This window comes from Microbacterium sp. NPDC056234 (assembly GCF_042267585.1).
In the GTDB taxonomy this organism is placed as follows: domain Bacteria; phylum Actinomycetota; class Actinomycetes; order Actinomycetales; family Microbacteriaceae; genus Microbacterium.
Window position 1 is genome coordinate 55,426 of sequence record NZ_JBHJTE010000006.1, and the last position, 56,123, is coordinate 111,548.

Annotated in this window: 56 protein-coding genes and 1 pseudogene (2 of these 57 only partly in view); 39 read left to right on the top strand and 18 right to left on the bottom strand. The window is 67.4% G+C overall.

Annotated features, from left to right (window positions below; genetic code table 11):
* On the bottom strand, window positions 1-694 hold the 5' portion of the coding sequence (gene pknB / locus ACFCYE_RS15900) for a Stk1 family PASTA domain-containing Ser/Thr kinase (RefSeq protein WP_376180284.1). Its footprint begins 1,259 nt before the window's first position; only the first 694 of its 1,953 coding nucleotides appear in the window; its start codon is at window positions 692-694; its stop codon lies off the left edge, out of view.
* 79 nt (window positions 695-773) lie between these two features.
* On the bottom strand, window positions 774-1,964 hold the full coding sequence (locus ACFCYE_RS15905; RefSeq protein WP_376180286.1) for a LysM peptidoglycan-binding domain-containing protein: 1,191 nt from the start codon (window positions 1,962-1,964) through the stop codon (window positions 774-776).
* A gap of 122 nt (window positions 1,965-2,086) precedes the next feature.
* On the opposite strand from ACFCYE_RS15905, the gene ACFCYE_RS15910 reads away from it, so the two are divergent.
* Window positions 2,087-2,446: an Rv2175c family DNA-binding protein gene (locus ACFCYE_RS15910; protein WP_376180287.1), complete on the top strand. Its 360-nt coding sequence runs from the start codon at window positions 2,087-2,089 to the stop codon at window positions 2,444-2,446.
* Window positions 2,447-2,452: 6 nt separating this feature from the next.
* On the opposite strand, the gene ACFCYE_RS15915 is transcribed toward ACFCYE_RS15910, so the two are convergent.
* Window positions 2,453-3,541 (bottom strand): polyprenyl synthetase family protein, encoded by a 1,089-nt coding sequence (locus ACFCYE_RS15915; protein WP_376180289.1) that lies wholly within the window; start codon window positions 3,539-3,541, stop codon window positions 2,453-2,455.
* Window positions 3,542-3,646: 105 nt separating this feature from the next.
* On the opposite strand from ACFCYE_RS15915, the gene ACFCYE_RS15920 reads away from it, so the two are divergent.
* The 27 genes from ACFCYE_RS15920 to ACFCYE_RS16050 all read left to right on the top strand — a co-directional run bounded on the left by ACFCYE_RS15920 (window position 3,647) and on the right by ACFCYE_RS16050 (window position 32,167).
* A complete protein-coding gene (locus ACFCYE_RS15920; RefSeq protein WP_376180291.1) occupies window positions 3,647-4,030 on the top strand; it encodes a DUF3040 domain-containing protein in 384 nt (127 codons plus the stop codon).
* A 280-nt stretch (window positions 4,031-4,310) separates the two neighbouring features.
* Window positions 4,311-4,742 carry a division/cell wall cluster transcriptional repressor MraZ gene (gene mraZ / locus ACFCYE_RS15925; protein ID WP_376180293.1) on the top strand — a complete coding sequence of 144 codons (432 nt, stop codon included), beginning with the start codon at window positions 4,311-4,313 and terminating at the stop codon, window positions 4,740-4,742.
* A 100-nt stretch (window positions 4,743-4,842) separates the two neighbouring features.
* On the top strand, window positions 4,843-5,781 hold the full coding sequence (rsmH, locus tag ACFCYE_RS15930; RefSeq protein WP_376180295.1) for a 16S rRNA (cytosine(1402)-N(4))-methyltransferase RsmH: 939 nt from the start codon (window positions 4,843-4,845) through the stop codon (window positions 5,779-5,781).
* On the top strand, window positions 5,778-6,377 hold the full coding sequence (locus tag ACFCYE_RS15935) for a hypothetical protein (protein WP_376180296.1): 600 nt from the start codon (window positions 5,778-5,780) through the stop codon (window positions 6,375-6,377). The genes rsmH and ACFCYE_RS15935 overlap by 4 nt, the downstream gene beginning before the upstream one ends.
* A gap of 13 nt (window positions 6,378-6,390) precedes the next feature.
* Window positions 6,391-8,184, top strand: coding sequence for a peptidoglycan D,D-transpeptidase FtsI family protein (locus ACFCYE_RS15940; protein WP_376180298.1), 1,794 nt, complete (start codon window positions 6,391-6,393; stop codon window positions 8,182-8,184).
* A 29-nt stretch (window positions 8,185-8,213) separates the two neighbouring features.
* Complete coding sequence (murF, locus tag ACFCYE_RS15945) at window positions 8,214-9,629, top strand: UDP-N-acetylmuramoyl-tripeptide--D-alanyl-D-alanine ligase (RefSeq protein ID WP_376180300.1); 1,416 nt, start codon at window positions 8,214-8,216, stop codon at window positions 9,627-9,629.
* A complete protein-coding gene (gene mraY, locus ACFCYE_RS15950) occupies window positions 9,626-10,738 on the top strand; it encodes a phospho-N-acetylmuramoyl-pentapeptide-transferase (protein ID WP_376180302.1) in 1,113 nt (370 codons plus the stop codon). The genes murF and mraY overlap by 4 nt, the downstream gene beginning before the upstream one ends.
* A complete protein-coding gene (murD, locus tag ACFCYE_RS15955) occupies window positions 10,731-12,266 on the top strand; it encodes a UDP-N-acetylmuramoyl-L-alanine--D-glutamate ligase (protein WP_376180304.1) in 1,536 nt (511 codons plus the stop codon). The genes mraY and murD overlap by 8 nt, the downstream gene beginning before the upstream one ends.
* Window positions 12,235-13,434, top strand: a complete 1,200-nt coding sequence (locus tag ACFCYE_RS15960) for an FtsW/RodA/SpoVE family cell cycle protein (protein ID WP_376180305.1) — start codon at window positions 12,235-12,237, stop codon at window positions 13,432-13,434. Before murD ends, ACFCYE_RS15960 begins: the two co-directional genes overlap by 32 nt.
* Window positions 13,431-14,510, top strand: a complete 1,080-nt coding sequence (locus ACFCYE_RS15965; RefSeq protein WP_376180307.1) for a glycosyltransferase — start codon at window positions 13,431-13,433, stop codon at window positions 14,508-14,510. The genes ACFCYE_RS15960 and ACFCYE_RS15965 overlap by 4 nt, the downstream gene beginning before the upstream one ends.
* A gap of 12 nt (window positions 14,511-14,522) precedes the next feature.
* The gene (gene murC, locus ACFCYE_RS15970) at window positions 14,523-15,923 is read left to right on the top strand and encodes a UDP-N-acetylmuramate--L-alanine ligase (RefSeq protein ID WP_376180309.1); all 1,401 of its coding nucleotides are present in this window, start codon (window positions 14,523-14,525) and stop codon (window positions 15,921-15,923) included.
* A gap of 3 nt (window positions 15,924-15,926) precedes the next feature.
* Entirely contained in the window at window positions 15,927-16,871 is a 945-nt protein-coding gene (locus tag ACFCYE_RS15975; RefSeq protein ID WP_376180311.1) for an FtsQ-type POTRA domain-containing protein, read from the top strand.
* A gap of 200 nt (window positions 16,872-17,071) precedes the next feature.
* The gene (gene ftsZ / locus ACFCYE_RS15980) at window positions 17,072-18,217 is read left to right on the top strand and encodes a cell division protein FtsZ (RefSeq protein WP_376180313.1); all 1,146 of its coding nucleotides are present in this window, start codon (window positions 17,072-17,074) and stop codon (window positions 18,215-18,217) included.
* Window positions 18,218-18,236: 19 nt separating this feature from the next.
* The gene (locus ACFCYE_RS15985) at window positions 18,237-18,914 is read left to right on the top strand and encodes a YggS family pyridoxal phosphate-dependent enzyme (RefSeq protein WP_376180315.1); all 678 of its coding nucleotides are present in this window, start codon (window positions 18,237-18,239) and stop codon (window positions 18,912-18,914) included.
* 40 nt (window positions 18,915-18,954) lie between these two features.
* On the top strand, window positions 18,955-19,434 hold the full coding sequence (locus ACFCYE_RS15990; protein WP_376180317.1) for a cell division protein SepF: 480 nt from the start codon (window positions 18,955-18,957) through the stop codon (window positions 19,432-19,434).
* A 46-nt stretch (window positions 19,435-19,480) separates the two neighbouring features.
* Window positions 19,481-19,750: a YggT family protein gene (locus ACFCYE_RS15995; protein WP_376180605.1), complete on the top strand. Its 270-nt coding sequence runs from the start codon at window positions 19,481-19,483 to the stop codon at window positions 19,748-19,750.
* A gap of 125 nt (window positions 19,751-19,875) precedes the next feature.
* The gene (locus ACFCYE_RS16000) at window positions 19,876-20,484 is read left to right on the top strand and encodes a DivIVA domain-containing protein (RefSeq protein ID WP_376180319.1); all 609 of its coding nucleotides are present in this window, start codon (window positions 19,876-19,878) and stop codon (window positions 20,482-20,484) included.
* 9 nt (window positions 20,485-20,493) lie between these two features.
* Window positions 20,494-21,168 (top strand): signal peptidase II, encoded by a 675-nt coding sequence (lspA, locus tag ACFCYE_RS16005; protein ID WP_376180321.1) that lies wholly within the window; start codon window positions 20,494-20,496, stop codon window positions 21,166-21,168.
* Between the two features lie 2 nt (window positions 21,169-21,170).
* The gene (locus ACFCYE_RS16010) at window positions 21,171-22,091 is read left to right on the top strand and encodes an RluA family pseudouridine synthase (protein WP_376180323.1); all 921 of its coding nucleotides are present in this window, start codon (window positions 21,171-21,173) and stop codon (window positions 22,089-22,091) included.
* 104 nt (window positions 22,092-22,195) lie between these two features.
* Window positions 22,196-22,783: a GNAT family N-acetyltransferase gene (locus tag ACFCYE_RS16015; protein ID WP_376180325.1), complete on the top strand. Its 588-nt coding sequence runs from the start codon at window positions 22,196-22,198 to the stop codon at window positions 22,781-22,783.
* A gap of 31 nt (window positions 22,784-22,814) precedes the next feature.
* Window positions 22,815-23,420, top strand: a complete 606-nt coding sequence (locus ACFCYE_RS16020; RefSeq protein WP_376180327.1) for an RNA polymerase sigma factor — start codon at window positions 22,815-22,817, stop codon at window positions 23,418-23,420.
* Entirely contained in the window at window positions 23,395-24,444 is a 1,050-nt protein-coding gene (locus ACFCYE_RS16025; protein WP_376180329.1) for a hypothetical protein, read from the top strand. Before ACFCYE_RS16020 ends, ACFCYE_RS16025 begins: the two co-directional genes overlap by 26 nt.
* A gap of 58 nt (window positions 24,445-24,502) precedes the next feature.
* Entirely contained in the window at window positions 24,503-28,021 is a 3,519-nt protein-coding gene (gene dnaE / locus ACFCYE_RS16030; RefSeq protein ID WP_376180331.1) for a DNA polymerase III subunit alpha, read from the top strand.
* Between the two features lie 124 nt (window positions 28,022-28,145).
* Entirely contained in the window at window positions 28,146-29,315 is a 1,170-nt protein-coding gene (locus ACFCYE_RS16035; RefSeq protein WP_376180333.1) for a hypothetical protein, read from the top strand.
* Window position 29,316: 1 nt separating this feature from the next.
* Complete coding sequence (hisD, locus tag ACFCYE_RS16040; protein WP_376180335.1) at window positions 29,317-30,636, top strand: histidinol dehydrogenase; 1,320 nt, start codon at window positions 29,317-29,319, stop codon at window positions 30,634-30,636.
* 18 nt (window positions 30,637-30,654) lie between these two features.
* A complete protein-coding gene (gene nrdR, locus ACFCYE_RS16045) occupies window positions 30,655-31,131 on the top strand; it encodes a transcriptional regulator NrdR (RefSeq protein WP_376180337.1) in 477 nt (158 codons plus the stop codon).
* Between the two features lie 10 nt (window positions 31,132-31,141).
* Window positions 31,142-32,167 carry a quinone-dependent dihydroorotate dehydrogenase gene (locus ACFCYE_RS16050; protein WP_376180338.1) on the top strand — a complete coding sequence of 342 codons (1,026 nt, stop codon included), beginning with the start codon at window positions 31,142-31,144 and terminating at the stop codon, window positions 32,165-32,167.
* Window positions 32,168-32,207: 40 nt separating this feature from the next.
* Here the strand turns inward: ACFCYE_RS16050 and ACFCYE_RS16055 are convergent, their stop codons facing one another.
* Complete coding sequence (locus ACFCYE_RS16055; protein ID WP_376180340.1) at window positions 32,208-32,771, bottom strand: DUF3043 domain-containing protein; 564 nt, start codon at window positions 32,769-32,771, stop codon at window positions 32,208-32,210.
* Between the two features lie 47 nt (window positions 32,772-32,818).
* On the opposite strand from ACFCYE_RS16055, the gene ACFCYE_RS16060 reads away from it, so the two are divergent.
* The 5 genes from ACFCYE_RS16060 to ACFCYE_RS16080 all read left to right on the top strand — a co-directional run bounded on the left by ACFCYE_RS16060 (window position 32,819) and on the right by ACFCYE_RS16080 (window position 37,851).
* The gene (locus tag ACFCYE_RS16060; protein ID WP_376180342.1) at window positions 32,819-34,234 is read left to right on the top strand and encodes a dipeptidase; all 1,416 of its coding nucleotides are present in this window, start codon (window positions 32,819-32,821) and stop codon (window positions 34,232-34,234) included.
* Between the two features lie 76 nt (window positions 34,235-34,310).
* Window positions 34,311-34,673 (top strand): iron-sulfur cluster insertion protein ErpA, encoded by a 363-nt coding sequence (gene erpA / locus ACFCYE_RS16065; RefSeq protein ID WP_376180344.1) that lies wholly within the window; start codon window positions 34,311-34,313, stop codon window positions 34,671-34,673.
* A 96-nt stretch (window positions 34,674-34,769) separates the two neighbouring features.
* Window positions 34,770-35,675 (top strand): cytochrome c oxidase subunit II, encoded by a 906-nt coding sequence (gene coxB / locus ACFCYE_RS16070; protein WP_376180346.1) that lies wholly within the window; start codon window positions 34,770-34,772, stop codon window positions 35,673-35,675.
* Window positions 35,676-35,678: 3 nt separating this feature from the next.
* Entirely contained in the window at window positions 35,679-37,415 is a 1,737-nt protein-coding gene (ctaD, locus tag ACFCYE_RS16075) for a cytochrome c oxidase subunit I (RefSeq protein WP_264155097.1), read from the top strand.
* 1 nt (window position 37,416) lies between these two features.
* Window positions 37,417-37,851, top strand: a complete 435-nt coding sequence (locus tag ACFCYE_RS16080) for a cytochrome c oxidase subunit 4 (protein WP_376180348.1) — start codon at window positions 37,417-37,419, stop codon at window positions 37,849-37,851.
* A gap of 76 nt (window positions 37,852-37,927) precedes the next feature.
* On the opposite strand, the gene ACFCYE_RS16085 is transcribed toward ACFCYE_RS16080, so the two are convergent.
* The 7 genes and pseudogenes from ACFCYE_RS16085 to ACFCYE_RS16115 form a co-directional block, all read right to left on the bottom strand.
* Window positions 37,928-38,104 carry a hypothetical protein gene (locus ACFCYE_RS16085; protein WP_376180609.1) on the bottom strand — a complete coding sequence of 59 codons (177 nt, stop codon included), beginning with the start codon at window positions 38,102-38,104 and terminating at the stop codon, window positions 37,928-37,930.
* 37 nt (window positions 38,105-38,141) lie between these two features.
* Window positions 38,142-38,543 (bottom strand): annotated as a pseudogene (locus ACFCYE_RS16090) (aminoacyl--tRNA ligase-related protein); the annotation flags it as partial.
* 504 nt (window positions 38,544-39,047) lie between these two features.
* The gene (locus ACFCYE_RS16095) at window positions 39,048-39,467 is read right to left on the bottom strand and encodes a rhodanese-like domain-containing protein (protein ID WP_376180350.1); all 420 of its coding nucleotides are present in this window, start codon (window positions 39,465-39,467) and stop codon (window positions 39,048-39,050) included.
* Between the two features lie 129 nt (window positions 39,468-39,596).
* Window positions 39,597-41,411 carry a cytochrome bc complex cytochrome b subunit gene (locus tag ACFCYE_RS16100; RefSeq protein ID WP_376180352.1) on the bottom strand — a complete coding sequence of 605 codons (1,815 nt, stop codon included), beginning with the start codon at window positions 41,409-41,411 and terminating at the stop codon, window positions 39,597-39,599.
* A complete protein-coding gene (locus ACFCYE_RS16105) occupies window positions 41,408-42,484 on the bottom strand; it encodes a Rieske 2Fe-2S domain-containing protein (RefSeq protein WP_376180353.1) in 1,077 nt (358 codons plus the stop codon). The genes ACFCYE_RS16100 and ACFCYE_RS16105 overlap by 4 nt, the downstream gene beginning before the upstream one ends.
* Before the next feature lie 36 nt (window positions 42,485-42,520).
* The gene (locus ACFCYE_RS16110) at window positions 42,521-43,351 is read right to left on the bottom strand and encodes a c-type cytochrome (RefSeq protein WP_376180355.1); all 831 of its coding nucleotides are present in this window, start codon (window positions 43,349-43,351) and stop codon (window positions 42,521-42,523) included.
* Window positions 43,352-43,371: 20 nt separating this feature from the next.
* Window positions 43,372-44,064: a heme-copper oxidase subunit III gene (locus ACFCYE_RS16115; protein ID WP_376180357.1), complete on the bottom strand. Its 693-nt coding sequence runs from the start codon at window positions 44,062-44,064 to the stop codon at window positions 43,372-43,374.
* Between the two features lie 143 nt (window positions 44,065-44,207).
* On the opposite strand from ACFCYE_RS16115, the gene trpD reads away from it, so the two are divergent.
* Entirely contained in the window at window positions 44,208-45,272 is a 1,065-nt protein-coding gene (trpD, locus tag ACFCYE_RS16120) for an anthranilate phosphoribosyltransferase (RefSeq protein ID WP_376180359.1), read from the top strand.
* A gap of 2 nt (window positions 45,273-45,274) precedes the next feature.
* Window positions 45,275-46,261, top strand: coding sequence for a PHP domain-containing protein (locus ACFCYE_RS16125; protein WP_376180607.1), 987 nt, complete (start codon window positions 45,275-45,277; stop codon window positions 46,259-46,261).
* A gap of 2 nt (window positions 46,262-46,263) precedes the next feature.
* On the opposite strand, the gene ACFCYE_RS16130 is transcribed toward ACFCYE_RS16125, so the two are convergent.
* The gene (locus tag ACFCYE_RS16130; RefSeq protein WP_376180360.1) at window positions 46,264-47,184 is read right to left on the bottom strand and encodes a 5'-3' exonuclease H3TH domain-containing protein; all 921 of its coding nucleotides are present in this window, start codon (window positions 47,182-47,184) and stop codon (window positions 46,264-46,266) included.
* Between the two features lie 59 nt (window positions 47,185-47,243).
* Here ACFCYE_RS16130 and ACFCYE_RS16135 point away from each other — a divergent pair, with 59 nt between their 5' ends.
* Window positions 47,244-48,371, top strand: coding sequence for a hypothetical protein (locus ACFCYE_RS16135; protein WP_376180362.1), 1,128 nt, complete (start codon window positions 47,244-47,246; stop codon window positions 48,369-48,371).
* Between the two features lie 6 nt (window positions 48,372-48,377).
* Here the strand turns inward: ACFCYE_RS16135 and ACFCYE_RS16140 are convergent, their stop codons facing one another.
* Window positions 48,378-49,064 carry a hypothetical protein gene (locus tag ACFCYE_RS16140; RefSeq protein ID WP_376180364.1) on the bottom strand — a complete coding sequence of 229 codons (687 nt, stop codon included), beginning with the start codon at window positions 49,062-49,064 and terminating at the stop codon, window positions 48,378-48,380.
* 134 nt (window positions 49,065-49,198) lie between these two features.
* Window positions 49,199-49,738: a hypothetical protein gene (locus ACFCYE_RS16145; RefSeq protein ID WP_376180366.1), complete on the bottom strand. Its 540-nt coding sequence runs from the start codon at window positions 49,736-49,738 to the stop codon at window positions 49,199-49,201.
* Window positions 49,739-49,951: 213 nt separating this feature from the next.
* Here ACFCYE_RS16145 and rpsA point away from each other — a divergent pair, with 213 nt between their 5' ends.
* The gene (gene rpsA, locus ACFCYE_RS16150; protein WP_376180368.1) at window positions 49,952-51,406 is read left to right on the top strand and encodes a 30S ribosomal protein S1; all 1,455 of its coding nucleotides are present in this window, start codon (window positions 49,952-49,954) and stop codon (window positions 51,404-51,406) included.
* A 64-nt stretch (window positions 51,407-51,470) separates the two neighbouring features.
* On the opposite strand, the gene ACFCYE_RS16155 is transcribed toward rpsA, so the two are convergent.
* From ACFCYE_RS16155 to ACFCYE_RS16170, 4 genes are read right to left on the bottom strand one after another with little or no spacing between them, the layout of a single operon-like run.
* Window positions 51,471-52,544 carry a sulfate/molybdate ABC transporter ATP-binding protein gene (locus ACFCYE_RS16155; protein WP_376180370.1) on the bottom strand — a complete coding sequence of 358 codons (1,074 nt, stop codon included), beginning with the start codon at window positions 52,542-52,544 and terminating at the stop codon, window positions 51,471-51,473.
* Window positions 52,541-53,329 carry a molybdate ABC transporter permease subunit gene (gene modB, locus ACFCYE_RS16160; protein WP_376180371.1) on the bottom strand — a complete coding sequence of 263 codons (789 nt, stop codon included), beginning with the start codon at window positions 53,327-53,329 and terminating at the stop codon, window positions 52,541-52,543. Before modB ends, ACFCYE_RS16155 begins: the two co-directional genes overlap by 4 nt.
* Window positions 53,326-54,093 (bottom strand): molybdate ABC transporter substrate-binding protein, encoded by a 768-nt coding sequence (gene modA, locus ACFCYE_RS16165; protein WP_376180373.1) that lies wholly within the window; start codon window positions 54,091-54,093, stop codon window positions 53,326-53,328. Before modA ends, modB begins: the two co-directional genes overlap by 4 nt.
* Entirely contained in the window at window positions 54,090-54,503 is a 414-nt protein-coding gene (locus ACFCYE_RS16170; protein WP_376180375.1) for a molybdopterin-binding protein, read from the bottom strand. The genes modA and ACFCYE_RS16170 overlap by 4 nt, the downstream gene beginning before the upstream one ends.
* Before the next feature lie 150 nt (window positions 54,504-54,653).
* On the opposite strand from ACFCYE_RS16170, the gene ACFCYE_RS16175 reads away from it, so the two are divergent.
* A complete protein-coding gene (locus ACFCYE_RS16175; protein ID WP_376180376.1) occupies window positions 54,654-55,778 on the top strand; it encodes a ThiF family adenylyltransferase in 1,125 nt (374 codons plus the stop codon).
* Window positions 55,775-56,123, top strand: the 5' end (the start) of a protein-coding gene (gene glp / locus ACFCYE_RS16180; protein WP_376180378.1) for a gephyrin-like molybdotransferase Glp. The gene runs 884 nt beyond the window's last position; only the first 349 of its 1,233 coding nucleotides appear in the window; its start codon is at window positions 55,775-55,777; the stop codon falls past the right edge of the window. The genes ACFCYE_RS16175 and glp overlap by 4 nt, the downstream gene beginning before the upstream one ends.

Sequence of the window (56,123 nt, forward strand, 5' to 3'; positions counted from 1 at the left end):
CCGTCGCGTGCTGGAACGCGATCTGCATGGGCTGCTCGCCCTTGTAGGGCTGCTCGCCGGTCAGCATCTCGTACAGCATGATGCCGAGAGCGTAGATGTCGCTGCGGGCATCGGCTGTGCCGCGTGTGACGAGTTCGGGCGCGAGATACGCGATCGTTCCGAGCAGCTGAGCGCCTGTCGCCGTGTTCGCCGTGGTGGCACGAGCCAGACCGAAGTCGCCGATCTTGATGCGGCCGTCCTCGGCCAGCAGCACGTTCTCGGGCTTCACATCGCGGTGCACGATCCCGCCGCGGTGCGCGGCAGCGAGGCCGGCGAGCACGGCATCCATGATGGTGATGGTCTGCGGGATCGTCAGACGTCGCTGTTCGCGCATGAGCTCACGCAGCGTGATTCCGGGGAGGTACTCCATCACCAGGTAGGCGAGTTCGCCGTCCTGGCCCTGGTCGAACACGTTGACCACGTGCGGGTCGGCGAGACGCGCCGCCGCCCGCGCCTCCTGGATGAACCGGCTCTGGAAGTTCGAATCATCGCTGAGGTGAGCGTGCATCACCTTCAGGGCGATGCGTCGCTCGAGTCTCAGATCCGTGGCGACGTACACGGTGGCCATGCCGCCTCGGGCGATCCGGGCGCGTACGCGATAGCGTCCGTCGACAAGCCGCCCGATGAGGGGGTCGGCCTGCTGATTCGTCGTCACGAAGAAAGTCTACGGAGAACAGGCTGAAAGCCCCGGCAACGCCTCACCCCTGCGGCCATCCCGGCAGCGGAGTTCGCCGTCATCCGAGCTGCGCGAGCCACTGATAGGACGCCTGCTCCCACTGGCCGTAGCGCTCGGGGAAGGCGGACTTCTGGACGGCCTGCGCCGCGTCGGTGAATCGCATCGTCTCCCACCCGGTGACGTCGAGGAGTCCATGCGTCATGGTGCCGTCCGGATTCGTGTTCCCGGTGAAGAAGGTGCGGATCGCGTAGTCGCGATTGCGGATCTCCTCCGCCGTGCCCCAGCCGGTGCTCGGACGCTGCTGGAACAGGCCGAGCGAGTCGCGGTCGCCCCAATCCAGATTGCGCAGCCAGGACTCGACCATGCTCGTCGCGAGCGCGATGGCGATCCCTCGGTCCGAGACGCCGAGTTCTCGACCGATACGGATGATCATGAGGGCGTTCTCGGTCTGCGGAGCATTCAGCGTCGCGGTCTTCGGGCCGTGGTCGGTGGCCGCGGCTTCCTGCTTGCCGGGGATCGCGATCTTCTGGCCCGGATAGATGATCGAGGAGCCGGAGAGTCCGTTAGCCGCGAAGATCGCACTGATCGTGGTGGCGTACTTCTTCGCGATGCCGGTGATGGTGTCGCCGGCGACGACCGTGTGGGTGGCGGCGGTGTTCGACGCCGGAGCCGGGGCGGATGCCGGGGCAGGGGTCGATGCCGGGGCCGGTGTAGGAGCGGCGGTGCCCGCGATTCGGATCTTCTGACCCGGATAGATGATCGAAGAGCGCGAAAGACCATTCGCCGCCAGGACGGCGTCGATCGTGGTGGCGTACTTCGCGGCGATGCGCGTGATGGTGTCGCCGGCGACGACGATGTGCGTGTGGACAGACGGAGCCGCGGGAGCGGGGGCGACGGGGACAGTGCTGGACGCGGGGGATGCCGGCGTCAGACGCAGTACCTGGCCCGGGCGGATCAGCGCATCAGCGCCCAATCCGTTCCACGACACCAGGTCGGCGGAACGCAGGCCGTAGTTGCGCGCTATGGCCCACACGGTATCGCCGGAGCGGACGGTGTGCGTCGCCGGCAACGGCGCCGCCGTCGGCAGCGTGCGAGCGCCGAGAACATGTGTGCGCTCGATAGCGCCCGTCGTGGTCTCTGCTGCGGTCGCCGGGGCGGCCGCGAATGCGCCGGAAAGTGTGCTCAGGAGCGCGGCCGGGATCCCCACCTGAAGGTGACGGATACGGCGGCGCATTGTCTGCTGGCTCAAGGTAGCCCCCTTTGATCGCCTCGTCCACGCTGACACGGATGTATACGGAAGTCAACAGAAGTGATGAATGTGACTCCTGTGACTGGTGGGGCGACATGCGCCTGTCAGCCGGAGGTGAGATAGTGAACAACGTGTCTGAGACTGCCCCCGCATCGACCCCTACCGACTGGCTGACCCTGCCCGACCTCGTCGAGGTGCTGGGCGAATCGCAGAGTCGAGTGCGTCGCCTCATCGACGACCACCACCTGATCGCCTCTCGGCGCAGCGGAGTGCTGGCCGTGCCGGCGCTCTTCATCGTGGACGGGCACCCGCTCTCCTCGCTGCGCGGCACGATCATCGCGCTGCAGGATGCCGGACTCACCGATGACGAGGCGATCGACTGGCTGCTCGCCGAGGACGACACGCTCGGCCGCGCGCCGATCGCCGCGCTGCTCGCCGGCCACAAGAGCGAAGTCCGGCGCGTCGCGCGCACCCTCGCCTGAGTCGGTTCAGGCCACGCGCGTCGTGGCGGCTCTGGCGAGCTCTCGCAGTTCGCCGACCGCGGCGTTGTCCAGCCGTGCCCCGATGAGTGATCTGTCCGCGGTCCGCGCGTAGTCGCCGATCAGCGTCTCCACGCGATCCAGCGCACCGCTGTCGCGCACCGTGGCCTGCAGCGCCGCGATCTGCGCATCGTCGAGCAGGTCATCGCCGAGCATCTCGTCGAGCACGACGCGCGCGGATGCGGTCAGTCGCTCGCGCGTGAAGGCGATGAGCACCGTCCGCTTGCCCTCGCGCAGGTCGTCTCCGCTCGGCTTGCCGGTGAGCGCCGTGTCGCCGAACACACCGAGGACGTCATCGCGCAACTGGAACGCCATCCCCAGCGGCATCCCGAAGTCGTCGAGGGCACTCAGCTGCTCGGCATCCGCGCCGGCGAGGACCGCTCCGAGACGCAACGGCTGCGCGACGCTGTATCTGGCGGACTTGAACGAGATCACGCGGAGCGCGCGCTCGGCGTGCTCATCCAGCGGGTTGACGCTCCAGGCCGATTCTTCGGCGATGTCGAGGAACTGGCCGGTCGTCACGTCGCGCCGCATGCGGGCGTACTCGGCGCGTACCGCCGGCGCATTCGGCAGGCCCCGCAGGGCGTCCTCCAGCAGGTCGTCGCTCCATGCCACGAGCAGGTCGCCGACCAGAACCGCCGCGGACCGTCCGAATGCCGCGGCATCCCCGCTCCAGCCGGCATCGCGATGCTCGGCCTCCAGTGCGCGGTGCGCAGCGGGTCGTCCGCGTCGCGTGTCGGAGTTGTCGATCAGGTCGTCGTGCACGAGCGCGGCGGCCTGGAACACTTCGAGGGCGGCGCACAGGCGCCACAGCGCCTCCGGTTCGATGAGCGAGCGCTCCGAGGCTCTCGCCACCGCGCTCCACCCGGCATGGCAGAACCGTGCTCGCAGGCGCTTTCCGCCCGACAGTGTCGCGGCTGCCGACTCGATGAACCGGCGGCCGTCAGGTCCGTATTCCGCGGCTTCGTCGCGCATTCGATCCAGGAACTGCTCGAGCGCGGTGGCGATGGAATCGGAGACGGAAGCAGGGGAGTGCACGCACCCCAGCCTACGGCGATCGGATGCGACACCTCTCAGCCGATCTCTAGCCTCGGAGCCCGGTGCGCAGGTAGACTGGAAGACACGAAACCCGAGGGGGACGGAATGCCACTGTCCGAACAGGAGCAGCGTCTGCTCGACGAGATGGAACGCCATCTCCTCCAAAACGACGCAGATGTTGTCAGCGCGCCCTCGGGCGACCGCGTGCTGAGCTATCGCAACCTCGTCTACGGCGCGGTTCTGCTGTTGGTGGGCATCGGCGCTCTCGTCGTCGGTGTGGCGCTGGCAAACGATCTCGGCGCCTTCGCCATCGCCATCGGCGTGGTCGGATTCCTCGCCATGCTCGGCGGGGTCATGCTCGCCGTGACACCCGTGCGTCGCACGACGAGTTCGGTTCCCAAAGCGCCTCGCGAGAAGGGGCCGACCTCGTCGGCCGGCTTCATGGATCGCATGAACGATCGATGGGATCGTCGCCAAGAGGGGCGCTGACCCCACTTCTCTCCACTTCGAGAACCCGGATGCTCTGAGCATCCGGGTTCTTTGCGTTTCCGGGTGCTGATGCTGCCCTCGGCTCCACCCGCCCTCCACTGGCCCTCCACTTCACTCCACGCGCCGCGATGCGCGTGATTTCGCGGGATTCCGAGCAGAGCGCGGCGACGCGGGGTCGCGGTGCGCCATCATCGGTGGGATTGGTCGTAGGAATGTGGAGCAAAGTGGAGTAAAGTGGGGCATACCTCGAGTTGGCCGGACAAAGAGGGGGTGAAGGCCGATGTTGTTGGGAACGCACTCTCCGAAGCTCGACGACAAGGGCCGAGTCATCCTGCCGGCCAAGTTCCGCGAGGACCTCGCCGGCGGCATCGTCGTCACGCGCGGACAGGAGCGCTGCCTCTACGTCTTCAGCACGGCCGAGTTCGAGGAACTGCACGAGCGGATCCGGCAAGCGCCGCTCAGCAACAAGCAGGCCCGTGACTTCCTGCGCATGTTCCTCTCCGGAGCGAGCGCCGAGATGCCCGACAGTCAGAACCGCATCACCATCCCGGCGCACCTGCGCCAGTACGCAGGGCTCGAGAAGGAGCTCGTCGTGACCGGTGTCGGCGCACACGCCGAGATCTGGGATGCCGCGGCTTGGAACACCTACCTCGAAAGCAACGAGGAAACATACGCAGAACTGGAACAGGAGGTGATTCCGGGATTGTTCTGACCTCGACTGTGATGCCCCGCCGCTCCCGCCCCGACACACTTCCCCGGTGCCGGGTCGTGAAGCGGAGGGGGATCAGAGTCGAAGGTCTCCCGAAGACATCATGAGCATCCGCGACATTCACACCCCGGTCCTCCTGGAGCGCTGCATCGATCTGCTGGCTCCGGCGCTGCAGCATGACGGCGCCGTCCTGGTGGACGCCACGCTCGGCATGGGCGGGCACGCCGAGGCGTTCCTCGAGCGTTTCGACAACATCCGCCTCATCGGCCTCGACCGCGACACCGACGCGCTTCGGATCGCTTCCGAGCGTCTGGCTCGCTTCGGCGGGCGCGTCTCCTTCGTGCACTCCGTGTACGACGAGATCGGGCTGCACGCTCAGGGGGCCGACGGCATCCTGTTCGACCTCGGCGTCTCGTCCCTGCAGCTGGACGAAGCGGAGCGCGGCTTCGCGTACTCCAAGGACGCGCCACTGGACATGCGGATGGATCAGACCAAGGGCACGACAGCGGCCGACGTCCTCGCGACGTACAGCGAAGGCAACCTTCGTCGCATCTTCGAGCGCTACGGCGAGGAGAAGCTGGCCGGACGCTACGCGCGTTTCATCGTCCAGGCCCGGCAGGAGACGCCGCTGGAGCGATCGGGCCAGCTCGTCGAACTCCTCGTCGCCGCCACACCTGCCGCCGCGCAGCGTGCCGGACACCCCGCCAAGCGCGTGTTCCAGGCGCTGCGGATCGAGGTCAACTCCGAACTGAGCGTCCTCGCGGACGCCATCCCGTCCGCGATGGACGCCCTGAACATCCGCGGTCGCATCGTGGTCATGTCGTACCAGTCGCTGGAGGACCGCCTGATCAAGCAGGCGTTCGCCGCGGCATCCGCATCGACCGCCCCGGCAGGTCTGCCGGTCGAGCTTCCGGAGCACGCCCCCCGGTTCCGGATGCTGACCAAGGGTGCCGAGCTCGCCGGAGACGAGGAGCGCGCGCGCAATCCGCGTGCGATTCCGGTGCGGCTGCGTGCCGCCGAGAAGCTGAGGGAGCGGTCATGAGTGCCGAAGCAACAGCCCGCCTGCGGCCGACCCCGCAGACGCCCGCTCGCGAAGAGCGCGGACGCCGCCTTCGACCCGTCGAGCAGACGGCGCCGCGGCGTCGTCCCAAGCTGGTGTACGCGCTGGTCGCGCTGACCGGTGCGCTGGTGATCGGAGCCGCGCAGATGGGGCTCACTCTCGCGACGACGCACGACTCGTTCGTCGTCGCCGAGCTGAAGGACCAGCAGCGTTCGCTGGGCCTTCAGACGCAGGCGCTCGAAGAGCAGCTCGCAGGCACGAACTCTCCGCAGGCGCTCGCAGGCAAGGCGAGCGAGCTGGGCATGGTCGTCGCGGGGACCGCCTCGTATCTCCGGCTCAGTGACGGCGCCGTCGTCGGCGCCGGAATCGGAGCCGACGGAGTCTCGACGGTGAATCCGAACGGATCGGGCGCCGTCGCGAACTCGCTGCTCGACGATCGCGTTGCGGCCTCGGCTGCTGCAACTGCTGCCGACGAACAGGCGGTCCAGGAGGTCACCGCAGCGGATGCCGTGGCGCCGCCGGAATCCGACACGCCGCCGCCCCTCACCGACGGGCTGCCGACACCGAGCACACACTGAGACCGGAGACATGATGACGACACGTGCAACCCGTGGTCCCCGGCGGCGTACCGTCGTCGCGCTGGCGGTCGTGTTCGCCGTTCTCGCAGCATTCGTGGTCCGACTGGTCGACATCCAGGTGGTGTCGGCCGACGACCACGTGTCCGATTCTCTCCAGGTCGGAAATCTCGGCACGACGACCACCATCGCGGGCAACCGCGGGAGCATCGTCGACGCCGATGGAACCGTGCTCGCAGCGAGCACGCTGGTCTACGACGCGCAGCTCTCGCCGTCGCTCATCGCCATCGTCGACGACAACAAGAAGAATCCGCCAGCGCACCTGTGGGCGGAGGCATCGGACAAGATCGCGGCTGTCATCGGCACGACAGGTGAACAGCTGCGCGCCGACGTCGCGGCGAACCTCGAAGAGAATCCCGATTCGCAGTACCTCTTCCTGAAGAACGGGCTCAACACCGAGCAGTATCTGCAGCTGAAGGCACTGAAGGACGAGGGGCTGGCGTACCTCGCGATGAAGTCCCGCAGTGTCCGCGTGTACCCGAACGGTGCGGTGGCCGGCACGATGGTCGGCTTCCTCAACGGTGCGGGCGAGGGACAGTACGGCGTCGAGCGCATGGCCGGCGAGTGCCTCGCGCCCACCGACGGCTCGCAGACGTACCGTCGCAGCAAGGACGGCATCGTCATCCCCGGCAGCGAGAGCACGACGGATGCCGTCGACGGCGGAACCGTGCAGCTCACGCTCAACAGCGACCTGAACTGGTATCTCCAGCAGATGGTCGCTGAGGAGGCGCAGCGCCAGGGCGCAGCGAGCGCCACGGTGACGGTGGTCGAGGTCAAGACCGGCAAGATCCGTGCCGCGGCCGAGTGGCCGTCGGTCGATCCGAACAATGTCGACGGCACGCCCAGCGGCTACTGGACCTCCCAGATCTTCTCCAAGACGTTCGAACCGGGCTCCACGTTCAAGGCAGTGACCGCGGCCACGATCATCGATCAGGGCGTGGCTGACTGGTCGACCGGTGTAACGGCCGAGAGCCGCGAGTTCTTCCCCAACGGGGCCGAGATCAACGACCCGTTCTCGCACCCGCGGTACAACTACACGCTCGCGGGCGCCCTGATCGATTCGTCCAACGTCGCGCTGTCGAAGTACGGCGAGATGGTCGCCCCTGAAGTCCGTCACGACTACCTGGCCAAATTCGGGGTGGGTCAGAAGACGCCGATCAGCCTTTATGGCGAAGAGCCCGGCACGCTGCACCCCGCCAGCAAGTGGGACAACCAGTCGCTGTACACGACGACGTTCGGCCAGCACTTCACGATCACCGCCGCGCAGCTCGCCAGCGCCTACCAGACCTTCGCGAACGACGGGGAGCGCATCGACCTCTCGCTGATCGAGTCCTGCACGCACGCCGACGGCACCGTGGTCGAAGCCGACGCGCCGGAGCACGAGCAGGTCATCAGCGAGAACACCGCGACTCAGGTGCAGCGCATGCTCGAGAACGTCGCCGTACAGGGCGGACTGTCCGAACGGATCGAGGTCCCCGGCTACCGGATCGCGACCAAGACCGGCACCGCGCAGACGCCGGATGGGCACGGCGGATACAAGTCCGGGCTCTACGACGTGAGCATCGTGGGGTACGCGCCGGCAGAGGATCCTGAGTACGTCGTCGTGGTCACGATGGACGAGCCGACTAAGCTGAGGACGTCTGCCGCCACCGCCACAGCCTTCCAGAAGGCGATGACGCAGGTGCTCAAGACCTATCGGGTGAAGCCGTCCACAGAACCCATGGACGAGCTGCTCCCCAAGTTCAACTAAGCCGGCCACCCGCCGCGCGTGGAGAAGTCATGATCGCCCTGTCGCTCGCCGAGATCGCCGCTGTCCTGAAGGGGGAGCTGCGTCTGTTCGGAGACCACACCGCGGACACCGTCGTCGACGGCATCGTCGACACGGACTCCCGGCAGATGGGCCCTGGCACCATCTTCGTCGCCAAGCCGGGTGCGACGACCGACGGTCACGCCTTCGTCGGGAAGGCCGCAGAACAGGGCGCCGTACTGGCGATCGTCGAGCGGACCGTCGAAGCACCGATCAGTCAGATCGTCGTGCCCGACGCCGTCGCCGCACTGGCCGACCTGGCCCGCGAGGTCGTGGCGCGCGTGCGCGCCCTCGGCAGCCTGCAGATCGTCGGCATCACCGGGTCCAACGGCAAGACCACGACCAAGAACATGCTCGCGCGCATCCTCGAATCGGACGGCGAGACCGTCGCGCCGATCAACTCCTACAACAACGAGGTCGGCGCCCCTGTCACGATGCTGCGCGTCACCGGCGACACCCGTTTCCTCGTCAGCGAGTTCGGGGCCAGCGCCCCGGGCCGGATCGCCCACCTCGCCGGACTCGTCGAGCCCGACCTCTCCATCGTGCTGATGGTCGGCATGGCGCACGCCGGCGGGTTCGGTGGTATCGAGGAGACGGCCAAGGCCAAGGCGGAGCTCGTCACGGCGACGCGGCCGGGCGGTACGACGATCCTGAACATCGACGACCCCCGGGTGGCAGCCATGCGTCCGGCGGCCGAGGAGCGCGGGATCACGGTCATCGGCTTCGGACAGGCCCCGAGCGCCGACGTCCGCGCGAGCGGCGTCGAGGTCTCGGCATCCGGCACGCGCTGTGTCATCGAGATCGACGGCGAGCCGGCGCACCCGCTGGCGCTGCAGGTCCTCGGTGCGCACCATGTCTCGAACGCCCTCGCCGCGATCGCAGCGGCAAGGGCGCTAGGCGTCCCGACCGCGACAGCGATCGAGCGACTGCAGACTCTCGAGATCGCGGAGCGCTGGCGGATGCAGCCGATGGGCAACGATGATGTCCGCATCATCAACGATGCGTACAACGCCAGTCCGGACTCGATGGCCGCGGCTCTGCGCACCCTCGCACAGATCACCGGTCCGGATGAGCGCACGGTCGCCGTCCTCGGCGCCATGAGCGAACTCGGTGAGAGTGCGGGGGAGGAGCACGATCGGATCGGGCTGCTCGCGGTCCGCCTCAACATCCGGCGCATCGTCGTCGTCGGTCCGGAAGCGCGTCGGCTGTACATCTCCGCCATCGGAGAGGGATCCTGGGACAGCGAGGCGGTTCACCTGCCCGACCAGGATGCCGCCTACGAATACCTGAAGAACGAGCTGCGCACGGGGGACCGCGTGCTCGTGAAGTCATCCAATTCCGTGGGGCTCCGGCACCTCGGTGATCGTCTGGGAGAATTGTTCTCGTGAGGTCCCTGCTTATGGCGGCGGCGATATCGCTCGCCTTCACACTCTTTCTGACTCCGGTCTTCCTGCGGCTGTTCCGCAAATGGGGCTGGGGGCAGGTGATCCGCACCCCTGACGCGATCGAGAATCCGAGCCACGAGGCCAAGCGCGGCACACCCACGATGGGCGGCGTGATCTTCATCGTCGGCACGATCGTGGGCTACTTCACCGGCATCTATGCAGGGGGCAGCGAACCGACCCTCTCGGCGATGCTCGTGCTCTGGCTCATGGTCGGGTTCGGGGCCGTCGGATTCATCGACGACTTCATGAAGGTGCGCTCCCAGCGCAGCCTCGGTCTGTCCGGCTGGCGCAAGATCGTCGGCCAACTGATCGTCATGATCCCGTTCGGCATCTTCGCGCTGCAGTTCCCCAACGACTTCGGCAATACTCCGGCCAGCGGCTACGTCTCGCTGTTCCGTGACATCCCCTGGCTCAACCTCATGGCGGGCGGCGTCGTGCTCGGCTGGGCGCTGTACCTGATCTGGATCTCCGTCATCGGTGTCGCGACCTCCAACAGCGTCAACCTCACCGACGGTCTGGACGGTCTCGCCGCCGGCGCCGGCGTGTTCGTCGTCGGCGCCTACAGCCTCATCGCCTTCTGGCAGTTCAAGCAGGTCTGCGGCGAGGGCGTCGACCCGTCGGTGCTGTCCGCCTGTTACGAGGTGCGCGATCCGTTCAGCCTTGCGATCGTCGGTGCCTCGTTCGCCGCCGGACTCATCGGATTCCTGTGGTGGAACGCGCCCAAGGCCAAGGTCTTCATGGGCGACGTCGGTTCGATGGCCATCGGCGGCGTCATCACCGCCATGGCGATCCTCAGCCGCACCGAACTGCTGCTGTTCGTCATCGCCGGCGTCTTCGTGCTGTCCTCCGGATCCGTCATCCTCCAGCGCGTCTACTTCAAGATCACTCGAGGAAAGCGGCTGTTCCTCATGAGCCCGTTCCACCACCATCTCGAGATGCGCGGTTGGCCCGAGGTCACGATCGTCGTGCGCCTGTGGATCATCGCGGGTCTGCTGGCGGTCTCGGCCGTCGGCCTGTTCTACGTCGAGTGGTTGAGCCAGGTCAATGGCTGACGCCCGCCTGGACGCCCTGACCAGCTGGCACGCCGACTGGAAGGGCCTGCGTGTCGCCGTCCTCGGGCTGTCCGTCACCGGGTTCTCGGTCGCGGACACGCTCACCGAACTGGGCTCCGAGGTCCTCGTTCTTTCCGAGAGCGCGAGCGAGGAGTACGAGCGCCTGGTGCCGGTGATCGGCGCGGCGCTCGAGATCGGCCCGCTGTCCGAGGTTCCGGACGCCCTGCGCGAGTTCGACCCTGAGGTCGTCATCGCCTCGCCGGGCTTCTCGCCGTTCCACCCCGTGATCCGCTGGGTCCAGGACGCCGGTATCGCGCTGTGGGGGGACGTCGAGCTCGCCTGGCGCGTGCGCGACAAGGTCGTGCGTCCGGATGGCGCACCGGCCGACTGGGTGCTCATCACCGGGACGAACGGGAAGACCACGACGACGCAGCTCACCGCGACGCTTCTCGTCGAGGGAGGCTTGCGTGCGGCACCGTGCGGCAACATCGGCATCCCGGTTCTGGATGCCGTGCGCGACCCTGCCGGGTTCGACGTGCTCGTCGTCGAGCTCTCCAGCCATCAGCTCTGGTATCTCGGGCAGAGCTCGCGCGCAGCCGAGTTGTACCCCTATGCAACGGTCTGCCTGAATCTCGCCGACGACCATCTGGTCTGGCACGGCAGCGCTCAGGCGTATCGGGATGCGAAGGCCATCGTCTATCGCAACACCCGCGTCGCGTGCGTGTACAACAAGGCGGATGCTGCGACCCGCATCATGGTCGAAGAGGCCGATGTCGTCGACGGTGCGCGCGCGATCGGATTCGATCTGGGCATCCCGGGTCCGAGCGACTTCGGCATCGTGGAGGGAATCCTCGCGGATCGTGCGTTCCTCGACGACCGCGCCAACAGTGCGTTGGAGCTGACGACGCTGGACGACCTGGAGCAGGCAGGCCTCTCGGCACCGCATGTCGTTCAGAACATCCTCGCCGCGAGCGCACTGGCGCGATCTCTCGGCGTCGAACCCGACGCGATCGGGCGCGCACTGGGCGCGTTCCGCCTGGACGCGCACCGCATCCAGGTCATCGCACGGCACCGGGGCATCACCTGGGTCGACGATTCCAAGGCCACCAACCCGCACGCGGCCGCTTCGTCGCTGCGTGCATACCCCGGTGCCGTCTGGGTCGTCGGCGGTGATCTGAAGGGCGTGGACATCGCGGACCTCGTCGCGGACGTCGGCCCGACAGCCGCCGCGGCCATCGTCATCGGCGTCGAGCGGGCGGAGGTCGTGGCGGCATTCGCACGACACGCGCCAGCGGTGCCGGTGTTCGAGGTGGTCACTGGCGACACTGGAGAGGTCATGAACCGCGTCGTGGAGATCGCGAGCGGGATCGTCGATGGGGAGGGCACGGTCTTGCTGGCCCCCGCCGCGGCATCCTTCGACCAGTTCTCCAGTTACGCGGATCGTGGCCACCGTTTCGCCGAAGCGGTGCAGGGATGGATCGATCGGGGGAGCGCCGATGACGCAGGTGGCTCGCCCGAAGCGCACTGAGCCCGGTTCCGGTCTCGCCGCTCGAGTCTCCCTGGGGCGACTGCTCACGCCGCCGTCGACCGAGTTCGTGCTCATCACCTCGGCGGCACTGCTGCTGACGGTCTTCGGACTCGTGATGGTCGTCTCGGCCACCGCTGCCGTCGAGAGCGGCACGATGACCACGGCGATCAAGCAGGGCCTTTTCGCGCTGGTCGGAATCCCGCTGATGTTCGTCGTGAGCCGGATGCCGATCGCCTGGCTGAAGAAGCTCGCGTGGCCGGCGTTGATCGGGGCCACTCTCCTGCAGCTGCTGGTGTTCACGCCGCTGGGCGTCGACTCCGGCGGAAACCGCAACTGGATCGAGGTCGCCGGCTTCACCCTGCAGCCCTCGGAGTTCCTCAAGCTCGCCCTCGCGCTCTGGATCGCCTACGTGCTGCTGCGCAAGCAGACCAGACTCGCCGTATGGCACCACGTGTTCATCCCCGTGGTCCCCGTCTCGGTGCTCGTGATCGGCTCCGTCATGGCGGGGGAGGACCTCGGCACGGCGATGGTGCTGGTTCTCGTGCTGCTCGCGTGCCTGTTCTTCTCCGGTGTCAAGCTGCGGCTGTTCATCCTGCCGCTCCTGGCCGGCGCCGGTGCCGTGCTGTTCTACGCGCTCTCCAGCGATAACCGCATGCGACGGATCACGGCGCTGTGCGCGAACGTCGACCCGGCTGTGGACCGCGCGACGTTCGACGACATCTGCTACCAGGCCATCCATGGATTCTGGGGTATGGCCACCGGCGGGATCTTCGGGCTGGGGCTCGGCAACTCGCAGGAGAAGTACGGCTGGTTGCCTGCCGCGGCCAACGACTACATCTTCGCCATCGTGGGCGAGGAGCTCGGTCTCATCGGCGGCATCGTCGTCATGGCGCTGTTCACCGTGTTCGCGATCGGCGCGTTCCACATCATCCGCAAGACGGACGACCCGTTCATCAGGGTCGCAGCCGGCGGGATCACGGTGTGGATCATCGGTCAGGCGCTCATCAACATCGGCGTCGTGATCGGCGTCTTCCCGGTCATGGGCGTGCCGCTGCCGTTCATGTCACAGGGCGGCACCGCGCTCCTGTCGGTGCTGCTCGCATGCGGTGTACTGCTGGCATTCGCGCGCACGATCCCCGCAGACGGACGGGGTAAGGTCACCAGGTGACCACGTACCTGCTCGCCGGCGGAGGAACCGCCGGACACGTCAACCCCCTGCTCGCCGTGGCCGATGGCCTGCGTCTGAGGGACTCCGATTCCGATCTCCTGGTGCTCGGCACGGCCGAAGGGCTCGAGGCGCGGCTCGTGCCGGAGCGCGGGTACGAACTGCTCATCGTCGACAAAGTGCCGTTCCCTCGGCGTCCGAACAAGCAGGCGGCCTCGTTCCCCGCGAAGTTCCGCCGGGCAGTGCGCCAGGTGCGCGAGCACATCCGCAGCCGCGGCGTCGACGTCGTGATCGGGTTCGGCGGCTATGCGGCCGCGCCGGCGTACATCGCGGCCCGTCGTGAAGGAGTGCCCTACGTCGTGCACGAGGCCAACGCGAAGCCCGGCCTCGCGAACAAGCTGGGTGCGCGTCGCGCGGCATCCGTCGGTGTCGCCTTCGACGGCACACCCATGCGCGGCGCCGAGGTCGTCGGCATGCCGTTGCGCCGCGAGGTCATCGAGCTCGACCGTCAGGCCGCCCGCGCGGAGGCGGCTGAGGTGTTCGGTCTGGATGTCGACCGCCCCGTCCTGCTCGTCTTCGGAGGATCGCTCGGGGCCCAACGCCTGAACGATGCGCTGGGCGACTCCTGGCAGAACGTGCTGGATGCCGGATGGCAGCTGCTGCACGTGACGGGGGAGCGCAGCGACCTCGCGGACCCCGGCGTGCCCGGCTACGCCATGCGCCGTTACATCGACCGCATGGATCTCGCGTTCGCGCTGGCGGATCTCATCGTGTCGCGCTCCGGGGCCGCGACCGTCAGCGAGATCAGCGCCCTCGGCATTCCTGCGCTGTACGTGCCCTATTCGGTCGGCAACGGCGAGCAGCGGCTGAACGCGGCTTCCGCTGTCGCCGCCGGCGCTGCGGTCCTGCTCGATGACGCCACGTTCTCCGGTGAGACCGTGCGGTCCACGGTCGTGCCGCTGCTCGCGGACCGGGGTCGCATCGCCGCCATGGCCGCCGCCGCCGACCGCGTCGGAACGCGCGCCGGCACGGAGAACGTGATCGCGTTGATCGACCGCGCTCTCACGGCGCCGAACTAAACTGAGAACGACATGATCAGACCTGACCTCACCCTCCCGATTCCGGACTCCATCACCGCCGCGCACTTCATCGGCATCGGTGGTTCCGGTATGAGCGGACTCGCGAAGATGTTCCTCGATGCCGGCATCCGGGTGTCCGGTTCCGACCGTGCGGACAGCGCCGCACTGCGTGCCCTCGCGGATGCCGGGGCGACGGTTCACGTCGGCCACGACGCCGCCCAGCTCGGCGACGCGGACACTGTGATCCACACCGGAGCGATCTGGCCGGAGAACCCCGAGTTCGTCACCGCCAAGGAGCGCGGTCTGCATGTCATCCACCGCTCGCAGGCGCTGCACTGGCTGATCGGCTCGCGGCGCCTCGTCTCGGTCGCAGGCGCACACGGCAAGACGACGTCGACGGGAATGATCATCACCGCTCTGCGTGAGCTCGGCGCCGACCCGAGCTTCGTGAACGGCGGAGTCATCGAGCAGCTCGACACCTCCAGCGCCACCGGTTCCGATGAATTGTTCGTGATCGAGGCCGATGAGTCGGACGGAACGTTCCTGCTGTACGACACGGCGGTCGCCCTCATCACGAACGTGGATCCGGACCACCTGGACTTCTACGGCTCCGATGAGGCGTTCCACGACGCCTTCGTGCGGTTCGCGGATGCCGCGACCGAGGCCGTCGTGATCTCCAGCGACGACGCGGGGGCGCTTCGCGTCGCGGCCGGAATGTCGCACCCGAAGGTGATCACGTTCGGGCTCGCAGCGGATGCCGATCTCCGGATCAGCGACATCGACACCACCGGACCCGTGTCGGCCACTCTCACACGCGGCGGCGAGTCCGTGCGGCTCGCGCTGGCAGTCCCCGGAGCGCACAACGCGATCAACGCCGCCGGCGCCGTCGCGGTGCTGCAGGCGCTCGGATACTCGCTTTCCGACGCCTCCAGGGCGCTGGAGGGCTTCGCCGGCACCGTGCGGCGTTTCGAACTGCACGGCACCGAGCGCGGTGTCAGCGTGTTCGACGACTACGCCCATCACCCGGCCGAGGTTCAGGTGGCGCTCGCGACCGCCCGCAGCGTCGTGGGCAGCGGACGCGTCATCGCGATCCAGCAGCCGCACACCTATTCGCGCACGCAGCACATGTTCCGCGAGTTCGCAGACGTCCTCGAGCAGGGCGCCGACCACACGGTGATGCTCGACGTCTACGGTGCCCGGGAGGACCCGGTGCCCGGTGTCACGGGCGAACTGGTCAGCGGAGCGTTCGCCGACCAGGGCAATGTGCACTACGTCGCCGACTGGCAGGAGGCCGCCGACTACACCGCGAGCATCGCGCGCGATGGCGACTACATCATCACGCTCGGTTGCGGCAACGTCTACCAGATCATTCCGCAGGTGCTCGACTCTCTTCGACGGACGTCAGAGGACTGACGCATGCGCCGGCCAGCGCCCCTCCCGGTCGCACCGGACGAGCAGCCGTCCGACGAGCGGCCGCCGCGTCGCGGTCGCGGTATCCGTTCCCGTGACGAGTCGCCGGATGCTGTCGTCACGTCGCTCGCAGGGGGCGACGGCGATGGCGACCGAGCAGACGATGCGGAATCAGGCATCCAGGTCGCGGACGAGCCGCTGCTCACCCAGCGCGACGTCTGGCGCGCCGCACGTGCGCGCCGCAAGGCGCTCAAGAGCGAGATCCGCCGGTTCACGCAGCGCTCGCGCCGCCGCCGGATGATCTGGCTCGGCACATTCGGGGCGCTCGTGCTGCTGATCGGCGGGACTGCACTGGCCGCGTACAGTCCGCTGTTCGCGGTCGAGAAGGTGACGGTCATCGGTGCATCCTCGCTCGATCCGGCCCAGATCGAGGCGGCACTGTCGGACCAGGTCGGTACGCCGCTCGCGCTGGTCGACGCCGGTGAGGTCAAGGCCGCGCTCATCGCATTCCCGCTCATCGAGACCTACGCGCTCGAAGCCAAGCCGCCGCATGAGCTGACGGTGCGGATCGTGGAGCGCACGCCCGTCGGCGTGCTCTCATCCGATGCGGGCTACACACTGGTGGATGCCGCAGGAGTCGCCCTGACGACGACCGACGCTCAGCCGGCAGGACAGCCGCTGCTGGAGATCGAGGGGGGCACGGATTCCGCGGCCTTCGAATCCGCGGGGCTCGTCGTGCGATCGCTCCCGGCCGATCTGCGCTCCCAGCTCACGCGCGTCGAGGCATCATCGACGGACGACGTCGCGCTCACGCTCGGCGAGAAGAGCGTGATGTGGGGGAGCTCGGAGGAATCGGCGGAGAAGGCGCTTCTGCTGGTCCGGCTCATCGCGGCCAACCCGGACGCGAGGTCGTTCGACGTGTCCACTCCGGACGTCGGAGTCGTCGGCTGAGCCCCATCGGGGAGCCCTGGCGAACTCCGCAAGGACACGATTGCCAGACACGCCCGTGTCGCTGCGCGCGCACGCCGAATCGGCGCATACCTTCGATCAAGAGAACGCAATACCGGGAAATACTTTACACCTCTAGTTGAGGTTTAAGGTTCACACACTCTTTGAACAGATTTTCAGGCTCGACATATCGGAGGCCGGCCATGAGCCAGAACCAGAACTACCTCGCCGTGATCAAGGTCGTCGGCGTCGGCGGTGGCGGTGTCAACGCCGTGAACCGCATGATCGAACTCGGCCTGCGCGGTGTCGAGTTCATCGCTGTCAACACCGACGCGCAGGCGCTGCTGATGAGCGACGCCGACGTCAAGCTCGACGTGGGGCGTGAGCTCACCCGCGGCCTCGGCGCCGGAGCCGACCCCGAGGTCGGCCGCCGTGCCGCCGAGGACCACGCCGAAGAGATCGAACAGGCGCTCACCGGAGCCGACATGGTCTTCGTCACCGCAGGCGAGGGCGGCGGCACCGGCACCGGTGGCGCTCCGGTCGTCGCCCGGATCGCGAAGTCGATCGGCGCACTGACCATCGGTGTCGTCACGAAGCCGTTCTCGTTCGAGGGCCGTCGTCGTCAGAGCCAGGCGGAGGCCGGCGTCTCCAAGCTGAAGGAGGAGGTCGACACCCTCATCGTGGTGCCGAACGACCGACTCCTCGAGATCAGCGACCGCGGTATCTCGATGATCGAGGCGTTCGCCACTGCGGACCAGGTGCTGCTCGCCGGTGTGCAGGGCATCACGGACCTCATCACGACGCCTGGTCTCATCAACCTCGACTTCGCCGATGTCAAGTCGGTCATGCAGGGTGCGGGATCGGCGCTCATGGGCATCGGCTCGGCGCGTGGCGCTGACCGTGCGATCAAGGCTGCCGAGCTCGCGGTGGAGTCGCCGCTTCTCGAGGCGTCCATCGAGGGTGCGCACGGCGTGCTGCTCTCGATCCAGGGTGGCTCCAACCTCGGCATCTTCGAGATCCACGACGCCGCAGACCTGGTCAAGGAAGCCGCTCACCCCGAGGCCAACATCATCTTCGGTACCGTCATCGACGACACGCTCGGCGACGAGGTGCGGGTGACCGTGATCGCCGCCGGATTCGACAGCGGCGAGCCGTCGCTGCGACTGGACCCGACGTTCCTGTCCCGTCCGGAGCCGCTGACCGAGCAGACGGTCGCCGAGGAGAAGAGCATCGAGGTTCCGGTTGTCGAGGAGAAGCGGGAGCCCGTCGCTCCCATCTCGGCGACCAGCAGCTACGAGCCCGCCTTCGCGGACGACAACGACCTCGACATCCCCGAGTTCCTCAAGTGACCTCCCGGGCATCCGAACGATGAGCCTGGCAGCACGGCTGTCGGCGATCGATGAGCAGATCGCCGACGCCGCGCGTCTGGCCGGACGGGATGCCGGTGAGCTCACGCGCATCGTCGTGACGAAGTTCCACCCGGCGTCCCTGGTGTCGGATCTCGCGGCGCTCGGTGTGACCGACGTCGGGGAGAACCGCCAGCAGGAGTTGACGGCGAAGCGGACGGACCTCGAGGACCTTCGGGTGCGCTGGCACTTCATCGGCCAGGCGCAGACGAACAAGGCGGCCGCCATTCGGCGCAGCGCCGACGTGGTGCATTCCGTCGATCGCGACCGTCTGGCCGACGCGCTGCACCGCGCTGCCGAGTCCGATGACGTGCTGGACGTCCTCGTGCAGGTCAACCTCACGCAGGATGCCGGTCGCGGCGGAATCTCGCCCGAGAGCGCTCTCGCCCTCGCCGATCACATCGCGGAGCTGCCCTCTCTGCGGCTGCGCGGCGTCATGGCCGTCGCGCCGCTGGATGAAGAACCCGCTTCGGCCTTCGCCCGCCTTCGGTCGGTCGCGGATGCCGTGCGAGCGCAGCATCCGGACGCGTCCTGGATCTCGGCCGGCATGACCGCCGATTTCGTTCCGGCGATCGATGCCGGCGCGACACACCTGCGGATCGGCTCCGCAATCACCGGTCCTCGCCCTGTGCGGGGATAACCTCGAACCAGACCAGCCCCGATAGTTTCCGGAGGACACGATGGGAAACCCACTGAAGAAGACCATGGTGTATCTCGGTCTCGCCGATGAGGAAGAGGCCTACGAGGACCAGCCGTCTCAGGCTCCTGCTCGTGCACACCGCGAACGCGACCGTGAGGTCGTCGAGGAGCAGGCGCCGGCACCGGTGACTCCGCTGCGCAGGCCGGTGGCCGTGCGTCAGCCGGCTGCGGGGACGGTGAACGAGATCCTCACGGTGCACCCCAAGCAGTACCGCGATGCGCAGCTGATCGCGGAGAGCTTCCGCGAAGGCATCCCGGTGATCATCAACCTGTCGCAGATGTCGGATGCCGAGGCCCGTCGCCTCATCGACTTCGCGAGCGGTCTCTCCCTCGGCCTGTACGGCCGGATCGAGCGGGTCACCTCGAAGGTGTTCCTGCTGTCGCCGGAGAACATCGCGGTGTCCGGCCACGGCGGTATCGCACACGCGGACGTCGAGTCCGCCGCTTTCGACCACGCATAGCCCCGTGGGTTCGCTGGTCTCTGTCATCGCCGGCATCGTTCATCTGATGCTGTTGATCTACATCTTCGTGCTCTTCGCACGGCTGATCCTCGACTACATCCCGCTCTTCAATCGGGAATGGCGTCCCAAGGGCTTCGGCCTGGTCGCCGCCGAGGCGGTCTACACCGTCACGGATCCGCCGATCCGCTTCTTCCGTCGGATCATTCCGCCGTTGCGGATCGGCGGCCTGTCGCTGGACTTTGGGTTCGCGCTGACGATGTTCGTCGTGCTGATCCTGATGGCCATCGTGCGCGCCATCGGTGGCGCCGCCGGCTGAGCACACGTGCCCCGGAGTGAGCGTCCGCCGTCGCGGCGATCAGATCCGGGGACTATGCTTGGCTCCCAGGTGCGCCCCCAGGGTCCGCGCCAGATCCACAAACTCATCGAAAGAGGAGCCTACCCATGGCACTGACCCCGGATGACGTCGTCACCAAGCAGTTTCAGCATGTCCGTTTCAAGGACGGCTTCGACCCCGACGAGGTGGATGACTTCCTCGACGAGATCGTCGTCGAGTGGCGCAAGGCTCTCGAGGAGAACACGGAGCTGAAGGCCAAGCTCGCGGCTTACGAGTCCGGTGAGAAGGCGCCCGAGGCCGCTGTCGTCTCCGAGGTTCCTGCTCCCGCCGCCGCAGCGCCGGCTCCGGTCGAGGCTCCCGCACCCGCTCCGGCAGCCGCCCCCGTCGCCACCACGACGACCGCCGGCATCATCGAGCTGGCCCAGCGCCTGCACGACGAGCACGTCGCCGAGGGTGAGACCAAGCGCGCTCAGCTGATCGCCGAAGCCGAGACCGAGGTCGAGAAGATCCGCAGCGAGGCCGCGGCCAAGCAGCGTGAGGAATCCGCTCGGCTCGAGCGCGAGCGCAACACGCTCGAGGCCCGCATCACCGAGCTGCGCACGTTCGAGCGCGATTACCGCACCCAGCTGCGCGGATACATCGAGGGCCAGCTGCGCGACCTCGATGAGAAGTCGGCGTCGACGGACTCGACGCCGGTCTCCGCCATCGGTCTCTAAGGCATCCTCTTGTCAGGACGTCGTCCCCTTCGTCGGTCGGCGGCCGGCGCGATCGTCGCGATTCTCGCGATCATCGTGCTGGCCGCCGATCAGTATGTGAAGTACCTCACCGTCGAGAACCTGCCTTACGGGGAGCCCGTTCCCGTGTGGGGGGAGTTCCTTCAGCTGCTCTATGTGCGCAACCCCGGTGCCGCATTCTCGATCGGTTCGGACCACACCTGGATCTTCACGATCGCGCTCTCGGTCGTGGGCGCAGTCATCATCTGGAAGGCGCTCGGGCTGCAGTCGCGGCTCTGGGCTGTCGTGCTCGGGTGCCTGCTCGGTGGCGTACTCGGCAATCTCGGTGACCGGTTCTTCCGCGCGCCCGGCTTCGCCAGAGGCGAGGTCGTCGACATGATCTCGATGCCGTGGATGATGCCGGCGATCTTCAACGTCGCGGACATCTTCATCGTCACCGGCATGATCTCCGTGGCGCTGCTCGTGGTGCTCGGACTGCGTTTCGACGGCACGCGCGAGCGCGACCACCTCGAGGCCGAGAAGGTCGCCGCTGCGGAGCAGGCTGAGGCAGAGGCCCAGTCCGTCGACGCGGAACCTCTCGATGCAGCCCCCGCGGAAGCGGGGAGCGCAGCGGTCGCCGAGGACGGTGCCGCAGGGCGCCCGGCATCCTCCGGCGCGGCATCCTGATCGTGGAATCCCGACACCTCCCGATCCCGGACGGACTCGACGGCGTGAGAGTCGACGCCGCGCTGGCGAAGATGCTCGGCTTCTCCCGGACGTTCGCCGCCGACGTCGCCGAGGCCGGAGGCGTCAGCGTCGACGGCGTGACGCTGGGCAAATCCGATCGGCTTCGTGCCGGGGGATGGCTGAGCGTCGAATGGCGGCCGAAGGAGGAACCCCGGATCATCCCGGTCGATGTTCCCGAGCTCGGCATCATCCACGACGATGACGACATCGTCGTCGTCGACAAGCCCACCGGTGTCGCGGCGCACCCGTCGCTGGGGTGGGAGGGGCCCACGGTCCTCGGCGCCCTCGCGGGCGCGGGGTTCCGCATCGCGACCAGCGGCGCGGCCGAGCGAGCCGGAATCGTGCATCGGCTGGACGTCGGCACGAGCGGTCTCATGGTCGTCGCCAAGACCGAGCGCGCGTACACGCTGCTCAAGCGCGCCTTCAAGGAGCGCACGGTCGACAAGATCTACCACGCCGTCGTGCAGGGGCATCCGGATCCGCTGGCGGGGACGATCGATGCACCGATCGGGCGCCATCCGAACCACTCCTGGAAGTTCGCCGTCACGCCTGAAGGCAAGGACTCGGTCACGCACTACGAGACGCTCGAGGCGTTCCCCGGTGCCTCGCTGCTCGAGATCCACCTCGAGACGGGGCGGACCCACCAGATCCGTGTGCACATGGCTGCGCACCGGCATCCCTGCGTCGGCGATCCGCTCTACGGAGCCGACCCGACGACGGCCGCGCGGCTGGGCTTGACGAGACAGTGGTTGCACGCCCACAGGCTGGCGTTCGCGCACCCCGGTACGGGGGACTGGGTCGAGTTCGAGTCGCCGTATCCGGCTGACCTGGCCGGGGCTCTGGAGATGCTGCGCGGCGACTGACGCCGCGGTCCCGCGGCATCGCCCGAAGTGTGAGCGGGTCTCCTGATCCCGGGCTCGACGCAACACAGAGACCGGATGTCCGCGGCATCCGGCACACTGTGGGCATGAGCATCGACGTGCGCCCCGCGACCGTCTTCGATGACGTCGCCACGCTTGTGGGGCCGAAGAAGCCGACATCGAACGTGTGCTTTTGCCTGAGCTACCGGATCGGCAACAAGGAGAATGTCGCGCTGAAAGGCGAGGCGCGGGCGAAACGCGTACGGGAGCTGTGCGAGTACGATCCGCCGCCCGGCGTGATCGCGTACCTCGACGGCGAGCCCGTCGGGTGGGCTGCGCTGCATCCGCGGCGGGACACGAGCTTCGCGCGCAACCGGTTGATCCCACACGTGGACGAACTCGACGTCTGGTCGCTGTGGTGCTTCCGTGTGCGACCCGGGTACCGCAAACAGGGTGTCTCGCACGCGCTGATCGAGGGTGCGGTCGCGTACGCGCGCGAGCGCGGGGCGCCGGCGATCGAGGGCTATCCCGTCGACAACGACGGGGCGAAGGTGAATCTCACGATGGCGTACGTGGGAACGCGGGCTCTCTTCGAGAGCGCCGGGTTCGAGATGGCGGCCGAGACAGGCTCCGTGCTCGACGGCTTCCCGCGGGTGCTGATGCGGCTGGATCTGACCGATTCGAGGGATTCGTGAACCGAATCGCTATGGGCGAGCAATACCCAGTGTGAGCACAGACAGCGAGATCATCCAGCGGTCGCTCGACGAACCAGGAGTCTTCTCCGAGATCTTCGAGCGGCACGTCCGTCCCGTCGGCGGTTACATCCGGCGACGGATCGGGGCGGATGCCGTCGACGATGTCCTGAGCGAGACCTTCCTCGTCGCGTTCAAGCGCCGGGCAGCGTTCGATTCGGCGTGGGAGTCGGCGAGGCCGTGGCTGCTGGGGATCGCGACCCGCGTGGTGAAGAGTCACCGTACGGCCGAGGCCAGGCAATGGCGTTCGTTCGAGGCGTCGGCCGGTGCGGTTGCCGTGGCCGCAGAACTGCCGCACGCGGCATCCGATGCCCGGATGGATGCGGATGCCGCGCTGACAGCGCTGGCGCCGCGGATAGCTGCTCTGTCGGCGAAGGACCGCGACACGCTGCTGCTTCACGCCTGGGCGGATCTGACCTACGAGCAGATCGCCGAGGCGCTGCGCGTGCCGGTGGGGACCGTGCGGTCCCGGTTGAACCGCGTCCGTCGCAAGCTCGCACCGCCAGGTTCGCATTCCGCGACCCGGCTGACCTGGATGGTGAAGGAGGAGACCGATGCTGCTTTCGGAACGAATTCGTGAGATCGGGGCCGACGGGGCCCGAATCACCGAGGAGAACGTCCGCGTCGCACGCCAGGCGCTGACGCGCGAGATCGCGCGCAGTGCGCGGTCGGAGCGTGCGCGGCGGCGACGGCGCGCATGGGCGGGAATCGGCATCGGGGGACTGGTCGCCGGTACCACGGTGACCGCGATCGTCGTCGGGTCGGTGTTGGCGCCGGTCGAAGCACCGAGTGCCTCCGCGGCCGAGGTGTTGAACCAGGCGGCTGAGGCGACTCTGACCGCCGCCGTGCTGGATCCCCGGCCCGGGCAGTACATCCGGATCCAGGAGGTGTCGACGCAGCGACTCGGCTGGCGGGTGGATGAGTCGAGCCCCGACGGAGGGTACTGGGACAGCAACGACTCGGCGACCACGGCCGTGGTTCGTCAGGCGCGATCGATGTACGTCCCGGCGGATCGCTCGGACGACTGGGTGCAGGACTACAGCGAATCGGCGGAGCTTCTGGAGATCGATGGGCCCGACGCGGCCGTGGCCGAGGAAGGGCTCGATCAGCTCGAGTTCACCGTTCGGGTGGAGGTATACCCCGGGGGGATGTACAGCGTGACCGGTGTCGGAGCGGAGGGCGTCGAATCGGAGGACGTCCACACGTTCTCACGCAACCCGCTCGCGTGCTACTACGACGAGATGCCGCGTGACCCGGGGGCGCTCGTCGACTGGCTCGACGACTCGTCCTACGAGTACCTGTCGGACTGCCCGCCGCCGAGCCTCGGCGACCCCATCGGATTCAACCTCGCTCCGGCCGACCTCCGCGCGGTGATGTTCCAGGCGCTGGCACTCGTGCCCGGGGCCCACGTCGAGCGCGTCGAGGGCGACATCACCACGATCGCCTTCCCCGAAGGCGGTGAGAGCGCCTGGATGGAGACGGTAGACGTCGATACAGCGCAGGGTCTGATCGTCGGCCGCGGAAACGCCAACGACGACCGCTGGTCCAGTCGGATCCATGTGACGATCGTCGACGAGATCCCGGCCTCCGTTCCCATTCCGTAGACCGTCATTCGGCCCGGCATCGGATCCGGATGTCGGGGCCAGCTCGTAGACTCGAAGCATGGCATCCGACTCCTTCGTGCACCTCCACGTCCACAGCGAGTACTCGATGCTGGATGGTGCTGCGAAGATCGCTGCGATGACTCAGGCTGCCGCGGATTACGGCATGCCGGCCATCGCCGTCACCGACCACGGCAACACCTTCGCGGCGTTCGAGTTCTACCGCGCGGCCCAGAATGCCGGCGTCAAACCGATCATCGGTCTCGAGGCGTACGTCACCCCCGGCACGCACCGCAGCGACAAATCTCGGGTCCAGTGGGGATCCCCTGATCAGAAGAGCGACGACGTCTCCGGCTCCGGCGCGTACACCCACATGACGATGTGGAGCCAGAGCACCGAGGGCATGCACAATCTCTTCCGGCTCAGCTCCCGATCCAGCATGGAGGGGTACTACTTCAAGCCGCGCATGGATCGCGAACTGCTGCAGACCTACGGCAAGGGACTGATCGCGACGACGGGCTGCCCCTCCGGCGAGATCCAGACGCGCCTGCGTCTCGGCCAGTATGACGCGGCACGCGCCGCCGCGGCCGAATTCCAGGACATCTTCGGCAAGGAGAACTACTTCGCCGAGATCATGGATCACGGCCTTTCGATCGAGCGCCGGGTCATGACCGACCTTCTTCGCCTGTCGAAGGATCTCGGGATCCCGCTGGTGGCGACGAACGACTCGCACTACACGCACCAGCACGAGGCCGACGCGCACGCGGCGCTGCTGTGCGTGCAGTCGGGCTCCACGCTCGACGACCCGAACCGCTTCAAGTTCGACGGCGACGGCTACTACATCAAGACCGCAGCCGAGATGCGGCAGCTGTTCCGCGACCACCCGGAGGCATGCGACAACACGCTGCTCATCGCAGAGCGCTGCGAAGTCGAGTTCAACACTTCCGCGAACTACATGCCGCGGTTCCCCGTGCCGGACGGCGAGACCGAGGACAGCTGGCTCATCAAAGAGGTCGAGAACGGCCTGCACTACCGCTACCCGAACGGCATCCCCGACAAGGTCCGCAAGCAGGCCGAGTACGAGACCGGCATCATCCTCCAGATGGGCTTCCCCGGCTACTTCCTCGTCGTCGCCGACTTCATCAACTGGGCCAAGGACAACGGCATCCGCGTCGGTCCAGGGCGTGGTTCCGGTGCGGGATCCATGGTCGCGTACGCGATGAAGATCACCGATCTCGATCCGCTCGAGCACGGCCTGATCTTCGAGCGCTTCCTGAATCCCGACCGCGTCTCGATGCCCGACTTCGACGTCGACTTCGATGACCGTCGCCGCGGCGAGGTCATCGAGTACGTGACCGAGAAGTACGGTTCGGAGCGCGTCGCCCAGATCGTCACGTACGGCACCATCAAGTCCAAGCAGGCGCTGAAGGATGCCGGACGCGTGCTGGGTTTCCCGTTCAGCATGGGCGAGCGCCTCACGAAGGCCATGCCGCCTCCCGTGATGGGCAAGGACATGCCCCTGGACGGCATGTTCGACTCCGCGCACCCTCGCTACAAGGAAGCCAGCGAATTCCGTGCGCTCATCGAGACCGATCCAGAGGCGAAGACCGTCTTCGACCGCGCACTCGGCCTCGAGGGTCTGAAGCGCCAGTGGGGCGTGCACGCAGCCGGCGTCATCATGTCCTCCGAGCCGCTGCTCGACATCATCCCGATCATGCGCCGGGAGCAGGACGGGCAGATCGTCACGCAGTTCGACTATCCGTCGTGCGAGACGCTCGGCCTCATCAAGATGGACTTCCTGGGGCTTCGCAACCTCACGATCATCTCGGATGCGCTGGACAACATCCGCCTGAACAGGGGAGAAGAACTCGATCTCGAGCACCTCACGCTCGACGATCGCGGTGTGTACGATCTGCTCGGCAAGGGCGACACGCTCGGGGTGTTCCAGCTCGACAGCCCGCCGCTTCGGTCACTCATGCGCCTGATGAAGCCCGACAACTTCGGCGACATCTCGGCCCTCATCGCCCTGTATCGACCGGGGCCGATGGGTGCGAACTCCCACACGAACTACGCGCTGCGCAAGAACGGGCAGCAGCCGATCACACCGATCCACCCCGAGCTCGAAGAGCCGCTCGCCGAGATCCTGCAGGAATCGTACGGCCTGATCATCTATCAGGAGCAGGTCATGGCCATCGCACAGAAGGTCGCCGGCTTCAGCCTCGGCCAGGCGGACATCCTCCGCCGCGCGATGGGTAAGAAGAAGAAGTCCGAACTGGACAAGCAGTACGAGGGCTTCTCCGGCGGTATGAAGGAGCGCGGGTTCGGGGAGGCTGCGATCAAGGCGCTGTGGGACATCCTGCTCCCGTTCTCCGACTACGCGTTCAACAAAGCCCACTCCGCGGCATACGGACTCGTCTCGTACTGGACCGCGTATCTGAAGGCGCACTATCCCGCCGAGTACATGGCAGCGCTGCTCACGAGCGTCGGTGACTCCAAGGACAAGATGGCGCTGTATCTGAACGAGTGCCGCCGCATGGGCATCCGCGTGCTCCCGCCGGACGTGGGGGAGTCGATCAACTTCTTCGCCGCCGTCGGCGAGGACATCCGCTTCGGCCTCGGCGCTGTGCGCAACGTGGGCAGCAACGTCGTCGACGGGATCGTCCAGTCGCGCAAGAAGGAGACCTTCTCCTCGTTCCACGATTTCCTGCACAAGGTTCCCCTGCACGTCGCCAACAAGCGGACCGTCGAATCGCTCATCAAGGCCGGCGCCTTCGACTCGATGGGCGACAGCCGCCGGGCGCTGATGGAGGTCCATGAGGATGCCGTCGAGGCCGCCGTGGATCGCAAGCGCAACGAGGCCCAGGGCGCGATCGGATTCGACTTCGACAGCCTCTACGACGATATGGAGGAGGCTGCTCCGGCCAAGGTGCCAGAGCGCCCGGAGTGGACCAAGAAGGACAAGCTGGCGTTCGAGCGCGAGATGCTGGGCCTGTACGTGTCCGACCACCCCCTCGCCGGACTCGAAGTCCCGCTCGCCAAGCATGCGTCGATCTCCATCCACAACCTGCTCTCGTCGGAAGACCTGCAGGACGGCGACCAGGTGACCGTCGCGGGCCTCGTGACCAGCGTGCAGCACCGCGTCGCGAAGGCCAGCGGCAACCCGTACGGCATGATCACCGTCGAGGACTTCAACGGTGAGGTCACCGTGATGTTCATGGGCAAGACGTACACGGAGTTCCAGCATGTGCTGCAGCAGGATGCGATCCTCGCCGTACGCGGGCGCGTATCCCGACGCGACGACGGACTCAATCTGCATGCGCAGTCCGCGTTCGCGCCCGACGTCGGCTCGTTCGATGCGGCGGGGCCCCTGTCGCTCGTCGTGGCCGAGCAACGTGCCACGGAGCGCGTCATGAATGACCTGGCCGACGTGCTCCGACGTCACAACGGCGACACCGAGGTGATGCTCCGAGTGCATCGCGGGCGGACCGCCAAAGTCTTCGAGGTGCCCATGCCGGTGACGGTGTCGGCCGACCTCTTCGGAGACCTGAAGTCGCTGCTGGGCCCGGCCTGCATCGGCTGAGCCTTCATGAGAAAGTCATGACGGTTGTGATCTCGATAAGGGGTGCCCGAGCCCTCGCAGGTAATATCGGGACCCGTTAGGGGCGTCGGCCGGCATGGCCGTGCCCCGTGACGAAAGGAACAGGATGAGCACCCAGCACCCGTTCGAGGACGACCCCGAGTCCACGACGCACACCACCGATGACGCGTTCTCCTTGGAGGACGGCTCCGTCCTCTACGAGGACCAGGTCATTCCGGAGTACGGCGTCCTCGGGTTCACGCTGCGCGAGCTGATCCTCGTCGGCGTCTGGCTGGTCGCCTTCCTCGTGTCGTTCTTCCCGATCGCTGACGGAACCGCGTCCGTCTGGGGACAGGGAATCTCGTGGGTGCTGCCGATCGGTCTGCCGACGGTCGCCATGTTCCTCATCGTCCTGCGACGGTTCTCGCCCGATGGCATCCGTCGGGTCGGATCGCTCGGCATCGACCAGTTCGCCTCAGTGACGTTCGCGGTCTCCGCGATCTGGTGGGCACAAGTGCTCTGGTCGCTCGTCGGCTCGTGGATCGCCACCGGCATCGCACCTGCCGCCTGGGTTCCGTGGGTCGGGCTGGTCGCCTCCGTCGCACTGGTCGTTCTGACCGTCTTCGCTCCTCTGATCCCAGGGCTGCGTGAGGACTTCATCGGTCGGCTGGAGACGCTCGCTCACCGCAACGCCAACCCGGCACGCCCCGTGATCGCACGCCCGCGCGAGGCCAAGCCTGCCGAGTCCGCAGCGGCCGCCCCGACGCTGGATGCCGAACTCTCCGGCGGGAACGACACCGACGAGATCGCCGCGCTCGGACTCGCCGACCAGGTTCCGCTCTCCGCCCACGCGTCCGGCGGTGGCACCGGATCCGTGCTCACCGATGGCGAGTACGCGCCCGGCTATGCGCGTCGCTCGCGGGGCGACGATGCCGACGCCGAGGGCCTCGACGGCGGCAGTGCCGCCATTGAGGCCGACGCCCCGGTTCTCGAACCGGAGGCCGCAGAGCGCGAGATCGACGTCGAGGTCGTGGAGATCGAGGGGGAGCAGGTCGCGGCCGGCCCGTCCTTCGACACCGATGCCACCAATCCGCGCTTCGCACCGGTCGCCCAGCCGTTCTGGGCGCTGGCTCCCAGCGAGCGCGATGTGGTGGATGAGCGCGGAGAGCCCCTGTTCCGCATCGGGCCCGATGCATGGGCGCTCGTGATCGAAGACCGCGGTGGCGCGTTCGTCGTGCGACATGACGATGGCCGGATCGGCTATCTTCACGACATCGACGACATCACGAAAGGCTGACATGCGCACCATCGATCTCCGAGGGCGCGAGCTCTCGGCATCCGACATGCTCGCGGCCGTGCCAAGGGCAGCCCAGGCACGCGCCGAAGCGCTGGACACGGCGGCGCGCATCGTCGAGGACGTGCGCACGAGCGGCGAGGCGGCGCTGCGTGAACAGGCCGAGCGCTTCGATCGCGTCACCGGGCACGCCATCCGCGTCCCCTCCGAGCACATCGCCGCCGCAGTGACATCGCTCGCGCCGGACATCCGGGCGGCGCTGGAGGAGGCCATCCGGCGGGTGCAGTCGGCATCGGCGGCCCAGGTGCCGGCGGAGCGGACCACGGACATCGGCCCAGGAGCTCGCATCCTGCAGCGATGGCAGCCCGTCCGACGCGTCGGCGTGTACATTCCCGGTGGCAAGGCCGTGTATCCGTCCAGTGTGATCATGAACGTCGTGCCCGCACAGGTCGCCGGTGTCGAGCAGATCGCACTCGCATCGCCTCCGCAGTCCGATCAGGACGGCCGCGTCCACCCGACGATCCTCGCAGCGGCCGGCCTGCTGGGCGTCGACGAGGTCTACGCCATCGGCGGTGCGGGCGCGATCGGCGCTTTCGCGTACGGCGTCGACGAGATCGGCCTCGACCCCGTCGATGTCCTCTCGGGACCGGGTAACAACTACGTCGCCTCCGCCAAGCGGGTGGTCGCAGGTGTCGTCGGCACGGATTCCGAGGCCGGCGCGACCGAGATCCTCATCGTCGCGGATGCCGCGGCGGATGCACGCCTCATCGCGGCGGACCTCATCAGCCAGGCCGAGCACGACGAGCAGGCCTCGGCGGTGCTCGTGACGGACTCACCGGAGCTCGCCGAGCGAGCGGCCGCGGCGGTGGCCGCTCAAGCCGTCGCGACGCGTCACTCGGAACGGGTCGCCGCCGCACTGGCGGGGGAGCAGTCCGCGATCGTGCTCGTGGACGACCGGGCGATGGCTGTCGCGTTCAGCAACGCCTACGCCCCCGAGCACCTCGAGCTGCACGTGGAGGACGCGGAAGCCGCGGCATCCGCGTTCACCAGCGCCGGAGCCGTGTTCGTCGGCGACCGGACCCCGGTGAGCCTGGGCGACTACATGGCCGGCAGCAACCACGTGCTGCCCACCGGTGGCCAGGCGCGCTACGCGCCGGGGCTCGGTGCGTACACCTTCCTGCGCCCGCAGCAGGTGATCCGCTACGACCACGCCGCGTTGGCGCAGGTGCGCGACGGAGTGGTCGCGCTTGCGAACTCCGAGGTCCTCCCCGCCCACGGCGAGGCGATCGAGGCGCGGTTCACCTCCGAACCGGTCGGCGACTGACCGAGTACGCTGAGACAAATGCACTGTCCGTTCTGCCGGCATCCGGATTCCCGTGTCATCGACTCGCGCACCAGCGACGACGGTCTGTCGATCCGTCGGCGCAGGCAGTGCCCTGAGTGCGGCGGCCGGTTCTCGACGACGGAGACGGCGAGTCTGAACGTCATCAAGCGCTCTGGCGTCATGGAGCCGTTCAGCCGCGAGAAGGTGATCTCGGGCGTGCGCAAAGCCTGCCAGGGGCGTCCCGTGACGGATTCCGATCTCGCCGTGCTCGCGCAGCGGGTGGAGGAGAACGTCCGCGCCACCGGCGTCTCGCAGCTGGATGCGAACGAGATCGGACTCGCGATCCTCGGTCCGCTGCGTGATCTCGACGAGGTCGCCTACTTGCGATTCGCCAGCGTCTATCAGGCATTCGATTCCCTGGAGGACTTCGAAAGCGCCATCGGCGACCTGCGCGCCGACCATGCGCGCGCGGGGAACGACGCCGACGACCGGTAATCTGGCAGGGATGTATCCGCTGCTCTTCCGCGTCGTCCTGTCGCGCCTGGACCCCGAGTTCGCCCACCATGCCGGCATGGCGGTGATCCGCGTGCTCGGCGTCCCGCCGTTCTCGTGGGCGACGCGCGCGCTGACCGCGCCCCCCGACGAACAGCGCGTGCACGCCCTGGGACTGGACTTCCCGTCCCCGTTCGGCATCGCAGCCGGCTTCGACAAGAACGCCGTCGGCGTGCGCGGCCTCGCCGCGCTCGGCTTCGGGCATGTCGAGGTCGGGACGATCACCGCGATCCCGCAGGAGGGCAACCCCAAGCCCCGCCTCTTCCGGCTCATCCCGGACCGTGCCGTCATCAATCGGATGGGCTTCAACAACGCAGGGGCTGATGCCGCGGCGGCACGCCTCGCGAAGCTTCGCCGGCGCAGGCCGAGCACCATCATCGGCGTCAACATCGGCAAGAGCCGCGTCGTCGAGGTCGAGAATGCGACAGCGGACTACGTCACCAGTGCGACGAAACTCGCCCCGTTGGCGGACTACCTCGCCGTGAACGTGTCATCTCCGAACACGCCGGGTCTGCGCGGGCTGCAGGCCGTCGAGACGCTCGCCCCGCTGCTGCGCGCCGTGAAGGATGCCGCGGGCAGCACGCCGCTCCTCGTGAAGATCGCCCCCGATCTGCCCGACGAGGAGATCGCCGCGATCGCGCAGCTCGCGGTCGCGGAGGGGCTCGCCGGCATCGTCGCCCACAACACCACGATCAGCCGCGACGGGCTGAAGACCGACGCGGCCAAGATCGAGGCCGCAGGCGCCGGAGGACTCTCCGGTGCTCCGCTGCGCGAGCGTTCGATGGAGGTGCTGAAGGTCGTCCGGGGCGCCGTGCCCGCCGATTTCTGCGTGATCGCCGTCGGCGGCGTGGAAACGGCCGAAGACGTGCGGGCACGTCTGGATGCCGGCGCCACCCTGGTTCAGGGCTACACAGGATTCCTGTACCGCGGTCCGTTCTGGGGTCGCCAGATCAGCCGGGGTCTGCGCTCCGCTCGCTGAGGTTCGGCTCGCCGAGCGGATGCCGCGCGGAGACGCCGTGTCAGGCCGGGTACTGGCGGCGCTTGACCTGCGGCTTCGGCAGACGCATGAAGCGCATCTGGAGGGCGCGCATGGCCGCATACCAGCCCAGGCCCTTCTCGAGCTTGTCCTTGCCGAACTTCACCGCTGCCTTGCGCTTCACCCGGTTGGCGAGCAGCACCATGTCGATGATCGAGATGATCAGGTAGGCCCAGAGTCCGACGAAGGCGTAGAACGAGATGACCGCGTTGGGAACCAGCGACACGAGGATGACCACGAGCATCAGCGCCATGATCCATTCGGACAGGTGCCAGCCGGCATCCACGTAGTCGCGGACCCAGCGGCGCTGCGGGCCCTTGTCACGCGGCGGAAGATACCGATCGTCGCCGTTGGCCATTCCGACCCGGGCCTTCTCGCGCTGTTCGTTCAGCTGCGCCTTGGCCGCGGCCTTCGCCTCCTTGGTGTTCGCCACCAGCGGGCGACGGCGGGCCGCTTCCTGCTCGGCGCGCGAGGGCGTCGCTCGTCCCTTGCCGACCGCGGGGGACTGCGCGGCGTCGTCGTTCGTCTCGGGGGTGGGATTGGCCACAAGGCTCCTCGGTCACGTGAAGGGGGTTCGCCCTTAAGATTACCCGCATGACCTCTTCCGATTCGCAGACCCCCGAAGACCTCGCCGTCGAAGAGGCGGTGCTCGAATCCGTCGCCACCGGTCTGCCCCGCACGCTCGGGGACCTCGGCGATCTCGTCCGCATCCCCGGCATCGCCTGGCCGTCCTTCGATCAGACCCAACTGGAACGCAGCGCCGACGCGATCGCGGCACTGGCTCGGGACACCGGTGTCTTCGACGAGGTGCGCGTGCTGCGCGCCGCAATCCCCGGCACGGACGAATTCGGCCAGCCGGCCATCCTCGCCACTCGCGCTGCGCGCAACGGGCGCCCCACGATCCTGCTCTACGCGCACCATGACGTGCAGCCCCCCGGGGATGACGCGCTGTGGGAGACGCCCCCGTTCGAGCCCACGGTTCGCGAAGGCCGCCTGTACGGCCGTGGCGCCGCCGACGACAAGGCCGGTGTGATGGCGCACATCGCGTCGCTGCGGGCGGTGGCGGATGCCGTGGGTGACGATCTCGACCTCGGCGTCGCACTGTTCATCGAGGGCGAGGAGGAGTACGGCTCCCGCTCGTTCGCGCAGTTCCTGAGCGACAACGCCGACGCGCTCCGCGCCGACGCGATCGTGGTCGCTGACTCAGGCAACTGGGACTCGCGCACGCCAGGACTCACGGTGTCGCTGCGTGGCAACGCCCGATTCACCCTCACGGTCCGCACGCTCGAGCACGCATCGCACTCCGGGATGTACGGCGGGGCGGTCCCCGACGCGATGATGGCGACGATCAAGCTCCTCAACACCCTGTGGGATGCCGACGGGGCGGTCGCGGTCGCAGGACTCGAACAGCGGGATGCCGACACGCCCGAGTACTCGGAGGACACGCTGCGTGATGAGGCCGGACTGCCGGACGGCGTCTCGCCGATCGGTCGCGACAGCATCCTCAGCCGGATCTGGAACAAGCCGGCCGTGACCGTCATCGGTGTGGACGCCACGAGCGTGGCCTCGGCATCGAACACCCTCTCGCCGGAGGTGACCGTGGTGGTCAGTGCGCGCGTCGCGCCCGGTCAGAGCGGCGCTGACGCGTATGCCGCGTTGGAGAGTCACCTGCGCGCCAACGCGCCGTTCGGTGCGGAGCTGACGTTCTCCGATGTCGACCTCGGCGATGGATTCCTCGTCGACACCAGCGGGTGGGCGGTCGCGCTCACACGGCAGGCGATGGCGGACGGCTATGGGGTGGAGCCGGTCGACCTCGGCGTCGGCGGCTCGATCCCGTTCATCGCGGATCTGGTCCGCGAGTTCCCCGAGTCCCAGATCCTCGTCACCGGCGTCGAGGACCCGCACGCTCGAGCCCACAGCCCGAACGAGTCCCTGCATCTGGAGACGTTCCGTCATGCCGTCCGCACCGAGGCGCTGATGCTGACCCGGATGAACCGGATCACGCGCTGACACGCCCGGCCGGCATCCCCGGCGGTAGAATCTGAACAACGCCGCGCCCTGCGCGCGGCCCGTCCCAAGGAGTGAGATGACCGACACCACGCTGACCACCGAGACCGCCACCGCACACGGGGTGAAGCTGACCGACGCTGCGGCGCTCAAGGTCAAGAGCCTTCTCGAGCAGGAAGGCCGCGACGACCTCCGTCTCCGCGTCGCCGTTCAGCCCGGCGGCTGCTCGGGCCTGATCTACCAGCTGTACTTCGACGAGCGTCACCTGGACGGCGACGAGACCGTCGATTTCGACGGCGTCGAGGTCATCGTCGACAACATGAGCGTCCCGTATCTCGACGGCGCATCGATCGATTTCAAGGACACGATCTCGGAGCAGGGCTTCACGATCGACAACCCGAATGCGGCGGGCAGCTGCGCCTGCGGCGACAGCTTCCACTGACCCTGACGCACACGCCAACCTGCGTGCTTGGCGTGAATCGGGTGTGAGGTTGCCCTAGACTGGGGTGTGCCCTGTCCGCGATCTGAAAGGTGCATCGTGCCCTCGAAACGCCGCCTTCGTTGGGCCGCCATTCCTCTGGGAATTGCGGCAGCCGTGGCCCTGGCGGGATGTTCTCCCACCGAGCTGAACGGCTTCCTTCCTGGCTTCGTCGAGGACGGTACGGCCGCGACCAACCAGACCGAGCGAGTCTCCGGTCTGTGGGTGAACTCCTGGATCGTCCTGCTGGTCGTCGGCGTGATCACCTGGGGCCTCATGGCCTGGGCCGCGATCGCGTACCGCCGTCGCAAGGGCCAGACCGGTCTGCCGGTGCAGATGCGCTACAACATGCCGATCGAGATCTTCTACACGATCGTGCCGCTGCTGCTGGTGCTGGGCATGTTCTTCTTCACCGCGCGTGACCAGACCGCCATCGAGACGCAGTGGGACGACCCCGACGTCGAGATCACCGCGATCGGCAAGCAGTGGTCGTGGGACTTCATGTACGCCGGTGAGGACGACGATCTGTCCGACGCCGTGTGGACCATGGGGATCCAGGCGCAGCCGGACAAGAACGGCAACATCGACCAGGAGCAGCTTCCGACGCTGGTCCTGCCGGTCGACCAGGAGGTCACCATCCACCTCCAGTCGCGCGATGTCATCCACTCCTTCTGGATCATCGACTTCCTCTACAAGAAGGACATGTACATCGGGAAGGACAACACCTGGTCCTTCATCCCGACGCGTGTCGGCGAGTACGAGGGCAAGTGCGCCGAGCTCTGCGGCGAGTACCACTCGATGATGCTTTTCAACGTCGAGGTCGTCGAGCAGGACGAGTACGACGCCTATGTCGAGGAACTGCGCGAGAAGGGCAACACCGGCGACATCGCCGATGCCTACGACCGCCTGTCGAACCTCCCCGGAACCGGAGCCTCCGACGAGGCATCCGAGGGAGAAGAGGAGTAAGTCATGTCGACCACAGCTGAACCCAAGATCGACGAGACCGCCGGCTCCCGCCCGAACACCCTGCCCGCGCGCCAGGCCGCTCTGATGAGCTCCTCGCGCGTTGAGCAGAAGGGCAACATCGTCGTCAAGTGGATCACCTCTACGGACCACAAGACCATCGGGTACATGTACCTGATCGCCTCCGTGCTGTTCTTCCTGCTCGGTGGAGTGATGGCGCTCGTCATCCGCGCCGAGCTCTTCGCACCGGGAATGCAGATCATCCCGACGAAGGAGCAGTACAACCAGCTCTTCACCATGCATGGCACGATCATGCTGCTGATGTTCGCGACGCCGCTGTTCGCCGGTTTCGCGAACGCGATCCTGCCGCTGCAGCTGGGTGCGCCCGACGTGGCGTTCCCGCGTCTGAACGCCTTCGCGTTCTGGCTGTTCCTGTTCGGCTCGACGATCGCGGTCGCCGGCTTCCTCACCCCGCAGGGTGCTGCGTCGTTCGGCTGGTTCGCGTATCAGCCGCTCGCCAACGCCTCGTTCTCGCCCGGTGCAGGTGGAAACCTGTGGATGGTCGGTCTCGGCATCTCCGGCTTCGGAACGATCCTCGGTGCAGTGAACTTCATCACCACCGTGATCACGATGCGCGCCCCCGGCATGACGATGTGGCGCATGCCGATCTTCAGCTGGAACACGCTCATCACGAGCCTTCTGATCCTCATGGCCTTCCCGGTGCTGGCCGCTGCGATCTTCGCCGCAGCCGCCGACCGCATCCTGGGTGCGCACATCTACGACCCGGCCAATGGCGGCGTGCTCCTCTGGCAGCACCTGTTCTGGTTCTTCGGTCACCCCGAGGTGTACATCATCGCGCTGCCGTTCTTCGGCATCGTCTCCGAGATCTTCCCGGTCTTCAGCCGCAAGCCGATCTTCGGATACAAGACCCTCGTCTACGCGACGATCGCGATCGCCGCTCTGTCCGTGGCCGTGTGGGCACACCACATGTACGTCACCGGCTCCGTGCTGCTGCCGTTCTTCGCTCTGATGACCATGCTCATCGCGGTTCCGACGGGTGTGAAGATCTTCAACTGGATCGGAACGATGTGGCGTGGTTCCGTCACGTTCGAGACGCCGATGGTCTTCGCGCTCGGCTTCCTGGTCTCCTTCGTCTTCGGCGGTCTGACCGGCGTCATCCTCGCTTCGCCGCCGCTGGACTTCCACCTCAGCGACTCGTACTTCGTCGTCGCGCACTTCCACTACGTGGTGTTCGGCACGGTGGTGTTCGCGATGTTCGCCGGCTTCTACTTCTGGTGGCCGAAGTGGACGGGACGGATGCTGAACGAGCGCCTCGGATATGTGCACTTCTGGATGCTGTTCATCGGTTTCCACATGACGTTCCTCATCCAGCACTGGCTGGGCGTCGACGGTATGGTGCGCCGCTACGCGGACTACTCCGCAGCTGACGGCTGGACCTGGCAGAACCAGGTGTCCACGATCGGGGCGATCATCCTCGGTGCGTCGATGCTGCCGTTCTTCCTTAACGTGTGGATCACGGCCCGCAAGGCCCCCAAGGTCACCGTCAACGACCCATGGGGCTACGGCGCATCGCTCGAGTGGGCGACCAGCTGCCCGCCGCCGCGCCACAACTTCACGTCGATCCCGCGTATCCGCAGTGAGCGTCCCGCGTTCGACCTGAACCACCCGGAGGCCGCAGAGCACCCGGTCGCAGCCCACGCGGCTGCGGGAGAGGCCAAGTAACATGCGCGACAACGTCATCCTGTGGTGGGTGCTGACGGCGTTCTTCGCCGTCGTGGCCGTCGTCTACACCGGTTGGAACATCCTGGAGCACCAGGACCGTCCCGTGGTCCTCGCGATCGAGTGGGTCGGCACCGTCGCGCTGCTGTTCACGGCATTCATGGGCGCGATGATCGCGTGGTACCTGCACCGCACACACCGTGCCCAGGGCGGAGAGCTGCCCGAGGACATCCTGACCAGTGACATCGACGATGGCGATCCTGAGCTCGGCGAATTCAGCCCTTGGTCGTGGTGGCCCATCGTGCTCGCCGGGTCCGCGGCGATCTTCGTCGTCGGTCTCGCCGTCGGACACTTCCTGCTTCCGATCGGTCTCGCCGTCTTCGTCGTTGCGATCGTCGGCTGGGTCTATGAGTACTACCGAGGCAACTTCGCCCGCTGAGACAGCAACACCCGTCACTCGAAGGCCCCCGGATCTCCGGGGGCCTTCGTCGTGCCAGGGCACGCCGGCCGGCAGGTCAGAGGGCGCGATCGAGCGCTCGAGCGGCGATCTCGTGCTTCAACGCCGAAAGGAATGCCTCGACGTCCACCCCGGAGCCGTTCACGGCGAGCGTCCCATCGGCGATCTCCTGATCGCCCAGCACCGCGATGTAGGCCACGCGACCGCGATGAGCGCTCCATCGAGCTGAGGACACCGCGGTGGACCATCACAGGGCGTCGCCGATCTCCCGCGGGGGAGACGTGACTCAGTGTGAACCGCTCCGGCATGACGCTGTCGACCTGGACGGTGGAGAGGATCTCCTCGCGTCCGGCCGCGTCGGGGACCTGGACATCGATCTTCGGCCCGTAGAACGCCGCCTCGCCGGGTACGCGTCGGTAGCCGATGCCGGCCTGCTGCAACGCCGTGGCGAGTTCGGATTCGGCGAGCTCCCAGTCCTCGTCGGAACCGGCGTATTCGCCGGACTCTCCGCGGACCGAAAGACGATGGTAGGCGATCTCGATGCCGAGCACGGCGTAGGTCGAGCGAATCGCCTCGAGGGCGATGCGGACCTCCTCCACCACCTGGTCGGGGCGGCAGAAGACGTGCGCATCGTCGAGGGTGATCTGGCGTACGCGGCTGAGGCCGCCCGGCACGCCGGAGAGCTCGCTGCGGAACAGGGCGGCGTTCTCCGCGTACCGTACAGGCAGATCGCGCCAGCTGTGCTGCGCTGCGGCTTACACCAGTACATGACTGGGGCAGTTGTCAGGCCGCAGTACGAGCTCCTCGCCTCCGACGCGCATCGGGGGGAGCATGTCCTCGGCGAACTTGTCCCAGTGCCCGCTGCGCTCGAAGAGCTCGCGCTGGGCGAGGACGCGTGTAGATGCGCTGACATCCCGAGCGTTCCGCCTGGTCCGCCGCGAACCGCTCCAGTTCTGTGCGGATCGCGGCCCCGTGGGCATCCACATCAGAAGGCCCGCACCGATGATGGGCGAGGTGTCGAAAAGTCGCAGGTGGCGGCCGAGGCGACGAAGCCCCGGGAACATCTCCCCGGGCCTCTGGTTCGCTGAGATTGCGCTAGCGAGCACGCCGGAGATCATCCGGCGTCGTCGTCACGTTCTGCAAGTTCATGTCGAGAGGCCAGCAGATCCGGGCAGGGGTCACGCCCGCGTGCGGACGCGGGGGACACCCGTGAGCGGATCGACGGGACGTCGATGCACGCCGTCGGCGTTCTCGACCGGGTACCCCTCGCGCACCCAGTACTCGAACCCGCCGATCATCTCGCGGACCGAGTAGCCGAGCTTCGCGAGCTCCAGGGCGCCCTTGGCACCGGCGTTGCACCCCGGACTCCAGCAGTACACGACGACATCGGCGCCCGCGGGGATCACCTCAGAGGCGCGATCGACGATGTCGTTGTAGTGCATGTGCACGGCGCCGGCGACTCGGCCCTGCGCCCACGCCTCGTCCGAGCGCACGTCGATCACGACGACGTCTTCCCCGGCCTTCAGTCGTGCGTACAGGTCGCTCGCGTCCGTCTCGTAGGCGAGCTTGGCGGCGAAGAAGTCAGCGCGTTCGATCATGGCTCCAGCGTAGGCGCCGACCGTGTGTGGAGCCGTTGTGTGACGGTCATTCACCGGCCGATTCCCGTCACGCACGGGGGCACGAAGAAGGCCCCGCCGCGATGCGACGGGGCCACGGAAGGGGCGGTGTTAGTCGCCCTCCTCCGACTTCTTCTTGGACTTCTTGACCGGCTCGGTCGCGATGACCGTGCTGGGCGTGTTGGCGGTCTCGCCGACGTGATCCTCGGTGGCCACGAGCGGTGCATCGGGAACACCGGCGCGCTCGTGAGCGCCCTGGATCTCGGCGGCCTCGGTCTCGGCATCCTGTTCGATGACGTGGTGCTGGTGAGCGTCCGCCGCATCGACCTCGGACTGCGTGAGCGGGGCGAGACGGTCTTCGTAGAACCAGCGGGACAGGGCGGAGCGCAGGTTCTGCGTCCACGGGATGCGTCCCTTGGCGTTGGGGCGGACCACCAGGGGCTCATAGCCGTCGACGTCGATGAGCTTCCAGCGGTCGTACTTGTCGACCGGCTGGTGCACCTCGATGAACTCGCCGCCCGGGAGACGGACGATGCGGCCGGACTCGTACCCGTGCAGGACGATCTCGCGGTCCTTCTTCTGCAGCGCGATGCAGATGCGCTTCGTGACGAAGTAGCCGATGACCGGTCCCAGGATGAGCAGCGCCTGCAGGCTGTGGATCACGCCCTCCATCGTGAGCATGAAGTGCGTCGCGATGAGGTCGGACGATGCGGCCGCCCACAGGACCGCGTAGAAGATGACGCCGGCGACGCCGATCGCCGTGCGCGTCGCGGCGTTGCGCGGACGCTGCGCGATGTGGTGCTCGCGCTTGTCGCCCGTGACCCACGCCTCGATGAACGGGTAGATCGCGACGGCGACGATGAACAGACCCAGAACCGCGACCGGCACGAGGATGCCGAACGACCAGGTGTGGTCGAGGAAGACGATGTCCCAGTTGGACGGGGCAAGACGCAGCGCGCCGTCGGCGAAGCCGATGTACCAGTCGGGCTGGGTGCCGGCGGAGACGGGGGAGGGGTCGTACGGTCCGTAGTTCCAGATCGGGTTGATCTGGAAGAACGTCGCGATCAGCACGATCGTGCCGAAGACGATGAACAGGTAGCCGCCCATCTTGGACATGTACACCGGCATCATCGGGTAGCCCACGACGTTGTCGTTCGAACGGCCGGGGCCGGCGAACTGCGTGTGCTTGTTGATGACCATGAGCATGAGGTGAAGCACGATGAACGCGATCACGAGCAGCGGCAGGAGCAGGATGTGCAGCGTGTACAGGCGGCCGACGATGTCAGTGCCTGGGAACTCGCCGCCGAAGAGCAGGAACGATGTCCAGGTTCCGATCAGCGGGAGGCCCTTGACCATGCCGTCGATGATGCGCAGGCCGTTGCCCGAGAGCAGGTCATCGGGGAGCGAGTAGCCGGTGAAGCCCTCGGCCATCGCCAGGATGAACAGCACGAAGCCGATCACCCAGTTCAGCTCGCGCGGCTTGCGGAACGCCCCGGTGAAGAACACGCGAAGCATGTGCACGCCGATGCCGGCGACGAAGACGAGCGCCGCCCAGTGGTGGATCTGGCGGACCAGAAGGCCACCGCGCAGGTCGAAGGAGATGTGCAGTGTCGACTCGAGAGCCGCCGACATCTCGATGCCGCGCATCGGTGCGTACGCGCCCGTGTAGTGGGTCTCCACCATCGAGGCATCGAAGAAGAACGTCAGGAAGGTTCCGGAGAGGAACACCACCACGAAGCTCCACAGCGCGATCTCGCCCAGCATGAACGACCAGTGGTCCGGGAAGATCTTGCGACCGAGCTCCTTGACGAAGCCGGAGAGGCTTGTGCGCTCATCGATGTAGTTCGACGCGGCGCCGACGAAACGGCCGCCGAGAGGCGCCTTGTTGTCCTTGTTGTCCTCTTTGGACAGCGTTGCGGTGCTCAATGACGCTCCCAGAAGCTCGGGCCGACGGGTTCGGTGAAGTCGCTCTTGGCGACGAGGTAGCCCTCGTCGTCGACGGTGATCGGCAGCTGAGGCAGCGGGCGAGCGGCCGGGCCGAAGATGACCTTGGCGTGGTCGGTGACGTCGAACTGCGACTGGTGGCAGGGGCACAGCAGGTGGTGCGTCTGCTGCTCGTAGAGTGCGACAGGGCATCCGACATGCGTGCAGACCTTGGAGTAGGCGACGATGCCGTCGTACGACCAGTCCTTGCGATCCTCGGCCTCGATGAGCTGCTCGGGGCGCAGGCGCATCATCAGCACGATGGCCTTCGCCTTCTCCTCGAGGTACCCGTCGTGGTGCGACAGCGATGCGAGGTCTTCGGGGATGACGTGGAACGCCGAACCGAGAGTCACGTCCGCCGCACGGATCGGCGTGCCGTCCGGGTCGCGCACGAGTCGCTGACCCTCTTCCCACATGGTGTGCTTGAGCAGCGCCACCGGGTCGCCCTTGGTGGGGTTCTCGGCTGTGCTGTGCGGGGCGAGCCCGCGGAACAGCGTCACGCCGGGGATGATCGAGGCGACCAGCGCTGCGAACAGCGAGTTGCGGATCATGGTGCGTCGCCCGAAACCGGACTCCTCGTTCGCATCCGCGAAGGCCTTGATGGATGCCTCGCGAGTCGAGTCCTTGCCCCGCGTGGGGTGGCGGTACTCGGTGAACTCCTTGTCGCTCATCAGCGCCTTGGACCAGTGGATCGCGCCCAGTCCCAGTGCGAGCAGCGCGAGTCCGATGCCCAGACCGATGAACAGGTTGTTGTAACGGATCGATACCAGCGACTGGTCTTCGATCGGGAACAGCATGTAGGCGGCGACCGCCCAGATGGAGCCGGCCAGCGACAGGTAGAAGAGCGTGTAGACCGTTCGGACCGCTCGCTTCTCAGCGCGCGGATCCTTGTCGGTCATCCGCTCGCGGTGCGGCGGCAGCCCCGGGTTCTGCACGGGATCGCTGACTGCGACACCCAGCCCAGGAGAGGGCTGGTAGGCCCTGTCAAGAGCCTGCGAGTCGTCGTCGTGTGCCATGGTGCTCCTCGTACGTTCCTCTTCGATGAATATGCGTCAGTTGGACTTCGCCGTGATCCACACGGTGATGGCGACAAGCGCGCCGATGCCGAAGATCCACACGAACAGGCCCTCGGAGACGGGGCCAAGGGATCCGAGCGAGAAGCCTCCAGGCTGCACGGACTCCTGCTGGAAGACCAGCGCGGCGATGATGTCGCGCTTGTCCTCGTCCGACAGGTTCATGTTGCCGAACACCGGCATGTTCTGCGGACCGGTGACCATCGCCGCGTAGATGTGCAGCGCGCTGGTCTCGGTCAGAGCCGGAGCGTACTTGCCCTCTGTGAGCGCACCACCGGCCGCGGCGACGTTGTGGCACATCGCGCAGTTCACGCGGAACAGCTCCGCACCGTGCGAGACGCTCGCCTCGTCATCCGCATTCTCGGGGTTGGCCTCACCGGAGGTGATCCAGTCGGCGGGGTAGGTCGGGCCGGGGGCGACCGACTGCACGTAGGACGAGATCGCCTGGATCTGGTCCTCGGTGAACTGCACAGGCTTCTGCGGTGCCTGGGGCCCCTGCATCTGAAGCGGCATGCGACCGGTCGCGAGCTGGAACTCGGTCGCGAGCTCGCCGACACCGACGAGGCTCGGCCCGTTGTCGGTGCCCTGCATGTCCAAGCCGTGGCAAGTCGCGCAGTTGGCCTGGAACAGCTTCTCGCCGTCCTCCGCGGTCAACGACGCCGACGCGACGGTCGGTGTCTCGGTCGCGGCGATCGCCGCAGACGCACCGGCGTAGATGCCGCCGGTGATGAGGAGTCCTGCTCCGATCAGTGCCACTGCCGCGAAGGGGCTGCGGCGACCGTTCGAACGGCGCTTCTTCTCTCGTGCCATCTCAGGGATCAGCTCCGCTCTTATTTCAGGAAGTAGATGACGAAGAACAGCACGATCCAGACGACGTCGACGAAGTGCCAGTAGTAGGACACCACGATCGAAGAAGTCGCCTCCTTGTGCGTGAAGTTCTTGACGGCGAACGCGCGGCCCATGATGAGCAGGAACGCGATGAGACCACCGGTGACGTGCAGGGCGTGGAAGCCCGTGGTGATGTAGAACGCCGAAGCGTAGGAGTTGGCCTGGATCGGCAGCCCCTCGGCGACCAGCTGGGCGTACTCCCAGACCTGGCCGGAGACGAAGATCGCACCGAGCGCGAACGTCAGCCAGAACCACTCGACCATGCCCCAGCCGAACAGGCGGCGACGGCCGGCCGGGTTCAGCTGCCCCTTGGCGATGCGGTAGGGCTGCAGGTCCTCAGCGGCGAACACGCCCATCTGGCACGTCACGGAGGACAGCACCAGGATGGCTGTGTTGATCGCCGCGAACGGAACGTTGAGCAGTTCCGTCTCCTGAGCCCACAGCTCCGGGGAGGTGCTGCGGAGGGTGAAGTAGATCGCGAAGAGTCCTGCGAAGAACATCACCTCACTGCCGAGCCACACGATGGTGCCGACAGCTACGGGATTGGGCCGCTTGATGGTTCGGGCTGCCGGGGCATACGTCGCTGAGGTCGTCACCCCTCCATTATGGCCGATACGAGCGGGCGATTCTTGCATCACGGGGGTCCGATTCGCTGGTCCGTCACTTAGGGGAACCTAAGAAACCCCTGCGAATCCTCGGTGAATACAAGGGAAACGACGGATGCCAGGGCGTAAGTCCGCGTCGAGAGGAAATTCTGCGCGCCGATAGGATCGCACACATGGCTGAATCCCTGACCTGGTCCGATGTGCTCACCACGCTTCTCGAGCGGCGCGATCTGAGCGTGTGGGAATCCACCTGGGCCATGCGCCAGGTCATGCAGGGGAAAGTCTCCGACGCCCAACTGGCCGGCTTCCTCGTGGCGCTGCGAGCCAAGGGCGAGACGATCGACGAGATCGTCGGGTTCCGCGACGCGATCCTCGAGGCGGCCGTTCCGCTGCCGGTCTCGCCGGACGTCCTGGACATCGTCGGCACGGGTGGCGATCGGGTCGGCACCGTCAACATCTCCACCACGGCCGCCGTCATCATCGGCGCCGCGGGGATCCCCGTCGTCAAGCACGGCAATCGCGCCGCCAGCTCGGCATCAGGCGCCTCGGATGTGCTCGGCGCGCTGGGCCTGGAACTGTCGCTCTCACCGGACCACGTCGCCTCGGTGCTCGATCGAACCGGAATCACGTTCGCCTGGGCTGCCGCTTTCCACCCGGGTTTCAAGCATGCGGGCCCCGCGCGCGCCGAACTCGGTATCCCGACCGTCTTCAACATGCTCGGCCCGCTCTGCAACCCGGCCCGCGCGGAGGCCAACGCCGTGGGCGTCGCGCAGCTGGAGCGGGTTCCACTCATCACCGGCGTGTTCCGCACACGCGGTGCGACCGCGCTCGTCTTCCGTGGGGACGACGGCCTCGACGAGCTCACGACGACCGGTCACAGCCGGATCTGGGAGGTCTCGCGCGGCGACATCCACGAGCACGACCTCGACCCGCGGGATCTCGGCATCCCGCTGGCAGAGCTGTCGGACCTCATCGGAGGCTCGCCGGAGCACAATGCCGACGTGCTGCGTCGCACCCTCGCCGGGGAGCAGGGGCCGGTGCGCGACGTCGTCCTTCTCAATGCCGCTGCCGGCATCGTCGCGTTCGAACTGTCGCAGGACGCGACTCAGGTGCAGCGCCCGATCCTGGATCGTCTGCGCGACGGCTTCGCCAAGGCGGCGGATGCCGTGGACGACGGACGCGCGTCGGCGAAGCTGGACGAGTGGGTCTCGGTCTCGCGCGAACTGGCCAGGGGCTGATCGTGGATCCGGCAGCCGCGCTCCTCGAGATCGCCGCGCTGCTGGAGCGTGAGCGCGCATCGCGCTATCGTGCCAAGGCGTTCCGTCAGGCCGCCGCGACCTGGGAGTCGCTGTCCGAGGAGGTACGCGCTGACCCCGTGAGACTGCGCGCGTCCAAGGGCATCGGCGCTTCGACGTTCGAGGTCATCACGCAGGCGCAGGCGGGTGAGACTCCTCGCTACCTCGTCGAGCTGCGCGGCGAGGTCGAACCCGAACTCGCTTCCGAACTGCGGGGCATGCTGCGCGGCGACCTGCACGCCCACACCGAGTGGTCGGACGGTGCGACGTCGATCAGGACCATGACGGATGCCGCCCGTGCTCTCGGGCACGACTACCTCGCGATCACCGACCATTCCCCTCGACTGCGGGTGGCACGAGGACTGAGCGCCGAGCGGTTGCGGGAGCAGATTCCTCTGGTGCGTGCCGAGTCGGACGCCGGGCTGCGCGTGCTCGCCGGCATCGAGGTCGACATTCTCGAAGACGGTGCGCTGGATCAGGAGCCGGATCTGCTCGATGAACTCGACATCGTGGTGGCATCCGTGCATTCCAAGCTGCGCATGGATGCCGCGGCGATGACCGCTCGCATGCTGACTGCGGTGAAGTCCGGGCGCGTCAATGTGCTCGGACACTGCACCGGTCGACTCGTGGAGGGTTCACGCGGGACTCGCCCGCCGTCGGAGTTCGACGCCCTGGCGGTGTTCGCCGCGTGCGCGGAGCACGGAGTGGCGGTCGAGATCAACTCCCGGCCAGAGCGGCAGGACCCGCCGGACGAACTGATCGCGGCCGCGCTCGGGGAAGGCTGCCTGTTCTCGATCGACTCGGACGCGCACGCGCCAGGACAGCTGTCGCTGCTCGATCACGGCGCGATTCGCGCTGAACGCGCGGGGGTGCCTGCGGCGCGGATCGTCACGACATGGGGAGTCGATCGGCTGCTCGCCTGGGCGGAGTGATCTCAGGCGGGAAGCGCCGCGAGGGCTCTGGTCATCGATGTACCGAGGTTCCAGGTCTCGGCCAGAGCCACCGCAGCATCCTTCGCGTTGTCGTCCAGATGCCCGAGCGGCTCTGCGGGTACCGAGACGTCGAGGTCGCGCGCCACGAGAACGACGGTCGGGGCGACGTCGAGATAGTCGGACGCCGCGAGGATCTTGCCGGCGACGCCCGCGGACATCCCCTCACCGGCTTGCGCCGCGGCGCGGATGCCGGTGAGATCGCCATGCGTCTGAAGAAGCGTGGCCGCCGTCTTCTCTCCGACGCCGGCGACGCCGGGCAACCCATCGGATGCGTCGCCGCGCATCGTCGCGAAATCGGCGTACTGCGAAGGCAGCACGCCGTATTTGCCGACGACGCTCACGTCGGTGAGGGTCTCGAGGTTGCTCATCCCGCGCGCGGTGTAGATGACACGGATGTCGCGGGCATCGTCGATCAGCTGGAACAGATCGCGGTCGCCCGTGACGATGTCCACCGGCGTGGTGGCGCGGGTCGCGAGGGTGCCGATCACGTCGTCGGCCTCGTGTTCGGCCACACCGATGATCGGGATACCGAGGGCGGTGAGCTCGGCCCGGATGAGCGGTATCTGCGCCTCCAACGGGTCGGGCACCTCCTCGACATCGGCTCCGTGAGGGACCACCTCGACGACGCGATGCGTCTTGTAGGTGGGGATGAGGTCGACACGCCACTGCGGGCGCCAGTCGTCGTCCCAGCACGCGACGAGGTGCGTCGGCTGATAGGTCGACACGAGTTTCGCGATCATGTCGAGCAGGCCGCGGGCCGCGTTGATGGGGGAGCCATCGGGGGCTTTCACCTTGTCCGGCACTCCGTAGAAGGCGCGGAAGTAGAGGCTCGCGGTGTCCAGCAGCATCAGCCTGTCGCTCATGGGATCAGCATGGCATAGGCGGTTTCGAGACGGACCGGCTCGCGCTGACACTATCGGGTATGAGAACGGCGACGGCGATCGGGTTGGCGGTGACGATGCTGCTGCTCGCGGGGTGCGCGACATCCGTCCGCGCCGGCGATGACGAGCTGAGCGGATGGGTGGCGGTGGATGAATTCCCTCTTGAGCCCCGCGGCGCACCGGTCATCGTCTGGACCGGGGAGGAGGTCATCGTCGCCGGTGGCGAGCTCGGACCCCCATGTCCGCCGACCGCTGACTGCGTGACGGGTCCCTCGGCTGAGGACGGCGCCGCTCTCGACCCGTGGACTGGCAGATGGCGCGAGTTGGCTGAAGCGCCGCTCCCGATCCATCCGGGCTCGGGGGCGTTCGCCGGCGGGCACCTGTTCGCATGGGCGGATGCGGACGGCGTCGGTCGGGCGTTGCTGTCATACGGGGCCGGGGAGGACGAATGGAGCGAGGTGGACGTCCCGGACGACCTGCCGCGAACGCTGATCGCGGATGGCGATGACCTCTTGCTGCCGCTGGCGTCTCACGAGTCGGGCGGCGGGGCCGACCTGGTCCTGGACGTCGCCACCGGGGAATGGTCCGAACTGCCGGCCGATCCGCTCGGCGCGATGTTCGATCGGTATCTGACAGCCACGCCCGACGGAATCCTGCTCACGGGCAAAGCGTTCGTGGAGAGCGCGGGGGCAGCGGAACCGCCCCTGGTGCAGGTTGCGCTGTACGACCGAGACACCGGAGCGTGGAAGCGGCTTCCGGACGCCGAGCAGATCGGCGGCTGGAATTGGCGGTGGACGGGAACCCGCGCTGTCGATGTGACGCTGGGTGGCGCCGACGGCGGCGAGATCGACGGGTGGGGGCGCGAGTATCCGTTCGGCGGGGTGGTGAGCGTTCCCGACGGCGAGTGGTCGGAATTGCCGGACGCGCCACGGCGGGCCGGTGCCGTCTGGTTGGGCAGCGCGATCGGCGGCGGTCGGTACGTCCTCGGCGACGGTCACGTGTTCGACGACGTGGACGAGACGTGGACCCTGCTGCCCAGCCCGCCGGATGCTCCGGATGCCGCGGGGGATGCGATCTGGGCGGATGACCGTCTCGTCGTCGTCGGCGGCACGGACTGGTCGGGGATCGAAGGAACGCGGGACGTCAGGTCGTGGGTGTTCACGCCATGACACTCATCAGCAACCCGGCGAGGACGGCGCCTGTTCGCACGTGTGCGCGACGAGCGCCGTGTGCGCTTGGAAGATTCGCAGCTGCTGCGCCGAGCCTTCGCTCGTGAGCTCACCGTCGATGGGGAACCAGCCGATGCCGAGGTCGATCTCGGCTGTGTATCGGATATCGACGGCGGTGGTGTACTCACCGCGTTCCGAGTAGACGTGGCTGGTCGCGGTCGGCGTGAACTGCGCCTGATTCAGGGCCGCCCAGCTCTGACCGCCGGTCGCTGTCGTCGTCGCGCTGCCGTCGCCGTAATCGAAGTCGAAGCCGACGGGCGTGAAGCGGACGGAGATCGGATAGCCGAACAGCTCGCCCGTGACCGTCTGGGCGGATGCCGAGGCGACGAAGTTCGTCGGAAGCCCGACGACGCCGACGTTGTCGGGCTCGGCAACGACGAGCGCGCCGTCCGGCGCGAACCGTGCGACATCCGTGATCGTGACAGGCGGGATCGCCGGCACCGTCTCTGCGGGATCCGCCGGATCCGCCGGATCCTCGCGCTGGAAGCAGCCGATGTAGCGATTCCAGTCGTCCAGGCATCGCTCGAACTCGGAGGGCAGTGCGGGTTGCGCGGGCCCGGCCTCGCCACCGTCAGTATCCCCCGGACTTCCGCTGTCTTCGGCATCACCGGTGCGCCCGTCGGAGCCACCCACAGGGCGGGAGTCGCTGATGCCGACATCGTCACCGTTGTCGACATTGCAGATTCCAGCACGTACCTCTCCGACGGTGCATTGTGCATCCGCGTGGGCGGGGGCCCCGATCGCGAGCCCAAGCAGAATAAGAGCAGTTAGCATCCAGCGGACTCCGTGGTGAGTGATTCTGAAATAAGCAGTGAAGATCGATCTCCGACGAATGTGACTTCGAGTGGCCATGACGTATCACGATCCACGGGCGTGATATCGGACCCGCTCGAATCCAGCACCCTGGATTCGCTCACGTCGATACAGGCGATAGCGACGAGCTTGGCCACGGACGCTTCGACGTCGGCTGTCGCGCCCTCGAAGGATTGCAGAGTCGTTGTGCCGACAATGCGAACGCCGTCTTCGTCGAATGCCTGTTGTGCCGCTGCCGTGTCCTTAAGTGCTTGGCCGGTGAGGTACGACTGCGGATCCTCACCTGGGTCTTCGTTACCCATCGCATCTTCTGCGATCAGGTACGCGCGATAAACCTCCTCGGCTGCATCGAACGCCTCCTCCTCGGACGCGAACGCGGCCGTCGGGGTGGGCGTCGGCTCGGGCTCGGGCGAACACGCGACGAGCGAGCCGGCCGCCAGGGCGACGATGCCGATGGCGGTGAGGCGCAGGTGACGGGTACACGAGAAGTTCACCCGATCACGGTAACGTCAACCAGGCAGCGTCCGTCGGAGTTATCCACAGGCGACATATGCCGAGGAACCTGGTAATCTGAAGTGTCACTTGTGGCGCGCTGGCGCGTGCCTTCGTGGCAGTACTCCAAAATCCATCCGCTTTCCAGCCATCAGACGCGTGTGCGCACGTGGGCCGGAAGCCCGAGCACCCATTCAACAAGGACAACCCACTACATGACTACCGCAACGACCGCCCCGGCCACCAAGCAGGTCGCGATCAACGACATCGGATCTGCCGAGGACTTCCTGGCCGCGGTCGAGAAGACCCTGAAGTTCTTCAACGACGGCGACATCATCGAGGGCACGATCGTCAAGATCGACCGCGACGAGGTTCTGCTGGACGTCGGTTACAAGACCGAGGGTGTCATCCCCTCGCGCGAACTTTCCATCAAGCACGACGTCGACCCCAACGAGGTCGTCGCCGTCGGCGACCAGGTCGAGGCTCTCGTCCTCCAGAAGGAGGACAAGGAAGGCCGCCTGATCCTCTCCAAGAAGCGTGCGCAGTACGAGCGCGCCTGGGGAGACGTCGAGAAGATCAAGGAGAACGACGGCGTCGTCACCGGCACCGTCATCGAGGTCGTCAAGGGTGGCCTCATCGTCGACATCGGCCTCCGTGGCTTCCTGCCGGCATCGCTGATCGAGCTGCGCCGCGTCCGCGACCTCACGCCGTACCTCGGCCAGGAGATCGAGGCGAAGATCCTCGAGCTCGACAAGAACCGCAACAACGTGGTGCTCTCGCGCCGCGCTCTGCTGGAGCAGACGCAGTCCGAGTCGCGCACGACGTTCCTCAACAACCTGCACAAGGGTCAGGTTCGCAAGGGTGTCGTGTCCTCGATCGTCAACTTCGGTGCGTTCGTCGACCTGGGTGGCGTTGACGGCCTCGTGCACGTCTCCGAGCTGTCCTGGAAGCACATCGAGCACGCTTCCGAGGTCGTCGAGGTCGGCCAGGAGGTCACCGTCGAGATCCTCGAGGTGGACCTGGACCGCGAGCGCGTCTCCCTGTCGCTGAAGGCGACGCAGGAGGACCCGTGGCAGGTCTTCGCCCGCACCCACGCGATCGGCCAGATCGCACCGGGCAAGGTCACGAAGCTGGTTCCGTTCGGTGCGTTCGTCCGCGTCGCAGACGGCATCGAGGGCCTCGTGCACATCTCCGAGCTCTCCAGCAAGCACGTCGAGCTGGCTGAGCAGGTCGTGTCCGTCGGCGAAGAGGTCTTCGTCAAGGTCATCGACATCGACCTCGAGCGTCGTCGCATCTCGCTGTCGCTGAAGCAGGCCAACGAGTCCGTCGACCCGTTCGGCACCGAGTTCGACCCGGCTCTGTACGGCATGCTCGCCGAGTACGACGAGAACGGCGAGTACAAGTACCCGGAGGGCTTCGACCCCGAGACCGGTGCGTGGAAGGAAGGCTTCGACGCCGCTCGCGAGGCTTGGGAGCAGGAGTACGCTGCAGCCCAGACCCGCTGGGAGGCTCACAAGGTCGCGGTTGCCAAGGCAGCCGAGGCCGAGGCCGCCGCTGGCGACGACTTCGCCGCTGCGCAGTCGTTCACCAGCGACTCCGGCGCCGGAACGCTTGCAGACGACGAGGCTCTCGCGGCTCTGCGCGAGAAGCTCTCGGGCGGCAACGCGTAAGCATCGCTTGAACGGAACGGGTCGTCACCTTCGGGTGGCGGCCCGTTCCGCGTCTGTGGGCGACTCACACGCTCGCTGCACGCCGGACCGTGACCGCGGCCAGCTCGAATCGTTCGATGTCGCCGACGCGGGGAAGAGGGCGGCCGTGGAACGCGCTGACCGGCACCACGGCGGCGAGCCCCGAGCGATGTTCCAGACGCAGCGAACCGGCCTGCGACGATACGGAGGCCAGCTGCGCCGTCACACCGGCACGCGACAGGTCGTCCGGGGTGAGCAGGCGGACCTCCTGCGGCGCGATCACTGCGAAAGCCGCGGCGCCGGTTGCCGGATCGCCGTCGGTGCGTCCCGGAAGGAGGATGCCGTCGCCGATGTCGAGCGCGGTGCCTGTCCAGCATCCTTCGACGACGGCGAAGCCGGCCAGACGTGCTGTGAACGGATGCCGCGGAGCAGACGCGAGTTCGGCGGGTGAGCCCCGCTCGACCACGCGCCCGTCGTGCAGCACGAGGCAGTCGTCCGCGAGCTGCCAGGCATCAGCGAGATCGTGCGTGACGAGCACTGCAGCGGTCCTCGTCCGCGCCAGCTCCTCCGAGAGCAGCCGCCTGACCGAGGGCGCGCTCTCGGCATCCAGCGCGGCGAACGGCTCGTCCAGCAGCAGAAGCCGCGGCTCGGCGGCGAATGCGCGGGCGATCGCGACGCGCTGCTGCTGCCCGCCCGAGAGCTCGTGCGGCGCGGCATCCGCACGATCCGCGAGCTCGAGCCGTTCCAGCCAGGTGCGCGCGACCGCGCGCGCCGCGGTACGACCTGCACCGCCGGCCAGCGGACCGAACGCGATGTTCTGCCAGACGCTCAGATGAGGGAAGAGCCGTGGCTTCTGATCCAAGAGCCCGATGCGACGTTCTGCGGGGCGCATGCGCACCTGGCCGGCGCGTTCCAAGAGCCGGTCGTCGAGGACTGTCGAGCCGTGCGAGAGCGGGACGAGCCCGGCGATCGCGCCCAGCAGCGTCGACTTGCCCGATCCGTTCGGGCCGAGGACCGCCAACCGGCCGCCCGCGGCGACGTCGATCGACGCGGTCGTGCGGAACTCTGGCCTGTCGACCGTCACGTCGGCGCTCAATTGACCGGTCGCGATCGTCGTCATCGCACGGCGTCCTCTCGCCACGAGCGCAATCCGCTCACGATCACCGCGGCGCTGACCAGCAGGAGCAGTGACAGCGCCACCGCCGAGTCCTGCGTGACGCCGACGCCGTTGAACGCCGTGTAGATGGCGAGCGGCATCGTGCGTGTGACGCCCTCGGCGTTACCGGCGAACAGCGCGGTCGCACCGAACTCGCCGAGCGCCCGCGCGAAGCACAGCACCGTCCCGGCGATGAGACCGGGCATCACGAGGGGGAGTGTGACGCGTGTCAGCACGCGCCAACGACCCGCACCGAGTGTGGCCGCCACCTGCTCGTGCCCGATTCCCGAGGTGCGCAACGCCCCCTCCAGGGCGATCACGAGGAAGGGCAGAGCCACGAACGCCTGTGCGAGGACCACGGCGGCCGTCGTGTACGGCAGGCTGAATCCGGTCGACTCGAACAGCGGCCTGCCCACGAGTCCGCTGCGGCCGAGCAGTGCCAGCAGGGCGAGGCCTCCGACCATGGGCGGCAGCACCAGCGGCACCAGCACGACCGTACGCAGGACGGCCGCGGTCCGGCGCGGTGAGCGGGCGATGACGATCGCGAGAGGGCCGCCGAGAAGCAGGCACACCACCGTGGCGCAGGCTGCCGTGGCCAGCGACAGCGACAGCGCGTTCAGCGACGCGGGCGAGAACAGATCCTCAACCAACCGCTCCCAGCGCACGCGGGAGATCAGGCCGATGATCGGCAGGACGAGCAACGCGATCGCCGCGACCGCAGGAATGTACAGACCTCGAGGAACGGTCATGGGCGCTCGAATCCGTGTGCGGCGAGGATGCTCTGCCCGGCGTCGGACAGGACGAAGTCGACGAAGGCGTGCGCGGCTTCGGGGGACGGCGCGGATTCGGCCACTGCGATGGGGTAGCGATTGACGACGGCATCCGCGCCCGACGGCACGATGCCGTCCACATCGGAGTCCGCGGCGACGATGTCGGTGGCGTACACGAGGCCTGCATCCGCCTCGCCGTCGGCGACGCGTCTCAGAACGGAGGTGACGTTCGTCTCTTCGCTCACGGGAACGACCGTGACCTCCGCGCGAGCCAGCAACGTCTGCGCCGCCGTACCGCACGGCACCTCGGGGGCGCACAGGACGACGGCGAGTGAAGGATCTGCCAGATCCTCGAGTTCGGAGATCCGATTCGGATTCCCCTGCGCCACCGCGATTCGCAGGGTGTTCGTCGCGAAGACCTCTCCGTCGGCGCTGCGACCGGCCTCGACGACGGGTGCGAGGCTCGCGTCGTTCGCGAACGCGATCACATCCACGTCTGCTCCGTCGATGACCTGGGTCGCGAGCGCCTGGGATCCGTCGTAGTGGACCGGGGCGACCGCGTAAAGGGGATGCGCCGTCATGAACGCGTCTGCGAGTTCGTCGAACGCTCCGTGAAGCGATGCCGCCGCGAAGACGATCACCGGCGGCTCCTGCGACGTCGCCTGCTCGGATGTCATACCGGCGCATCCGGTCAGAGCGATCAGACCTGCGACGACCGCCGACGCCCCGATCGTGCGTCTCACCGCGCGGCCTCTGGAGCAGGCGGCGTCTCGACGATCACGGTCGTGGCCTTGACCATCGCCGTGGCGAGGCTGCCGACCTCCAGCCCGAGTTCGCGGACGGCCTCCGTGGACATCAGCGAGACCACCCGGTGGGGGCCGCACTGCATCTCGACCTGCGACATGACGGTGTCCGAGACGACTTCCGTGACGATCCCGACGAAGCGGTTCCGTGCGCTCGATGCACGCGCGAGCGGATCGCCATGACCGCCTCGAGAGCGGACGAGATGAGCTGCGAGATCCGTGCCGGACACGACGCGACGTCCTGAGTCATCCCGCTCCGAGGCGAGTTGGCCGCTGTCGATCCAGCGCCGGACGGTGTCGTCGCTGACGGAGAGCAGTCGGGCGGCCTCGCGAATCCGGAACACGGTCATGAGTGCCAGCATAGATCCGCAGATGCGTCCATATGAGCATGTTCCGATCGCGTTCGCGGATTGTAGGAACCCTCGGCGCTCGGTCACGGGGAGACATCCTCGCGGTCACTGCAGCGGTGGGCGCTCGACCGGAGCGGTAGCGTGGTGAGCATGCGATTCCCCCCGCTCGTCGCCCCGGCATCCGTGCTGCCGGACGGCGAGGCCGAGCGCGCGGCACGCCAGATCCGGCTGCCGGAGATCGGCGAGGATGGCCAGCGTCGGTTGTTCGCCGCACGGGTCTGCGTGGTCGGCGCCGGCGGGCTCGGATCTCCTGCGCTGCTGTACCTCGCCTCGGCCGGAATCGGCACGATCTGCATTGTCGACGACGACGTCGTCGACACCTCCAACCTGCAGCGACAGGTCCTGTTCGGCGTTGCGGATGTCGGTCGACTCAAGGGGCACGTCGCCGCCGAGCGCATCCGCGCAGTATCGCCGCGGACGACGGTGATCCGGGCGCACGAGCGGCTCACCTCGGACAACGCCGAGCGGATGCTGGCCGGGTACGACCTGGTGATCGATGGCAGTGACACGTTCGACACGCGCTATGCGGTCGCTGACGCCTGCGACGCGCTCGGCGTGCCGCTGGTGTGGGGCTCCGTGCTCCGTTTCGACGCCCAGGCGACGGTCTTCTGGTCGCGCCCGCCGCACGGGGAGCCCGTGCGGCTGCGCGACGTCTTTCCGACGGCGCCTCCGGTCGAGGACGTGCCATCCTGCGCGGATGCCGGAGTGCTCGGCGCACTGTGCGGGCAGGTCGGTGCCGTCCTCGCAGCCGAGAGCATCAAACTCATCTGCGGAGTGGGCGACCCGATTCTGGGGCGGATGCTGGTGATGGATGCGCTCTCGGCCAGAACGAGGGAAGTGCCGCTCGTCCCGGCATCCGCGTCGGGGCACGCCGACACCGCGTCAGTGCCCCGTGGGCGCGCCGACGTGCGCACGATCGATCCGGACGAGCTCGCCGCACTCGGCGATGTGCTGCTGCTCGACGTGCGCGAGGAGGAGGAGTTCCGCGCCGGAAGCATCCCCGGGGCGCATTCCGTGCCGCTGGGGCGCCTTCGCTCCGACCCGTCCGCGATCGACACCGACCGACCGGTCGTGGTGTTCTGCCAGCTCGGTCCGCGCGCCAGGGTGGCGGCGTCGGTGCTCCGCGCTGCCGCTCCCGAGGCCGAGATCCTGCTGCTCGACGGCGGATACCAGGCATGGTCGGCCGTCGGCCGCACGTCGGCGGCGAACGCATGATGTCGATCGACGAGCATCGCGAGCGCATCCTCGCATCGGCTTCACCCCTGCCGCCGCGCGAGCACGCGCTGGACGATGCGCACGGACTCGTCCTGGGCGCCCCGGTGCCGACGCGCTGGCCGGTTCCGCTGTTCGACAACTCGGCGATGGACGGCTACGCCGTGCGCGTCGCGGATGCCGTGGCAGGCGCAGTCCTGCGCGTCGTCGGCGACGTCCCGGCCGGCTCGGGGGAGGATCCCCGCTTCGGACCAGGAGAGGCGGTGCGGATCATGACGGGGGCGGCCCTGCCGACGGATGCCGAGGCCATCGTCCCCGTCGAGCACACCGATCTCGGGGTCTTCACCG

What these genes read in the sequence shown, in the direction of transcription:
- ACFCYE_RS15920 (WP_376180291.1), top strand. Translation starts at nt 3,647, where the DNA reads ATGCCACTGTCCGAACAGGAGCAGCGTCTGCTCGACGAGATGGAACGC.
- mraZ (WP_376180293.1), top strand. Translation starts at nt 4,311, where the DNA reads ATGTTGTTGGGAACGCACTCTCCGAAGCTCGACGACAAGGGCCGAGTC.
- rsmH (WP_376180295.1), top strand. Translation starts at nt 4,843, where the DNA reads ATGAGCATCCGCGACATTCACACCCCGGTCCTCCTGGAGCGCTGCATC.
- ACFCYE_RS15935 (WP_376180296.1), top strand. Translation starts at nt 5,778, where the DNA reads ATGAGTGCCGAAGCAACAGCCCGCCTGCGGCCGACCCCGCAGACGCCC.
- ACFCYE_RS15940 (WP_376180298.1), top strand. Translation starts at nt 6,391, where the DNA reads ATGACGACACGTGCAACCCGTGGTCCCCGGCGGCGTACCGTCGTCGCG.
- murF (WP_376180300.1), top strand. Translation starts at nt 8,214, where the DNA reads ATGATCGCCCTGTCGCTCGCCGAGATCGCCGCTGTCCTGAAGGGGGAG.
- murD (WP_376180304.1), top strand. Translation starts at nt 10,731, where the DNA reads ATGGCTGACGCCCGCCTGGACGCCCTGACCAGCTGGCACGCCGACTGG.
- ACFCYE_RS15960 (WP_376180305.1), top strand. Translation starts at nt 12,235, where the DNA reads ATGACGCAGGTGGCTCGCCCGAAGCGCACTGAGCCCGGTTCCGGTCTC.
- murC (WP_376180309.1), top strand. Translation starts at nt 14,523, where the DNA reads ATGATCAGACCTGACCTCACCCTCCCGATTCCGGACTCCATCACCGCC.
- ACFCYE_RS15975 (WP_376180311.1), top strand. Translation starts at nt 15,927, where the DNA reads ATGCGCCGGCCAGCGCCCCTCCCGGTCGCACCGGACGAGCAGCCGTCC.
- ftsZ (WP_376180313.1), top strand. Translation starts at nt 17,072, where the DNA reads ATGAGCCAGAACCAGAACTACCTCGCCGTGATCAAGGTCGTCGGCGTC.
- ACFCYE_RS15985 (WP_376180315.1), top strand. Translation starts at nt 18,237, where the DNA reads ATGAGCCTGGCAGCACGGCTGTCGGCGATCGATGAGCAGATCGCCGAC.
- ACFCYE_RS15990 (WP_376180317.1), top strand. Translation starts at nt 18,955, where the DNA reads ATGGGAAACCCACTGAAGAAGACCATGGTGTATCTCGGTCTCGCCGAT.
- ACFCYE_RS15995 (WP_376180605.1), top strand. Translation starts at nt 19,481, where the DNA reads ATGCTGTTGATCTACATCTTCGTGCTCTTCGCACGGCTGATCCTCGAC.
- ACFCYE_RS16000 (WP_376180319.1), top strand. Translation starts at nt 19,876, where the DNA reads ATGGCACTGACCCCGGATGACGTCGTCACCAAGCAGTTTCAGCATGTC.
- ACFCYE_RS16015 (WP_376180325.1), top strand. Translation starts at nt 22,196, where the DNA reads ATGAGCATCGACGTGCGCCCCGCGACCGTCTTCGATGACGTCGCCACG.
- ACFCYE_RS16025 (WP_376180329.1), top strand. Translation starts at nt 23,395, where the DNA reads ATGCTGCTTTCGGAACGAATTCGTGAGATCGGGGCCGACGGGGCCCGA.
- dnaE (WP_376180331.1), top strand. Translation starts at nt 24,503, where the DNA reads ATGGCATCCGACTCCTTCGTGCACCTCCACGTCCACAGCGAGTACTCG.
- ACFCYE_RS16035 (WP_376180333.1), top strand. Translation starts at nt 28,146, where the DNA reads ATGAGCACCCAGCACCCGTTCGAGGACGACCCCGAGTCCACGACGCAC.
- hisD (WP_376180335.1), top strand. Translation starts at nt 29,317, where the DNA reads ATGCGCACCATCGATCTCCGAGGGCGCGAGCTCTCGGCATCCGACATG.
- nrdR (WP_376180337.1), top strand. Translation starts at nt 30,655, where the DNA reads ATGCACTGTCCGTTCTGCCGGCATCCGGATTCCCGTGTCATCGACTCG.
- ACFCYE_RS16050 (WP_376180338.1), top strand. Translation starts at nt 31,142, where the DNA reads ATGTATCCGCTGCTCTTCCGCGTCGTCCTGTCGCGCCTGGACCCCGAG.
- ACFCYE_RS16060 (WP_376180342.1), top strand. Translation starts at nt 32,819, where the DNA reads ATGACCTCTTCCGATTCGCAGACCCCCGAAGACCTCGCCGTCGAAGAG.
- erpA (WP_376180344.1), top strand. Translation starts at nt 34,311, where the DNA reads ATGACCGACACCACGCTGACCACCGAGACCGCCACCGCACACGGGGTG.
- ctaD (WP_264155097.1), top strand. Translation starts at nt 35,679, where the DNA reads ATGTCGACCACAGCTGAACCCAAGATCGACGAGACCGCCGGCTCCCGC.
- ACFCYE_RS16080 (WP_376180348.1), top strand. Translation starts at nt 37,417, where the DNA reads ATGCGCGACAACGTCATCCTGTGGTGGGTGCTGACGGCGTTCTTCGCC.
- ACFCYE_RS16095 (WP_376180350.1), bottom strand. Translation starts at nt 39,467, where the DNA reads ATGATCGAACGCGCTGACTTCTTCGCCGCCAAGCTCGCCTACGAGACG.
- ACFCYE_RS16105 (WP_376180353.1), bottom strand. Translation starts at nt 42,484, where the DNA reads ATGGCACACGACGACGACTCGCAGGCTCTTGACAGGGCCTACCAGCCC.
- ACFCYE_RS16110 (WP_376180355.1), bottom strand. Translation starts at nt 43,351, where the DNA reads ATGGCACGAGAGAAGAAGCGCCGTTCGAACGGTCGCCGCAGCCCCTTC.
- ACFCYE_RS16115 (WP_376180357.1), bottom strand. Translation starts at nt 44,064, where the DNA reads ATGCAAGAATCGCCCGCTCGTATCGGCCATAATGGAGGGGTGACGACC.
- trpD (WP_376180359.1), top strand. Translation starts at nt 44,208, where the DNA reads ATGGCTGAATCCCTGACCTGGTCCGATGTGCTCACCACGCTTCTCGAG.
- ACFCYE_RS16130 (WP_376180360.1), bottom strand. Translation starts at nt 47,184, where the DNA reads ATGAGCGACAGGCTGATGCTGCTGGACACCGCGAGCCTCTACTTCCGC.
- ACFCYE_RS16135 (WP_376180362.1), top strand. Translation starts at nt 47,244, where the DNA reads ATGAGAACGGCGACGGCGATCGGGTTGGCGGTGACGATGCTGCTGCTC.
- rpsA (WP_376180368.1), top strand. Translation starts at nt 49,952, where the DNA reads ATGACTACCGCAACGACCGCCCCGGCCACCAAGCAGGTCGCGATCAAC.
- ACFCYE_RS16155 (WP_376180370.1), bottom strand. Translation starts at nt 52,544, where the DNA reads ATGACGACGATCGCGACCGGTCAATTGAGCGCCGACGTGACGGTCGAC.
- modB (WP_376180371.1), bottom strand. Translation starts at nt 53,329, where the DNA reads ATGACCGTTCCTCGAGGTCTGTACATTCCTGCGGTCGCGGCGATCGCG.
- ACFCYE_RS16170 (WP_376180375.1), bottom strand. Translation starts at nt 54,503, where the DNA reads ATGACCGTGTTCCGGATTCGCGAGGCCGCCCGACTGCTCTCCGTCAGC.
- ACFCYE_RS16175 (WP_376180376.1), top strand. Translation starts at nt 54,654, where the DNA reads ATGCGATTCCCCCCGCTCGTCGCCCCGGCATCCGTGCTGCCGGACGGC.